Source organism: Pseudomonas sp. SMSB3 (assembly GCF_052041965.1).
Taxonomy (GTDB): domain Bacteria; phylum Pseudomonadota; class Gammaproteobacteria; order Pseudomonadales; family Pseudomonadaceae; genus Aquipseudomonas.
The window spans coordinates 55,302-109,807 of record NZ_JBKGGV010000015.1 but is presented as its reverse complement, the minus strand read 5'-3'; the positions used below and the strand labels follow the sequence as shown (position 1 = coordinate 109,807).

Here is a 54,506-nt window from a genome sequence, read left to right as displayed (position 1 = left end):
TGGTGTTCCGTTTCTTCAATATCTTCGGTCCGCGCCAGGACCCGTCATCGCCGTATTCCGGGGTGATCAGCATCTTTGCCGAGCGCGCGACCCAGGGCTTGCCGATCACCGTGTTCGGCGATGGCGAACAGACCCGTGACTTCCTCTACGTCGGCGATCTGGTGCAGGTCATGGTGCAGGCGCTGGAGCAGCCGCAGGTCGAAGAAGGGGCGGTGAACATCGGGCTGAATCAGGCGACCTCACTGAACCAGTTGCTGATGGCGCTGGAGCAGGTAGTCGGCAGTTTGCCGGCAATCAGCTATGGCCAGGCACGTTCGGGCGATATTCGCCATTCGCGGGCAGACAACCAACGCCTGCTGGCACGCTTCGCCTTTCCCCAGCCAACGCCCATGGTCGAAGGCCTGGCCAAGTTGCTCGGCAAGGCCTGATCGGCAGGCTCGGCCTGGCCCTGCGGCAGGGCTGAAATACAGAAGGGCGGCTCAGGCCGCCCTTTGCACACGCTTCAGAACTTGTAGCCAAGGCCGACCATGTAGACCCACGGGTCGACATCGACATCCACCTTGGTCTTGCTGTAGCCCAAGGCAGTCGGGCCGTTGACGCTGGCCTTGGTGTCAATGTCGACGTACCAGACCGAGGCATTGACCAGCAGGTTGTCGGTGATCATGTAGTCCATGCCCAGTTGCCCGGCGATGCCCACCGAGTCTTGCAGCTTCAGATTGCTGAAACCCTGTTGCTTGCGTGTGCTGCTGAGGTCTTCATCGAAGAACAGCGTGTAGTTGATACCGACGCCCGCATAGGGCTGGAACTTCGAGCCGGGGTCCATCGGGTAGTACTGCACCGACAAGGTAGGTGGCAGTTGCTTGATGTTGGCCAGTTTGCCGTCCAAGCCCGCGCCCAGGCCCTTGACCCCAACGGTGTGCTGGAACGGCGTGGCTGCCAGCAGCTCAAGGCCGATGTGGTCGGTGAGCATGTAGCCGAAGGTCAGGCCCAGCTGGGTGTCGCTGTCCAGGGTAGCCTTGGTTCCGGAAACCTTGGCGCCATCGAATTTGAGGTCGCTGCTGCTTTCGTTCGGGGCAGTGGTGATGGCGCCGGCGCGAACGATGATGTCGCCGGCCTGGTGGGCGTGGGCAACGGGGGCGGTGAGCGCAAGGGCCGCGAGCACGGCGCCGAGCATGGACTTGTTCATGGAAGCTCCCAAAGGACGTGAGTAATCAAGTGGTCCAATGGTACGGAGCCGTCTAAACAGAATGTTTGACCCAGCTCAAAGAAGCGTCTTCACAAATTCGAAACAGTTCTCACTTGAGCTCATAAGCGTAGATTTTCTCCGCTTCCAGTTGATAACCAGCATCGGCCAGTTCGCTGCTGGACGCTTTGACCTGCATCTTGCCCTCGATCCAGTAGGGCTGATACAGGTCCTCCACGCGCACGCCCATCTCGCTGAAAATGTGCACGATCTGGTTCGATGGCGGTGGCGGCACATGGATGCACGCGCCGTAGTACGGCACCAGCAGAAACTCCGTGGTTCGCCCTTCCTCGCTCACTTCCAGCGGCACGATGTAGCCCGGAATCTTCACTTGCTGACCGTCGAGGCTTCGCACCACCGGAGCATTGGGCGCCTGTTGATGGGCCGGTGGTGCCGATTCGGCCGACAGCGCGTCACTGAGCTGGGACATGTCGTGCAAGGGAGCCAGCTGTGGCGCAATGACCGGCGCGCCCTCGGGGATCAGTGCCGGCCAGTCCAGCTCGCGCGGCTCTGCGGCCCAGGCCGGCACGGCCAGCGACAGCAACAGCGCCAGCGCCAGCGCAAAGTGCACTGGCTTGCCCACGAGCAGGCCATGGAAGTATCGGATCATTGCACAGGTTCTCAGAGGTGGATCGACAGGCCATCGGCCAGCGACTGCCGATAGGCACGCCAGGCCGGCACACTGCCCATCAGCAGCGCTGCGCCGAGGATGATAGCCAGCAATGTCCACTCATGGGGACTCGGTGCGGCCAGCGGCAGGTCCAACCCGTAGTTGGCTTGCACATAGCCCTGGGCCAGGGCGATCCCCGCGTACAGCAAGCCCAGCCCGGCGCCGATGCCGATCAGCGCCAGGGCCAGCGCTTCGAGCACCAGCAGGCCGCCGATGTGCCACGGCCGTGCGCCCACCGAGCGCAAGATGGCCATTTCCCGGCGACGCTCGTTGAGGCTGGTGAGAATCGCCGTGAGCATGCCGATCAAGCCCGTCAGCACGACGAACAACGACACCACGAACAACGCCTGCTCGGCAGTCCCCATCAGGCTCCACAGCTCTTGCAGGGCGACCCCGGGAAGGATTGCCAGCAGCGGCTCGCTGCGATAGTCGTTGATCTCGCGCTGCAGGCTGAAGGTCGCGATCTTGCTGTTCAGGCCGAGCATGAACGCGGTGATGGCCGCGGGCTGCAGGTCCATGGTACGGGCCTGCTCGGCGCTGATCCGCCCGGCGCCACGGGCGGGCACGCCGTTGTGCCAATCGATGTGGATCGCTTCCATCCCTGCCAGGCTGATGTGCAAGGTGCGGTCCACGGGCGTGCCGGTGCGCTTGAGCACGCCGACCACGGTGAACGGCTTGTCGTCGTGCTTGACCAGGCTGATGGCAGCGACGCCATGGGCCAGCACCACTTTATCGCCAAGCGTGTAGTGCAGGGCGTCGGCCACTTCGGCGCCGAGCACCACTTCGAATGGGTCACTGGCAAATGCACGACCCTGGCTCAGTTCAAGATGCTGCCGACGCCCGTACTGATAATGGCTGAAATAATCGCCGGTGGTGCCCAGCACTCGATAGCCCCGGTGCGAGTCACCCAGTGAAATCGGGATCGCCCACTTCACCCGCCGATCCTGGGCGTAATGCTGGAAGCTGTCCCAGCGAATGTTATTGGTCGCATTACCGATGCGGAACACCGAGTAGAGCAACAGATTGACCGAACCCGAGCGAGCCCCGACGATCAGGTCGGTGCCGCTGATGGTGCTGGCGAAGCTGGCGCGCGCTTCGGTACGCACGCGTTCGACCGCCAGCAGCAGGCATACCGACAGGGCGATGGCGAAAGCGGTGAGAAACGCGGTGAAGCGGCGGTTGGCCAGGCTGGCCAGGGCAAGGCGGAGCAGGTACATCAGGCCTCCCGAGACGTGGCGGCGCGGTTGAGTTCGGCCAAGGACAGGTGCCGGTCGAACAGCGGCGCCAGGCTTTGGTCGTGGCTGACGAACAACAGGCTGGAGCCTGCCCCGCGGCATTCGTCGAACAGCAGGCGGATGAACGACTCGCGGGTGTCGGCGTCCAGCGCCGAAGTCGGCTCGTCAGCGATCACCAGTTCCGGTTGGCCGATCAGCGCGCGTGCCGCAGCGACGCGTTGCTGCTGGCCAATCGACAGGCTGTCGGCACGCCGTGCGAGCAGGGCCGGGTCACCCAGGCCCAGGTGTGCAAGCAGCTCGCGGGCAGCCTGGTCGACGCTGCCGTGGCGTTGCGCGGCGCGCTCGGCGCGGCTACGCGAGAAGCGGCAGGGCAGCTCGACATTTTCCCGCACCGACAGAAACGGCAGCAGGTTGAACTGCTGAAAGATGTAGCCAGTGTGGTCGACCCGAAAGCGGTCCCGGTCGCCTTGGCCGAGTAGCGCAAGGTCCTGGCCGAGCAACTGGATACGTCCCTGATCTGGCCTGTTCACGCCGCCCAGCAGCCCGAGCAGGGTGGTCTTGCCACTGCCGCTGGGGCCTTTGAGAAACAGCGCCTCGCCGGCTTCCAGGCGAAATGCCGGGATATCCAGCAGCGCAGCCTGGCCAGGCCAGGCGAACAGCAGGTCTTGCAGTTCAATCAGTGCCTGGCTCATCTCAGAATGTGACCACAGCCTTGGCTGGCGAGGTCTCGGTGCCTTTCTGGCCATTCGCGCCGATCGATTGCACGATGATCTTCTGCGTGGCCGGGAACGCCTTGTACAGCGGCGACAGGTCGATCTGGGCAAGTTTCTCGGGGTTGGCGCAGGTCAATTGGTAATGCGCGTTGATGTCGCTGTGCACGTGGCCCTTTTCATGCTCGCCGCCGTCAGCGTCCGCTTTGCCGGCGTCGCCGAACAGCGGGCTTTCCAGCGCTTGCTGGTCTTCCTTGCATCCGGCAGCCGGGGCCAGGCCGAACAGCTTCAGCGGCTGCTCCAACTGCTGGCGCACCGCCGCGACCTTGGCTTTGTCGGCATCGCTGCTGGCGGCGTGTTCAAAACCCACCAGGTTCATCGCCGGGCTGTCGAGTTCCAGCTCCAGGGTATTTCCGTCGACCACGGCGTTGAGCTTGGCCACGCCGTGTTCATGGGCACCGAGCGTGCCGTGGGCATGATCGTGATCGTGCTCGTCATGGGCGTGGGCCATGGCCAGCGGCAACAGGGTGAGAGGCAGGGCAAGCAGCAGACGACGCATGACGACTCCGAAGACAGGCGGTTGGGGATGGTTATGTTATAACGAATGTCAAGCGAGCCGCCAGCCCGGGTGGCGCAGGTTTCATGTTGCGGTAGCATGGCCCGATCAATTGAGCACAAGGGCATCAGCATGAGAATTCGCGGGCAGATTGGTGAGTGGCCAGTGGACCTGACCATCGAGCTTGAGCCGCACGAGTGGGCGCAGCTGGGGCGGCAAGTCCAGACCCAGGGCCTACCGGTCGAGCCTGTGGTAGTCGCCCCAGCGCCGCGCGCCGATGACAGTCAATGGCAGGCGGCACAAGAGCTGCTGCGTCTGGCCGGGCAAATGAGCGGCCCATTGCTGCTCGATCGCCTCGAAGGCCTGGCAGGCAGCACAACGGCCGGCAAACGCCTGCTGGTGCGCCTGCGCCACAGCAGTGAGGTGAAGGTGGAAAGTGGCGCCGATGCGCCGGTGTACCGCTGGGTAGGGTGAGCATCACCTGCCCAGGCTGCCCGCGAGCGCGGGCAAACCCTGTTCAGTATTGCGCCATCAGAACATCGCCGAAGACAAACGCCGCCGATACACACTCACCAGCGGATGGTCACTGCCCATTAGCTCGAACACCTGCAGCATCGCCTTCTGCGGCAAACCGTTCTCATACCCGCGATTGCGCTGGAACAGTTTCAGCAAACCCTCCAACGCCGCCTCGTACTGCTGGCGTGCCAACTGCTGAATGCTCAGCTGATAGGCCGCTTCGTCGTCTTGCGGGTTCTGCGCCAGGCGCGTCTTCAGGTCAGCCACTTCCGGCAGGCTGGCGGCCTGGCGCAGGAAGGTCAGTTGCGCCTTGGCACCGGCCAGTGCGGCTTTGTGGTCGTCGGACTTGACCGCCTGCAGCACGCTCTCGGCCTCGTCCAGCTCGCCACGCTCGGCCAGGCAACGGGCGTACAGGATCAACGCTTCGGCATTGCTGTTGTCCTCACCCAGCAGGGCCTTGAGCGCCGCTTCGGCTTCGGCGAAACGGCTTTCGGCGAACAGTTGCCTGGCACCTTCGAGCGGCGAGGCCGCGGCAGGGGCCGGCAGCTGCACGTGCGGCTCGAGCATGGCGCGGATGGCCGATTCGGGCTGGGCGCCGGCAAAGCCATCGACCGGCTGACCATCCTTGAACAGCACCACGGTCGGCAGGCTGCGGATACCGAACTGCGCTACCACCTGCTGCTCGACGTCGCAGTTGATCTTGGCCAGCAGCAGCTCGCCCTGGTAGCCTTCGGCGATTTTCGCCAGCAGTGGCATCAACGCCTTGCAGGGCGCACACCATTCGGCCCAGAAGTCGACCAGTACCGGCTTGTGGAAGGAATTCTCGATCACCAGCTGTTGGAACGTGGCATCGGTGGCATCGAAGATGTAGGGGGTGTCCTGGCTCATCGCGACTCTCGCAAATCCGTGAATGGCACCACTATAAAGGCTCGCGGCTGGCGTGGTACAGGCTGACCCGGCGGAATTCGTGCGGTTCGGCCAGGTCTGGCAAGGTCAGCGCTTGCAGTACCTCCAATTGGCGGTACAGCGGATGGCTGAAATCACGTACGCGCGAGTCGGCCACCAGCGCTTGCCGGCCACGCTTGAGAAAGGCATCGAGCAGAGGCAGGTTGGCGCGGTCGTAGAGCACGTCGGCCACCAGAATCAAATCGAAGCGGTCTGCCTCGGCGAAGAAATCGCTGCTGTAGCCCAGTTTCACATCATTGAGCCGGGCATTCGCGCGGCAGGCGTGCAGGGCCAAGGGGTCAAGGTCGCACGCCACCACCTCCAGGGCCCCGGCACGGGCGGCGGCGATACCGGCGATGCCCGAGCCTGCACCGAAATCCAGCACACGCTTGCCAGCTACCCAGTGCGGATGGGCAGCCAGGTAGCGCGCCATGGCCAGGCCGCTGGCCCAGCAGAAGCTCCAGTAGGGCGGGTCTTCAAGAATGCGCTGTGTCTCTTCACTGCTGAAGGCACGGTCCATGTTGTGCTCATCGATCAGCCACAGCTTCAGCGCACAGCCAGGCAAGGCCCTGACCGCCAGCTGCGCTTCGCCGATCAGGGCGCTGAGCGCCTGTTGCAGGGCAAGCGGCACCACTTACGGCGCTTTCTCGAAACGCAGCGGGCCGGTCGCCTGGGTCTGGGCCTGGGTGATACGCAGCGGCGGCAGGTGCATGATCAACTGCCCGGAGCGGCTGGCGCGGCCGCGCAATTCGACGCGAGCACCGGCCGGGAAGGCCTCGGGGTTGAAACGCAGCCGATAGGGCAGCGCCTGGCCGTTGCCGCTCAAGGTGCTGCTGGCCAGCAACTGCTGCGGACGATCACGCTCGTCGATGACCAGCAGCGCCAGCTCCACGTCGGCACCGGCCGGGATCTCCAGCAAGGTACCGCTCAACTCGCGCTGGTAGGCAGGCAAGGGGCCGAGCGCTTCGGTAGCGTTTTTCGCCACCTTGGCCGGCGCGGGGGCAGGAGCGGTGTCGGTCTTGGGGCGATCGCTGCCGCAGGCGACGAGCAGGGAGGCGCAGCACAGCACGAGGAGCGCACGAACGGGCATGGGTGGGTCCTTCACGGGCAGAATTGTATGGATGTTAACCCCTTTGGCTTGTCTTGCCAGTGCAATGCGCTACCATGGCCCTCCCTTTTTTTGTTGCCTGCCACCATGCACTGTCCGTTTTGCGGTGCCAATGACACCAAGGTCATCGACTCGCGTCTGGTCGCCGAGGGCGAACAGGTGCGTCGCCGTCGTGAATGCGTCGCCTGTGGCGAGCGTTTCACCACCTTCGAAACTGCCGAACTGGTCTTGCCGCGCCTGATCAAGCAGGACGGCACCCGCCAGCCTTTCGATGAAGACAAGCTGCGCGCCGGCATGCAGCGCGCCCTGGAAAAACGCCCGGTGAGCGTCGAGCGCCTGGAAGCGGCCCTTGCCCATATCAAAAGCCGCCTGCGCGCCACCGGCGAGCGCGAGGTCAAGTCGCTGGTGGTGGGCGAGCTGGTCATGGCTGAGCTGCGCAAGCTCGACGAAGTCGCCTACATCCGCTTCGCCTCGGTCTATCGACGCTTCCAGGACCTGGACGAGTTCCGCGAAGAAATCGACCGCCTGGCCCGCGAGCCGGCCAAAGAGTGAGCATGCCCAGCCAGACCGCGATCCTCGACGCCCACTACATGGCCCGTGCGCTGGAACTGGCGCGCAAGGGCTTGTACAGCACCCATCCCAACCCCCGCGTCGGCTGCGTGATCGTGCGCGACGGCGTGGTGGTCGGTGAGGGCTGGCACGTACGCGCCGGTGAGCCGCACGCCGAGGTGCATGCCCTGCGCCAGGCCGGCGAACTGGCGCGCGGCGCCTGTGCCTACGTCACCCTCGAGCCTTGCAGCCATCATGGCCGTACCCCGCCGTGCGCCGAGGCCTTGGTCAAGGCCGGCGTCGCGCGGGTGGTCACGGCCATGCAAGACCCCAATCCGCAGGTTGCCGGCCGTGGCCTGCGGCGCCTGGCGGAGGTGGGGATCGAGGTCGCCAGCGGCGTGCTCGAAGCCGAAGCCCGTGCGCTCAATCCAGGTTTCCTCAAGCGCATGGAACATGGCCTGCCGTTCGTGCGCGCCAAACTGGCAATGAGCCTGGACGGGCGCACCGCCATGGCCAGTGGTGAGAGCCAGTGGATCACCGGCCCTGCCGCGCGCTCGGCGGTGCAGCGCCTGCGCGCGCGTTCAAGCGTGGTATTGACCAGTGCCGCCAGCGTGCTGGCCGACGACGCACGCATGACCGTACGCGGTGCCGAACTTGGCCTGGACGGCGAGACCACGGCCTTGGCCCTGAGCCGTACGCCGCTGCGCGTGCTGGTCGATGGCCGTTTGCGCCTGCCGTTGCAGGCGCCGTTCTTTCAGGCCGGGCCTGCCTTGGTGATCAGCGCTGTCGCGGATGACCCGCGCTATGCCGCTGCCGGCCATGAACTGCTGAGCCTGCCGGGCGACAATGGCCGGGTCGACCTGCTGGTGCTGCTGCGCGTACTGGCGCAGCGCGGCGTCAATGAGATCCTGCTCGAGGCCGGTGCCGGCCTGGTGGGCGCCTTCGCCAGCCTGGGCCTGATCGATGAGTACCAGCTGTTCGTCGCCGGTACCTTCCTGGGCTCCGAGGCGCGGCCGCTGCTCGACTGGCCGCTGCAGCGCATGAGCCAGGCGCCGCGCTTGAAAATCACTGAAATGCGCGCGGTGGGCGATGACTGGCGGGTCACTGCCATCCCTCTGCCGGCACCCGGCGTATAATGCCCGGCTTGCCCCGCGCAATCCGTTTTTGAGGAAGTCCCATGTTCACCGGCATCATCGAATCCATCGGCACCATCCGCAGCCTGACGCCCAAGGGCGGTGACGTGCGCGTGTACGTCGAAACCGGCAAGCTCGACCTGAGCGACGTCAAGCTCGGCGACAGCATCGCCGTCAACGGCGTGTGCCTGACCGCCGTGGAGTTGCCAGGCAACGGGTTCTGGGCCGATGTCAGTGTCGAGACGCTCAAGCGCAGCGCATTCGTCGACCTCAAGAGCGGCAGCAAGGTCAACCTGGAAAAAGCCCTGACCCCGACCACGCGCCTGGGCGGCCATCTGGTCAGCGGCCATGTCGACGGCGTCGGCGAAATCATCTCGCGCAGCGATAACGCCCGCGCCATCCAGTTCCGCGTGCGTGCCCCGCGCGAGCTGGCCAAGTACATCGCCCACAAGGGCTCGATCACCGTCGACGGCACCAGCCTGACGGTCAACGAGGTCAATGGCGCCGAGTTCGAGCTGACCATTGTCCCGCACACCCTGTCCGAAACCATCATGGCCGACTACCGCGCAGGGCGTCGGGTTAACCTTGAGGTCGACCTGCTGGCCCGTTACCTGGAGCGCTTGCTGCTGGGCGACAAGGCCGCTGAACCGAGCAAGGGCAGTGGCATCACCGAAAGCTTCCTGGCCGCCAACGGCTTCTTGAAATCCTGATTGAGAAGGGGGTGCCACGTGGCGCTCAACAGCATCGAAGAACTGGTCGAAGACATCCGCCAGGGCAAAATGGTCATCCTGATGGATGACGAAGACCGCGAGAACGAAGGCGACATCATCATGGCCGCCGAGTGCTGCCTGCCGGAGCACATCAACTTCATGGCCAAGCACGCCCGCGGGCTGATCTGCATGCCCATGACCCGCGAGCGCTGCGAGACCCTCAAGCTGCCGCTGATGGCGCCGCGCAATGGCTCGGGCTTCGGCACCAAGTTCACCGTGTCGATCGAAGCTGCCGAAGGCGTCACCACCGGCATCTCCGCCGCTGACCGCGCGCGCACCGTGCAGGCCGCCGCGGCCAAGGACGCCAAGGCCGAAGACATCGTCAGCCCCGGCCATATCTTCCCGCTGATGGCCCAGCCCGGCGGCACCCTGGCCCGCGCCGGCCACACCGAAGCGGCCTGCGACCTGGCGCGCATGGCGGGCTTCGAGCCGAGCGGGGTGATCTGCGAGGTGATGAACGACGACGGCACCATGTCGCGCCGCGCCGAACTGGAAGTATTCGCTGCCGAGCATGGCCTGAAGATCGGTACCATCGCCGACCTCATCCACTACCGCATGATCCACGAGCGCACCGTGCAGCGCGTCTCCGAGCAGCCGGTCGAGAGCGAGCTGGGCGAATTCAACCTGGTCACCTACCGCGACGCGGTGGAAGGCGACGTGCACATGGCCCTGACCCTGGGCGATATCCGCGCCGAAGAGCCGACCCTGGTGCGCGTGCACAATATGGACCCTTTGCGCGACTTGCTGCTGGTCAAGCAGCCAGGGCGCTGGAGCCTGCGCGCGGCAATGGCTGCCGTGGCCGAAGCCGGTAGCGGCGTGGTGCTGCTGCTGGGCCATCCGCTGGATGGCGACGTGCTGCTGGCGCATATCCGCGAAAGCGCAGGCGATGCCCCGACCAAGACCCCGACCACCTACAGCACCGTCGGTGCCGGTTCGCAGATCCTGCGCGACCTCGGTGTGCGCAAGATGCGCCTGATGAGTTCGCCGATGAAGTTCAATGCGATATCCGGATTCGATCTGGAAGTTGTAGAATACGTGCCCTCCGAGTGACTTGAGGCGGCACTGACGCCCTCCAGCTCGAGTCCAGACCCCTGTCGAGGCCGCTTGCATGCGGCCTCGCTCTTGAAGATGAGAATATCGGAATGACCCTGAAGACCATCGAAGGTACCTTCATCGCCCCCAAAGGTCGCTATGCTTTGGTGGTTGGCCGCTTCAACAGCTTCGTCGTCGAAAGCCTGGTAAGCGGTGCCGTTGATACCCTGGTGCGCCACGGTGTCAGCGAAAGCGACATCACCATCATCCGCGCCCCGGGCGCCTTCGAAATCCCGCTGGTGGCACAGAAGGTCGCCCAGCAAGGCGAATACGACGCGATCATCGCCCTGGGCGCAGTGATCCGTGGCGGTACCCCGCACTTCGAATACGTGGCGGGCGAATGCACCAAGGGCCTGGCCCAGGTGTCCATGGAGTTCGGCGTACCGGTGGCCTTCGGCGTTCTGACCGTCGACTCCATCGAACAAGCCATCGAGCGCTCCGGCACCAAGGCAGGCAACAAAGGCGGTGAAGCTGCCCTGTCTGCCCTGGAAATGGTCAGCCTGCTGGCGCAGTTGGAGGCCAAGTGATTAGCGACGAAAGCGATCGTTTCAACCCGCGCGATCAAAAACCTGCGGATGCCGGCAAGCCATCGAAGAGCGCCAAGCGCCGCGAAGCCCGCAAGCTCGCGACCCAGGCCCTGTACCAATGGCACATGGCTCAGCATTCGCTGAACGAGATCGAAGCGCAGTTCCGGGTCGATAACGATTTCACCGATGTCGACGGTGCCTACTTCCGCGAGATCCTTCACGGGGTTCCAGCGATCAAGGGCGAAATCGACCAGGCGCTGGTGCCGTGCATGACCATCGCGCTCGATGAGCTCGATCCGGTCGAGCTGGCGGTGCTGCGTCTGTCCACCTGGGAGCTGATCAAGCGCGTCGACGTACCGTACCGCGTGGTGATCAACGAAGGCGTGGAGCTGGCCAAGGTATTCGGCGCCACCGACGGGCACAAGTTCGTCAACGGCGTACTGGACAAGCTGGCGCCATCCCTGCGTGAAGCTGAAGTCAAGGCGAACAAGCGCTGATCCTGGCGCGGCCGGCCCATGGGTGAGTTCGAGCTGATCAACCATTACTTCGCTGCCGCGCCCTGCGCGCAGGGCGGCGAAGGCGTGGCGTTGGGCATCGGTGACGACTGCGCGCTGCTCGAGCTGCCAGCCGGCGAACAGCTGGCGGTGTCGACCGATACCCTGGTGGCCGGCGTGCATTTCCCGCGTATCTGCGATCCTTCCCTGCTAGGCCAGCGCGCGCTGGCGGTGGCGGCCAGTGACCTGGCGGCCATGGGCGCCACGGCGATTGGCTTCACCCTGGCGCTGACCCTGCCGGATGTCGGCGCCCAGTGGCTCGGCGAATTCGCCCAAGGCCTCTGCCGCATGGCCCACCGTTGCCGCATGAGCCTGATCGGCGGCGATACCACCCGTGGTCCACTGAGCATCACCGTCACCGTGTTCGGCCGCGTGCCCGTCGGCCGGGCTCTGCGTCGCAGCGGCGCCAGGCCCGGCGACCTGCTGTGTGTCGGTGGGGCACTGGGCGACGCGGCGGGGGCGCTGCCGCTGGTGCTGGGTGAGCGCGATGCGCCTGCCGAACTGGCCGAGCCGTTGCTGGCACGGTACTGGGCGCCGATGCCGCAGCTGACGTTGGGTCAGGTATTGCGCGGCAAGGCCACGGCAGCGCTGGACATTTCCGACGGCCTGCTCGCCGACTGCGGGCATATCGCCAAGGCGTCGGCCGTGGCGCTCGAGGTGAACCTGGCCCAGGTGCCAGTGTCTCCTGCACTGCAGGCCCTGCTTGGCGAGGATGCCGCGCGCCAGCTGGCGCTGAGCGGTGGCGACGACTATGTACTGGCCTTCACCTTGCCGCCTGCCGAGCTGGCATCGCTGGCCAGGGTGGCGGATTTCGGCTTCGGCAAGGTGCATGTCATTGGCCAGGTCCTCGAGGGCCACGGCGTGACGCTACGCGGCCCCCAGGGTCAGGACATAACCCCCGCGACACGGGGCTATCAACACTTTAGGGAGACACCGTGACCGACCACCCCAACCAGGTGCCAGCGGAGTTCGTGCCGCCCTCGGTGTGGCGCAACCCCTGGCACTTCATCGCCTTCGGCTTTGGCTCTGGCACCCTCCCCAAAGCCCCGGGAACCTGGGGTTCGATGGTGGCGATCCCGTTCATTCCGTTGTGGCAGATGCTGCCCGACTGGGGCTACTGGCTCCTGCTCGGCGTCACCATGCTGTTCGGCTTCTGGTTGTGCGGTAAAGTCGCCAATGACCTGCGTGTGCACGACCATGAGGGCATTGTCTGGGACGAGATGGTCGGCATGTGGATCACCCTCTGGCTGGTGCCTGATGGGTGGCAGTGGATCCTTGCCGGATTCCTGATGTTCCGCTTCTTCGACATCCTCAAGCCGTGGCCGATTCGCTGGGTCGATCGCCATGTGCACGGCGGTGTCGGGATCATGCTCGATGACGTCCTGGCCGGCGTGTTCGCCTGGCTGGGCATGCAGCTGCTGGTGTGGGCGGTAGGCTGATCAGGGAGTGAGTCGATGGCCGTGAGGACTGTGCTGCTGGCAATGTTGCTAAGCTTCGCTTCAGGGGTGATGGCCGCCGAGACCTTGCCCAGGCAGATCCGCTTGGTCAGTGAGGACTGGCTCGACTACACCAACGCCGATGGCACCGGCGTCGCCTGGGACGTGCTGCGCAAGGTCTTCGAACCCGCTGGGGTCAAGGTCGTGACGCAAAGCGCGCCGTATAGCCGCGCAGTCGGCCTGGTCAAGCGGGGCGAGGCGGACGCCTGGGTCGGTTCGTACAAGGACGAGAACGAAGACAACCTGTACCCGCGCTGGCATTTCGATATGGACCATATCTATGCCCTGGGCCTGGCCGGCAAGCCGCCGCCGAGCCTGGCCACCGTTGGCGAGTACCGGCTGGCCTGGGTACGCGGCTACGACTACGCCAGCTACCTGCCCAATGTGCGCAACTACCGTGAAATTCAGCGCCGTGAGGGCATACTGCCCATGCTCGAGCATGAGCGCGTGGACTTCTACATCGATGCTCAAACCGAAGTCGACTACGTGCTGGGGCAAACCTCGCAGCCCCAGCGTTTTCGCAGTACTCATCTCGCCGAACTGCCCCTGTACCTGGCATTCGCCAACAATGAGCAGGCGCGCGCACTGCGTGATCTGTTCGACCGGCGCATGGCGGCCGTTGTGCGCAGCGGCGAGCTGAAAGCGATTTTCGAGCGCTGGAAACAGCCCTATCCGTTCTCGGCCGACAGCAAGCCCCAGTGACGTGCCCATAGGCCGCCGTCGCCGACCGATCTAACCATCGAACTTTTCGATATCACGCCACGGTATTCAACGAGCGCACAGCCGGCAACCTGCTGATACAATCGGTCCACGCAAAATTTCTACTTATCCAGGAGCACAACGTGCCCGTCGTCTTTGTTGCCGCCTCTAAACTCCCGACTCCCTTTGCGACTTTCACCATGCATGGCTTTCTCGATGAAGCCACTGGCCGCGAGCACGTGGTGCTCAGCCTGGGTGATATCGGCGATGGCGAGCCGGTGCTGGGGCGGCTGCACTCCGAGTGCCTGACCGGCGATGCCTTGTTCAGTCAGCGCTGCGACTGCGGCTCGCAACTGGAAGCGGCACTCCAGGCAATCGCCCGCGAAGGTCGCGGGGTGTTGCTGTACCTGCGACAGGAAGGGCGTGGCATCGGCCTGCTGAACAAGATTCGCGCCTACGAACTGCAAGACGGTGGCGCCGATACCGTCGAGGCCAACGAACGCCTGGGCTTTGCTGCAGACCAGCGTGACTACGCCATGTGCCTGCCGATGCTCGAGCACCTGGGGGTGAAATCCCTGCGCTTGATGACCAACAACCCGCGCAAGGTCAAAGCCTTGACCGATATGCACATTCACGTGGCCGAGCGCGTGCCGCTGCACACCGGGCACAACCCGCACAACAGCCACTACCTGGCGACCAAGGCGGGCAAGCTTGGCCACATGCTGGGTAACGAGCACCAGGGCGAGGTGCCCCAGGCGTGATCGGCGCCGAGGCCTGGCGTCGTCTGGCGCAGGCCTCATGGCGTTACCTGACGGCAGCCGTGTCGCTCGTGGCTGCCTGCTGGGCCCAGGCCGATCAACCCCAGCGGGTGGTCAGCCTGGCGCCATCGATGAGCGAGATCCTGCTGGAATTGAACGCCGACGATGTGCTGGTCGGCATGCTCGACGGCGCTGAACGTCCGCCCGCGTTGCGCGCGCTGCCGTCGGTCGGGCGCCAGGGCCAGTTGGACCTGGAAACCCTGCTCAGCCTCAAGCCAGACCTGCTGCTGCTCTGGCCCGGCAGCGTGAACGCTGCGCAACTCGATCAGCTCAAGCGCCTGGGGATTCCCCTCTACAGCGCCGAACCCCATACGCTCGAGCAGTTGCTCGAGCAGATCGAAGCCCTGGCCGTGCGGATTGGCCGCGCCGATCAGGGCCGCCAGCGTGTGCAAGCCTTGCGCGAGCGCCTGCAGCAGCTGCGTGAGCAATACTGGCGCGCGCAGCCGTTGCGGGTGTTCTATCAGGTGTGGGACCGTCCGCTCTACACCCTGGGCGGCCAGCAGGTGGTCACTGATGCCCTCGCCGTGTGCGGTGCGCGCAACATCTTTGCCGAGTTGCAGCAGCCGGCGCCGCAGGTGAACATCGAGTCGGTGCTGATGCGCGACCCGCAGGTGATCCTCGCGGCTGATCCAGCGCAGTTGGCCAGTTGGAAGGCCTGGCCGCACCTCGCCGCAGTGGCCCAGGATGCGTTGCTGGTGGTGCCGGACAACGGCCTGGAGCGCCCCAGCGGGCAGATGATCGAAGCCACCGCCCGCCTGTGCGCGCTGCTGGCCGCTAGAGCGCCGGCGTCCAAGTGACGCGGTCTGGCCACCGAATTGCTGGTTGTCGTTAAGGCGCACGGCTCCAGCGGCTGTCCTCGATCGTAGGAGCGAGCGCAGCTCGCGATGCGCCGCGCGAGCAGCGCTCGATTGCACAAGCGCCAAACCATCGAGCGTTTCGAGGACGTCTATGGCCGCACCTCCAACAGCCTTGAGCGGGGCGTTTCCTTCGCAGGCAACGCGCGTGGTCGATCCGCGCCTTGCCTGCGAACAGGCGTTACAGGCCGAGCCTGGTCATCCGCGCGGTGACGGCCGCTTCGATGCCGGCCGCGTCCAGCCCGCACTCGGCGAGCATCTGCGCAGGCTTGGCGTGCTCGACGTAGAGATCGGGCAAGCCCAGGTGCAGCAGCGGCTTGACCACTGCATGATGGGCCAGGCATTCGCCGACGGCAGCGCCAGCACCGCCCATGATGCTGTTTTCTTCGATGGTCACCAGCAAGTCATGCTCGGCAGCTACCTGCAGCACCAGGGCCTCGTCCAGTGGCTTGACGAAACGCATGTCGACCACCGTCGCATTAAGGCGCTCGGCCACCTGCAGCGCCTCGGCCAGTTGCACGCCGAACACCAGCAAGGCGACCTTTTCGCCCTGGCGGCGCACCACGCCCTTGCCGATTTCAAGCGGATCAAGGTCGCCGCTGATCGGAGCGTTGGGCCCGGTACCGCGCGGATAGCGCACGGCAGCCGGACCGTGGTAGTGGTGGCCGGTGCTGAGCATCTTGCGCAGTTCGTTCTCGTCGCTCGGCGTCATCACCAGCATGCCGGGGATGCAGCGCAGGTACGACAGATCGTAGCTGCCGGCGTGGGTCGGACCGTCTTCGCCGACCAGGCCCGCGCGGTCGATGGCGAACAGCACATCGAGGTTCTGCACGGCGACGTCGTGGATCAGCTGATCGTAGGCACGCTGCAGGAAGGTCGAGTAGATCGCCACCACCGGCTTGCTGCCTTCGCAGGCCATGCCCGCCGCCAGCGTGACCGCATGCTGCTCGGCAATCGCCACATCGAAATAGCGCTCCGGGTAGCGCTCGCTGAACGCAACCAGGTCAGAGCCTTCCTTCATCGCCGGGGTGATGCCGACCAGGCGGTTGTCGGCAGCCGCCATGTCGCACAGCCACTGACCGAACACCGCCGAATACTTCGGCCCGCTGATGGCCTTGGGCACCACCGGTTTATCCACAGGCTCGAGCTTGGTGATGGCGTGGTAGCCGATCGGGTCGATTTCGGCCGGGGCGAAACCCTTGCCCTTTTTGGTCACCACGTGCAGGAACTGCGGCCCCTTGAGGTCCCGCATGTTGCGCAGGGTAGCGATCATGGTCGGCAGGTCGTGGCCGTCGATCGGGCCGATGTAGTTCCAGCCCAGCTCTTCGAACAGCGTGCCTGGCACCAGCATGCCCTTGGCGTATTCCTCGGTGCGACGGGCGATTTCCCAGGCGCCCGGCAAACGCGACAGGACCTTCTTGCTGCCCTCGCGCATGCTCGCGTAGGTACGGCTGGAGAGGATCTTGGCCAGGTAATTGGACAGCCCGCCGACGTTGCGCGAAATCGACATGTCGTTGTCGTTGAGGATCACCAGCATGTCGGCGTTGACTTCCTGGGCGTGGTTCAACGCCTCGAAGGCCATGCCGGCGGTCAGCGCACCGTCACCGATCACCGCGATCGACTTGCGCGCGCTGTTCTGCAAGCGGGCGGCGATGGCCATGCCCAGGGCGGCGCTGATCGAGGTGCTGGAGTGACCGACGCCAAAGGTGTCGTACTCGCTTTCGCTGCGGCGCGGGAAGGCGGCGACACCGTCCTTCTGGCGCAGGCTGAGCATGCGCTCGCGGCGGCCGGTGAGGATCTTGTGCGGATAGGCCTGGTGGCCCACGTCCCACACCAGCCGGTCGTCGGGGGTGTCGAAGACATAGTGCAGGGCGATCGTCAGCTCGATGACGCCCAGGCCTGCACCGAAATGCCCACCGGTTTGTCCGACGGTGTAGAGCAATTCCTGGCGCAACTCGTCGGCCAGGTTCTCCAGGTCGGCTTCGGCCAGCCGGCGCAGGCCGGCAGGCGTGTCAGCGCGGTCGAGCAACGGCGTGACCGGGCGTTCGCGGGGGATCTCTTGAAACGTCGTGGGCATCAGGCGAGTCGTTATAGGTGTGTTGAGACGCGGCAGTTTACCCCATTGTAGGAAAGACTGCCCATTCATGCGGGTGGTGCGTGCGGCCGTCAGCTGGCCGCAGCCCATCAGTGGCGGCGTTCGACGATATAACGCGCCAGCGCGCGCAATGGCTCGGCCTGCTCGCCGAACCCTTGTAATGCGACCAGCGCCTGGTCGCGCAGTTCGATCGCATAGGCCTTGGCTGCTGGCAGGCCAAGCAGCGCCGGGTAGGTCGGTTTGTCGCGGGCGATGTCGGCGCCTTGGCGCTTGCCCAGGGTGGCGGTGTCGCTTTCGACATCGAGGATGTCATCCTGCACCTGGAAGGCAAGGCCCACGGCCTGGGCATAGCATTGCAGGGCATCCAGCTCGGCCTGTTCGGCGCGCGCGCTGGCCAGGGCGCCCAGGCGCACGCTGGCCTCGATCAGGGCACCGGTCTTGTGCCGGTGCATGAACGCCAGTGCTTGCTGGTCCAGCTTCTGGCCCACCGAACCAAGGTCGATGGCCTGCCCGCCGACCATGCCAGCGGGACCCGCTGCCTTGGCCAGGGCCTGGACCATGCTCAGGCGGATACCGTCGGCCTGGGGGCTCAGGCGCGGGTCGAGCAGGGCGCTGAAGGCCAGACTCTGCAAGCCGTCGCCTGCGAGAATGGCGCAGGCTTCGTCGAAGGCCTTGTGCGTGGTGGGCTGGCCGCGCCGCAGATCATCGTCGTCCATCGCCGGCAGGTCGTCATGCACCAGCGAATAGGCATGGATCAGCTCCACAGCGCAGGCCGCGCCGTTGGCCTGCTCGGCAGGCGCGCCAAGGGCTTCGCATGCCGCGTAGGCCAGCAGGGGGCGCACGCGCTTGCCGCCGTTCATCACGCTGTAGCGCATGGCGGCGTACAGCCGTTCGAGTTCCGTGGAAGGGGCGCTGAACAGAGCCTCGAGGGCAGCGTCGACACGTGCCTGGCAGCTGGCCTGGTAGGCTGCGATCATGCTTCAGGCTCCGCATCGAACGGCTGCGCCGCCAGCTCGCCGTCACGCTCGAGCAAGATCTGCACTTTCTGTTCGGCCTGGGCCAGGGCGCCCTGGCAGTCACGGGTCAGGGCGATGCCTTGCTCGAAGGCGGCCAGCGAGTCTTCCAGCGACAACTCGCCGTTCTCCAGGCGCTCGACCAGTGCTTGCAGCTCGGCGAGGGATTGCTCGAAATCGATGGAGGCTTTTTTGCGGGCCATGGCGACGCTCTCGGTAGCGGGTCGGAACCGCGCGACGTTAGCAGAGCAGGGCTAGGGGAGCAAACTTCCGGCAGCGTGAGGCCGCCAAGCGGCCCCCGCGCTATGGCTCAGGCGGGCTCGGCTTGCAGCTCCAGCATGGCTTGCCGGCAACCTGCCAACTCCTCGATGGTCAGCACCGGCAGGTTGTATTGGCGCGCGTAGACCGCCACCTGCTCACCGCGGGCCATGCTGCCATCGGGGTTCATCAGCTCGCACAGCACCGCCGCAGGCCGCAGCCCGGCAAGCCGCGCCAGGTCAACCGAGCCTTCGGTATGGCCGCGACGGGTCAACACGCCGCCATCGCGTGCCCGCAACGGAAACACATGGCCCGGGCTGACGATATGCCGCTGCTCGGCCGTGGAGCGCAGCGCCGCTTCGATGGTGGTGATGCGGTCCTGGGCGCTGACACCGGTGCTCACGCCCTCGGCGGCCTCGATGCTGACGGTGAAGCCGGTGCCGTGACGTGCCTGGTTGTTGGGCACCATCGGCGCCAATTGCAGCGCATCGACGCTAGCTTCATCCAGGCACAGACAGACGATGCCGCTGCAATCGCGGATCATCATGGCCATGGTTTGCAATGACAGGTTCTGCGCGGCGGCGACGATGTCGGCTTCGTCCTCGCGGTCGTCATCGTCGAGCAGCAGCACCGGGCGCCCGGCCTGGAAGGCAGCGATGGCGGCGAAGACATTGGGGAATCGTTGTTGCAGCAAAGGGGACATGAAACGCTCCTCGGGATAGGTCGATGAACGTCTCGGGGCGAACCAAACGCGCGCGCAGGGGCGCCCGAAACGGCCCCTGCCTGACGCCTTCTTTCATCCGGACTATGACCGTCGGCTCTGGAGTCGCACCAGATCTGCTGACCCCCGGCATGGCCGGGGCGCTCGCGGGCTCATCTTTCGATTTACCGCCGGGGGGGACTTTCACCCCGCCCTGAAGACCGCGCCAGCATAACCCACTGCGCAGGGCCGTTGGCAAGCCCGCAGGCTAAGACTTTCGGCGTAACAGCCGCCGTGAGCGCCAGGCTCAGCGTGAAGCCTCGCGCAGCACCTGGGCAAGCGACGCCGGCAGCATCGGCCCGTGGCCCAGCCCTTGAAAGCGCACGAAACGCAGCTTCAGGCCCGACACCTGAGCGAGCTGCGCGAGCAGTTCTTGCGCCGCTTGGCCGGCATCGGCGCGCACCGCGCCATGCGGGCTGGCCGGCTCCTCGCTGCCGCGCATCAGCAGCAGCCGCACGCGGCGAGGGCCAAGGCGCTGTTGCAGCCCGTGCGCCTCGGCCATGATCGCGCCGTCGTTCCACCACAGCGATGGGCTGGCCGCTGCGTAGTCACTGAATGCATCCGGGCGGGTGAACAGCGCATGCAGCACGGCCAGCCCGCCGTACGAGTGGCCCCACAAGGTTTGCCGATGCGGGTCGATCGGCACCCGCTGCGCCAGCAACGGGCGCATTTTTGTGGTCAGCAGATCGAGAAACGCGTCCACGCCACCGCTGGGCTGGCCGCTCAGTGGGTCGCGTTGTTCGGCCCGACCTGGCAATGCCGGGGTGTAGTCCAGGGTCCGACCGGCGCGCTCGATGCGCTGCTCGGTCTGGTAACCGACCGCCACCAGCAGCGGCGCCTGGCCGTCGGCAAGGGCACGCAGTTGCTGGCTGTTCAATGCACTCAGCGCCGCGTTGCCGTCGAGCATCCACAGTACCGGGTAACCGCTGGCAGGCGCTGGACGCTTGGGTTGGCCAATCCACAGGCGGTAGTGGCGCTGGCCATCGGCAGCGTCCAGGTCCAGGTGGCTGAAGGCATAGGCCAGGTCATGGCGCTGCAACAGCGCAGTGTCCATCTTCTGCTGACGATCCGGCTGCGCCAGCGCCAGGGGCGAGATCAGCGCCAGGGTCAGCAGCGCGGCCAGGGTGGTCTTGCTCATCGAAACTCTCTTCAAGCGGGCATCAGGACTGGGCGTCACGGCAGGGCCTGATGATAGCCAGCCCTGGCAGGCGGTAAAGCGCCTTAACTTTCTAAACCTTGCCCGGCGCCAGGCAACACCAGGTGCAGACGCAAGCCGGGATTGCCATTGCTGGCCCATAGCCGGCCACCTTGCAGGGTAATCGCCCGGCGTGCGATGGCCAGGCCCAGGCCGAAGCCGGTGCCGCTGCCTGACAAGCGCTGGTAGGGTTCGAAGATGCGCTCCAGGTCTGCCTCGGGCACGCCAGGGCCCTGGTCGCTCAGACACAGGTGCCAGCAGTCGCCCTCACGCCAGCCGTCGAGGCACACCGTGCCTGCTGGCGGTGAATGACGAATGGCATTGCGCATCAGGTTTTCCAGCGCGTGTGCCAGGCTATCCAGGTGCGCCTGTACCTGGCAGTCGCTGTCCAGCGAGCAGGGTAGGCGCGCGCGATCCCAGCCACTTTCGAAACAGACGTCCTGGCACAACGCTTCCCACACCGAGAGCACCGGCACCGGCTCGGTGGTCAGCTGTGGCTGCTCGGTATCCATCCAGGCCAGGTCGAGGGTGTCTTCGAGCAGCTTCTGCATGTCGTTGACCTCGCGCTCGAGTCGCTCGCGCAGTTGCGCTGGCGGCAGCGCGCTGTCGTGGGCGATGCGCAGGCGGGCCAGCGGGGTACGCAGTTCATGGGACAAGGTGCGCAACAACAGGCGCTGCTGCTCCAGGCTCTGGCGCAAGCGGCAGGCCATGTGCTCGAAGGCCTGGGCCAGTTCGCCCAGCTCATCGCGGCGCTCCTGCAAGGGTAGGGCGGGGCTTTGCAGGTCGTCGGCGCGCAACGCATCGGCCCGGTCACGCAGGCGGTTGAGCGGCACGACCAGCTGCCGGTAGATCGCCAGGCCCAGCAGCAGGGCCAGCAGGCTCGGCGCAACACCGTGGGTGATGACGTGGGTCCAGGGCGTGAGGCCGGTCGGTAGCAGGCGCTCGGGCAATTGCATGACCAGGCGGCCGGCTTCAGGGTGCTGGGGAAACTCGATGCTGACGTAGGGCAGTTCGTCCTGCAGACGGCGACTCAGCGGCCAGTCGAGCTTGCGCATGAAGGTCAGGTGGCTGGCCTCCTCTGCGCTCAGGGGCGTGGTGCCAAGGCTTTGCAGGTGCGCGCCGAGCACCGCTACCCAGGTGCCCTCGGCGTGTTCGAGCCGGCGCCGCAGCGCTTCGACACCGCTTGCGCCGTGTTGCAGCCAGGCCTGTTCGGCCTGCTGCGCATAGCGTGCCAGGTAGTCCTGGTCGGCTGCCGGCAGAAAGTAGCTGCTGCGCTCCACCGACAGGCCCCAGGTCCAGATCAGCCAGGTCAGCAGCAGGCAGAAACTGACCTGCAACGCGGCCAGTTTCCACAGCAACGGGTGCCGGCGCATCAGCTGCGTTGCGGGTCGAGCAGCACATAGCCCTGACCGCGCACCGCCTGGATCTGCACATGCTGGGCGGCAATCTCGGCCAGCTTGCGACGCAGGTTGCAGACGTGCACATCCAGGCCACGGTCAAGCCGGGTATAGGCTCGATGCAGCACGGTCTGGTAGAGAAACGGCTTGCTCAGCGCCTCGCCTGCATGCGCGCTGAGCGTAGCCAGCAAGCGAAACTCGGAGGCGGTCAGGCCAGCAGCTTGGCCTTGGTAGATCACGTCCTGCAGATCCTGCTCGAACAGCAGCGAGCCGCCGCTATTCGGCGCCGGGGTGGCATGGCCAAAGGCAGCCCGGCGCAACAGGGCGTCGACGCGCGCGTCCAGCTCGGCCAGGCTGAACGGCTTGGGCAGGTAATCGTCAGCCCCCCGGGTGAAGCCGCTGATGCGGTCCTGCTCGGCACCCAGTGCCGACATCAACATCACCGGCACAGCCTGTTGGCAGCGCAGCTCCTCGAGCACGCTGAGGCCATCGATGCCCGGCAACATGATGTCCAACAGCACCAGGTCGAAGCGCTCGCGCTGCACCGCGCTTCGCGCCGATGGGCCATCGGCGCAGGCGGTGACCTTGAAGCCACGGCTGTGAAAATGACGCTGCAGATCCTCGAGCAGGCGTGGATCGTCTTCGGCGAGCAGGAGCGAAGTGGCCATGGTTTTCTAATGAGAATTCATATCAGTTGGCAATCATCCCACCGCGCAGCGGGCAGGGCAATGCTGCTGGCGCACGGCCATGTGTTAAGAAGGTTAATCCAGCTGCGCCCCGGACAGCGGTCCGGTATGGTTCGCAAAAAGCAACTTGTTTCGTTTGCGATTCAATATCATTTGCGCGAAGGGTGCGTCATGAGCGGTGTTAAACGTTGGGGAAGCCCGCGACGGGTTCGGGGCTGGCTGGTGCTGGGGCTGCTGGCGCCGTTTTCATTATCGGCGCTGGCGCAGGGCGTGGCAGAGCAGGCGACAGCCGGGGAGGTGACGCTGGATTTGCCGGCACTGACCATCGACGGCAACCGGCTGTACGACATGCTGCCCTCGGAGCAGACCGGCGGTTACAGCGTCGATGCGGCCACGGTGGGCACCAAGACCCCTGCGGCGCTCAAGGACATCCCGCAGTCGATCACGGTGTACACCCAGGATTACCTCAAGGACCGCCAGTTCGTGCACCTCGATGACCTGGCCAAGTACACCGCCGGCCTGCGTACCCTGACCAACGACAGTGGGCGCTCGTCGATCTATGCGCGCGGCTACGAATACAGTGAATTCAACATCGACGGGCTACCGGCACCCATGGCCAGCATCTTCGGCACCGTGCCCTCGCTGGCGGCGTTCGACCGCGTGGAGATCATGCGTGGCCCGGCTGGCCTGTTCAGCAGCACCAGTGAGCTGGGCGGTATCGTCAATATGGTACGCAAACGCCCGACCGCTGAATTCCAGGGCCATGTCGAAGGCAGCTACGGGACCTGGGACACCAACCACCAGGCGCTCGACCTGAGCGGCCCGCTGGACGATGGCGGCCGGGTGCGCGGGCGCTTCGTCGCCTCGCGAGACGACACCAATGGCGAGGTGGACTACAACGCCAACACCAGCGAAAGCTACTACGGCGCGCTGGACATCGACCTGGACGACGCCACCCAGTTGTCACTCGGCCTGATCCACGAGGTCAAGAACATCACCCCGCATAACGGCTATCCGGCGACGCTGTCCGGCGAGGTGCCCGACTTCAGTCATTCGCGCTTCCTCGGCGCCGACTGGAACTACTTCGATGGCAAGACCACCGACCTGGTCGCCGAATTGACCCACCGTTTCGACAACGGTGGCTACGGGCGCGTCGCCGCGCGCGGCTCGCATCGCGAAACCGACTACCTGTATGCCTTCACCGCGACCAACGCCACGACTGGCGCCAATTCCGAGCGCGCCAGCGCCCGTGATTTCACCCAGGACACCTACTCCCTGGATGCCAGCTACAGCCAGCCATTCGAAGCGTTCGGCCAGGTCAGCGAGTTCGTGGTCGGGAGCGACTACAAGAACTACGACACCGAGTACCTCAACGGCACCAGCAACCTTGGGGCGATCGACGTCAACACCTATTCGCCGCAGCGCTTCGCCAAGCCGGCGCCGAACTACAGCACCGAAACCGGCATGCAGGAAGAAGAGTACGGGCTCTACTCGAAAGTCACCCTGCGTCCGGTCGAGCGTCTGGCGCTGATTGCCGGCGGGCGCTTCAGCTGGTACCGCGGCGACTTCTACACCACCACCCTGCGCAGCGGCGCGACCGTGAACGATGACAAGCGCGTCGATGGTCGCTTCACGCCCTACGGCGGCGTGGTCTACGACTTGACCGACAACCATGCGCTGTACGCCAGCTACTCGCAGGTGTTCACGCCGCAGTCCGATACCGATGCCAGTGGCCGTGTGCTCAAGCCGCGTCAGGGCCAGCAGTATGAATTCGGCCTCAAGAGCAGCTATTTCGGTGGCGACCTCAACACCCGGCTGTCGCTGTTCCGCCTGACCGACGAAAACCGCGCCAGCACTGACTACGATGCCGACGGCGTGGACACCGGTTTCTCGGTTGCCTCGGGCAAGACGCGCGTCAAGGGCGCTGAACTGGAAATCAGCGGCAGGCTCACGGAAAACTGGGAAGTGCTGGCGGGCTACACCTGGATGCAAACCGAGACAGTCAAGGGTGATGCGCAAACCACCTTCTTCATCATGCCGCGCCACCAGGCCTCGCTGTGGAGCAAATACACCATCGCCCAGGGTCCGCTGAACGGCCTGGCCATTGGCGGCGGGGTGTCGGCGATGAGCAGCTTCTATTCCGAAAATGGCGGCGTACGCATCGATGCGCCGGGTTACGCCACGGTGGACGCAATGCTGTCCTACCCGCTGACCGAAAAACTGACGGCGACCTTCAACGTCAACAACCTGTTCGATCGCGACTACCTGTCGCGGGTCGGCTCGACCTCGACCTTCAACTTCTACGGGCCTTCGCGCAGCATGCTGGTGGGGGCGCGCTACGACTTCTGACGGCGGGCGTCGCTGGCGTTGAGCGTGCGGTGCCTGTGCGAACGGGCGCCGCCTGGGCCGAATGACGGGCATTAAAAAGCCGGCTTGTGGCCGGCTTCTCGGGGACGTTTCCGACTAATTTATGGTAAGTCGCAACCGCCTTAACGGGGTGGCCTGAAGGCCTGAAAGAGATGGCTGACGGTCGTGTGGAGCGTCGCCGAGCCCTCTGCAACGCGGCTTGCGCCGGGCGGGGCTGAATGTGCCGGGTAGCATACAAGGGCCAGCGCGCGATGCCCAGCAAAAAATGGCATCGGCCGGCTTAGCCTGGGCGACGCTGGCGATAATGCGACCAATGGAACACCCACCCCAGCACCAGCAATTTTTGCGCACGCCGTTGCAGCGGGGTATAGCGCTCGATCGGCTCGCGCCGGCTGTGGCTGTGCAGGCACAGGCTGTCGCGGTGGCCGACGCTCAGGCTGTTCACCCGCAGCCTGCCGTTGTGCAGCAGCGCGTAGATCTCGCCATCGACTACCTGGGTGTAGCTGAGGTCGATCGCCAGTACCGCATCGCGAGGGATCCACGGCTGCATGTTGGCGGCAGGCATCATCATGCAGATGGCCTGGTCCAGCGGCACGGCCAATGTCTGCAGTGCCCGTTGCGGCATCGCCAGGTGATGATCGGCCACTGCGCTCAACTCACCATGGTGCAGCTCATGCAGCGGCACATGCACCAGGGGCTCGGGCGGCTGTTCAGGCGTCCCGAATGCCGGCACGGGGGACGCCTGTGGCGCATACAGGTGCAGAAACGAGCGCGGGTGCTTGGGCCCTTCGCCGGTCTGCAGCCAGCGCCGGTGAACGCCGAACAACTCGGCCAGTTCACCAACCCGTGCCATCGGCACACCACGGCTAAACCAGTTGTTGACGTGCTGCGAGGTGACCCCGCGCTGCACGGCAAAATCAGCGGGCGTCAGGCCACATTCCTTCAGAAGCGCTTTGAGGCGGTCGCCGGATCTATTCATGCAATGCAGTGTAGCGGCCGAGTGCCAGCAAGGAAATGAACGAGGCGTTGATGCAATCGGTAGGAAAAATACCGGCTTGTAGGACGAAGATGTAGGAAGTTGTAGGGTTTTTCGATAAACAGCTAGCCAAAAAAAACCCCGCCGCGGCGGGGTTTTCGACAGCGGTATCAGCCCTTGTAGGCTGCGACCGACTTGGTGATCGCAGCGCGGGCGGCGTCGGCGCCGTCCCAGCCTTCGATCTTGACCCACTTGCCCTTCTCGAGGTCTTTGTAGTTCGCGAAGAAGTGCTCGATCTGCTGGATCAGCAGAGGCGGCAAGTCGGTGTATTCCTTCACGTCCACGTACAGCTGGCTCAGCTTGTCGTGGGGAACAGCGATGACCTTGGCATCACCGCCGCCATCGTCGGTCATGTTCAGCACGCCGACTGGACGGGCACGGATCACCGAGCCTGGAGCGACCGGGTATGGGGTGACGACCAGCACGTCCAGCGGATCACCGTCGTCGGCCAGGGTGTTGGGGATGAAGCCGTAGTTGGCCGGGTAGAACATCGGGGTGGCCATGAAGCGGTCGACGAACAGGGTGTCGCTGTCCTTGTCGATTTCGTACTTGATCGGCGCGTGGTTGGCCGGGATCTCGATGGCGACGTAGATGTCGTTCGGCAGGTCTTTGCCCGCCGGAATCTTGCTGTAGCTCATTGGGCAGTGTCCCCGTGTCTGATCGAAAAAGTGGCGGCGATTATAGGCATATTCCGCCAGCCCATGCCACGCCTGGCCTGATGTGTGGGCGCATCAGGCGTGGCTTGCGCGATAGTCCGGGTGTTCGGCCTGTAATTGCGTCAGACGCGCCAGCGGGTCTTGCCGGTAGAACAGCGCCAGCTGCTGGTACACCTGTGGATAAGCCTGCTGCAGCAGGTCGGGTGCGCTGAAGAAATACTCGCTGGTGACGGCGAAGAACTCTGCCGGGTTTTCCGCAGCATAGGGATCGATGGCAGTCTGCGCATCGGGGTTGGCGTCCAGCTGCCGGTTGAGGTCGTCGTAGGCGTGCTGCATGGCTTCGGCCCAGTGTTCGACGCGCATCTCTGGGTGCAGCGGCGGCAGGCCGTTGGCGTCGCCATTGAGCATGTCGAGTTTGTGCGCCAGCTCGTGGATCACCAGGTTGTAGGCCTCCCAGCCGCCACTGGCCAATACGCCGGCCCAGGCCAGGATGATCGGCCCCTGCTGCCAGGCCTCGCCGCTGTGCTCGCCATCCCAGGCATGTTCCACGCCGCTGGCATCGCGGTGGCGCTGTGGGCTCTTGAAGTCATCGGGGTACAGGATGATTTCGTGAAAGCCCTGGTACCAGTTCAGCTCGCCCAGGTGCAGCAACGGCAGTTGTGCCTGGGCGGCGAGGAACAGGCGCTGGATATCGTCGAGCTCGACGCCCGGCAGGGTGGTCAGGTGCTTGTCGAGCAAGAACAGGATGCACGCCTCGCGCAGCCAGTGGTCTTCTTCGGCGCTGATACCGTCGAGCATCGGCAGGCGCTCGCGCACCGCCCGCCATTGCTGCGGGGTGATCGGGTAGCGCGCCAGGGTGCGTTTGCGCCGCCAGGCGCTGAACGACCACATGGGGCGGTCAGTGCGCCTTGGCGGTGCGGCCGAAGCGGCTGCGCAGCAAGCCCAGGATCATCGGCACCAACGACAGCACGATGATGGCCACCACCATCAGCGACAGGTGCTGCTTGATGAATGGCACGTTGCCGAAGAAGTAGCCCAGCGTCACCAGACCACCGACCCACAGCAGCGAACCGGCCACGCTGAAGCCCAGGAAGCGCGGGTAGTGCATGTGGGCGATACCGGCCACGAACGGCGCGAAGGTGCGCAAGATGGGCAGGAACCGCGCCATGGTCACGGTCTTGCCGCCGTGGCGTTCGTAGAAGTCGTGGGTGCGCTGCAGGTAGTCGCGGCGGAAGATCTTCGAGTTGGGGTTGTTGAACAGTTTCTCGCCCGTGGTACGGCCGATCACATAGTTGGTGCTGTCGCCCAGGATGGCGGCGGCCATCAGCAGGCCGGCCAGCAGTACCGGGTCCATGCCGCCACCGGCTGCGACGGCGCCGGCGATGAACAGCAACGAGTCACCCGGCAGGAACGGCATGATCACCAGGCCCGTTTCGCAGAAGATCACGGCGAACAGAATGGCGTAGATCCAGGGGCCATAGTTGGTGACCAGCAGATCGAGGTAGGCATCGAGATGCAGGATAAGGTCCAGCGGGTTGAATTCCATGTACAGCACCTGTGTTCTTGACCCGCGACTACGGGCCCGCGATGACGGGCATTGCCCTGGGCGTCGGCATGATTACCTGCAGAGGGGTAAATTTTCACACATGACCGGAGCGGGCATTATACGGCGAAGTGTAAAAGCTGCCCGGGGAGATTGTAGCCGCGGATTACTGCGTAAAGCTGGCGGCCTCTTGCCGCCGCAGCGGCGAAGAAGCCGGTGAAATCAATCCGACTGGATCGGCAGGACGTAGTTCTCGAACTCGGTGTCCTTGCGAAAGCCGATCGACTCGTAGGTCTTGCGCGCCGCCTCGTTGTTGGCGTTGGTCGAGACGCGCATGCGCACCGCGTGGGTGTCCCTGGCCATTTTCTTGGCCTCGCGCATGAGGTGGTCGGCTACCAGCATGCGCCGCGAGTCCTCGGCCACGAAAATGTCGTTGAGGATCCACACGCGCTTGAGCGACAGCGATGAAAAGCTTGGATACAACTGGCAGAAGCCCAACAGCTTGTCGTTGTCGTCATCCGCCAGCGCCAGGTAGATCACCGACTCGCCGCGCTTCAGGCGCTTTTGCAGAAACGCCCGCGAACTGTCGGGGTAGGGCAGCGCCCCGTAGAACTCGCGGTAACGCACGAACAACGGGGTGAGCAGGTCGAGGTGTTGCAGGGTTGCCTTGATGATGCGCATATGCGGCCTCAGCGTCCATTTGGGAAACAGCGGTATGCCTGCAGGGTCTACAGGCATGCTGCCCGAACCCAGGCCATCAGTGCAATCGGCCTGCATGACAGGTCACTTAACCTTCGCCGAGCAGGAAGTTGCCCTGTTTGGGTGTGGCCTGTTCGCTGTCAATGCTATTGACCTGCGCTTCGTCCTTGAGATTCACCCCGGACAGCTGGCGCTTGCACGCTTCGCGCATCAAGTACAGCAGGCGATGGGCGGCCATGCCGTAGCTGAGCCCTTCCAGACGGATATTGGAGATGCAGTTGCGGTAGGCGTCGGTCAGTCCGACCTTGGGCGCATAAGTGAAATACAGCCCCAGGCTGTCTGGCGAGCTGAGCCCTGGGCGTTCGCCGATCAACATCACCGTCATGCGCGCCCCCAGCAACTGGCCTACTTCATCAGCCACCGCGACCCGGCCCTGCTCGACCAGCACCACCGGCGCGCAGGCCCAGCCGTCGCCGGCCGCCTGGTCGTCGAAGCGCGCCAGCAGGGGCACCGTGTGGCGGTGTACGGCCAATGCCGACAGGCCGTCGGCGACCACGATGGCCAGGTCGACGCCGCCGGGGTTGTCCTGGGCGTGCTGACGCAGGCGCTCGGCTGATGCGTCGTCGAGCCGGCGGCCCAGGTCAGGGCGTTGCAGGTACTGGTGGCGGTCGGCGGCGGCGCTGTGCAGCACCAGGCTGTCGCGGCCGCGCTCCTTGAGCTGCTGGGTCAAGGTGGCGTGGTCGAAGGGCAGGTGCACGGCGTCGCGGGCCTGGGCGTGGGCGAATTGGAAAGCCAGCTGCGCGCCGGTCGGCAGGCTGGTGCCGCTGCGCCCCAGGGCAATGCGCGCCGGCGTCAGGGTGCGCAAGGCCAGCCAGGGGTTTTCCGGGGTGGGGGTGGAGCGGTCCATGGTCACCTCTCAAGCCAATTGCGCCAGGGCCTGGCGAAATGCCGGCGGCAGGTTGTCGCCGAAGCGTATGCGGCCATCGGCCTGGGTGAAGATGCCGGTGCGCTGCAACCAGGCTTCGAATTCCGGAGCAGGCTTCAGGCCCAGGGTCTGGCGGGCGTACAGCGCGTCGTGGAAGGACGTGGTCTGGTAGTTAAGCATGATGTCGTCGGAGCCAGGGATGCCCATGATGAAGTTGATGCCGGCAACCCCCAGCAGGGTCAGCAGGGTATCCATGTCGTCCTGATCGGCTTCGGCATGGTTGGTGTAGCAGATGTCGCAGCCCATGGGGACGCCCAGCAGCTTGCCGCAGAAGTGATCCTCCAGGCCCGCGCGAATGATCTGCTTGCCGTTGTACAGGTACTCGGGGCCGATGAAGCCGACCACGGTGTTGACCAGAAACGGCTTGAAATGCCGGGCCACGGCGTAGGCGCGAGTTTCGCAGGTCTGCTGGTCGACGCCGTGGTGGGCGTTGGCCGAGAGGGCGCTGCCCTGGCCAGTCTCGAAGTACATGAGGTTCTGCCCGAGGCTGCCACGCTTGAGCGACAGCCCTGCCTCGTAGCCTTCCTGCAGCACGTTGAGGTTGATGCCGAAGCCGGCATTGGCCGCCTCGGTGCCGGCGATCGACTGGAACACCAGGTCCAGCGGCACGCCGCGATTGATCGCTTCGATCGAGGTGGTGACGTGGGTCAGCACACAGGCCTGGGTCGGGATGTCATAACGCTGGATGATCGCGTCGAGCATCTCCAGCAAAGCGCAGATCGAGGCAGTGCTGTCGGTCGCCGGGTTGATGCCGATCATGGCGTCGCCGTTGCCATACAGCAGGCCGTCGAGAATGCTCGCGGCGATACCGGCTGGCTCGTCGGTCGGATGGTTGGGCTGCAAGCGCGTCGACAGGCGCCCGCGCAAGCCCATGGTGCCGCGAAACTGGGTGACCACGCGGATCTTCTGCGCGACCAGCACCAGGTCTTGCACACGCATGATCTTCGAAACGGCGGCGGCCATCTCTGGTGTCAGCCCTGGGGCCAGGGCGCGCAGGCTGTCCTCGGTGGCGTCTTCGCCCAGAAGCCAGTCGCGCAGGCCACCGACGGTCAGGTGGCTGACCGCGGCGAAGGCCTTGGCGTCATGGGTATCGATGATCAGCCGCGTGATCTCGTCTTCTTCGTAGGGGATCAGCGCCTGGTTGAGAAACTCGGTGAGCGGCAGGTTGGCCAGGGCCATCTGCGCCGCCACCCGTTCGCCGTCGTTGCTCGCCGCAAGGCCAGCCAGGTAATCCCCGGAGCGCGCCGGACTGGCCTTGGCCAGCAATTGCTTGAGGCTGTCGAAGCGGTAGAGCATTTGCCCCACGGTGTGCACGTAACTTCCCATACAGTCTCTCCAGAGCGCCGCAGGCGGACCTGCGGCGCGTGTCGACGATCAGTGCAGGGCCTCTTCGGCCTTCTGGATGGCGGCAAATTCCTCTTCCGGCGTACCGGCCACCAGATGATGACGGCTGTAGAAAGCAAAGTAGCCGATCAATACCGCGTAGATCACGGCGGCGCCGATCACCACGCGCGGATCGACCAGGAAGCCGGCGACCACGGCGATGCACGCCAGCACCAAGGCCAGGCCCGAGGTGAAGATACCGCCTGGGGTGCGGTAGGGTCGCTCCATCTTCGGCCGGCGAATGCGCAGGGTGATGTGCGCGGCCATCATCAGTACATACGACAGCGTGGCACCGAAAACCGCCACCAGAATCAACAGGTCGCCCTGGCCGGTCAGCGACAGGGCGAAACCGATGATCCCCGGAATCACCAAAGCCATGACCGGCGCCTTGCTCCTGTTGGTCTGCGACAGCTTGCGCGGCAGGTAACCGGCGCGCGACAGGGCGAAGATCTGCCGGGAGTAGGCGTAGATGATCGAGAAGAAGCTGGCGATCAAGCCCGCCAGGCCCACCAGGTTGACGAAGCTGCCCATCCAGGTGGAGCCGCCGTAGGCTTTGGCCAGCGCTTCCACCAACGGGTTGCCGGAGCTCTTGAGTGCCTCTGAACCGGCTCCGCCAGGGCCGACGATGAGGATCAGCAAGGCGAAGGCGAGCAGCACCAGCATCGCCCCGATCAGGCCGCGTGGCAGATCGCGCTTGGGGTTCTTGGTTTCTTCGGCGGCCAGCGGCACGCCTTCGACCGCCAGGAAGAACCAGATGGCGTAGGGAATCGCCGCCCACACCCCGACATAGCCGAACGGCAGGAAGCTGCTGGCCCCGGCGGCGTCCGTTTTGGCGATGTCGAACAGGTTGGCTGCATCGAAATGGGGCACCATCGCCAGCAAAAACACCGCCAGGGCCACAGCGGCGACCGCGGTGATGATGAACATCAGCTTCAGCGCTTCACCCACGCCGAAGATGTGGATGCCGATGAACACCACGTAGAAGGCCAGGTAGATCATCCAGCCGCCGATGCCGAACAGCGACTGGCAATAGGCACCGATGAAGGTAGCGATGGCGGCCGGGGCAATGGCGTACTCGATGAGGATGGCGGTGCCGGTCAGAAACCCGCCCCAGGGCCCGAAGGCGCTGCGCGCAAAGCCATAGCCGCCGCCTGCGGTGGGAATCATCGATGACAGTTCGGCCAGGGAAAAGCACATGCACAGGTACATGGTGGCCATCAGCAGGGTAGCGAGAAACATGCCGCCCCAACCGCCCTGAGCCAGGCCGAAGTTCCAGCCGGCATAATCACCGGAGATCACATAGGCGACGCCGAGCCCGACCAGCAGTACCCAGCCGGCCGCGCCTTTCTTGAGTTCACGTTGCTCAAAGTAGTCTGAACCGACTTTTTCGAAGTCTACGGAGGACCCTGCCGGCGCCCCGGCAGATTGATCGCTTGGCATAGTTTCACCTGTTGTTTTTCTTCGCGGCCAGAAGGGGTTTCAGGCCAATGGTGAGTGCTGTTGCATGAACCGCGCCAGAGCGGCGCAAGCCGCAAGCTAGAAGCGAGACCGAGCTACGATACGGCCCCGCTTTTACTTGCCGCTTGCCGCTTCAGGCTTGCCGCTTCAGAAGAAGCCCAGGGGGTTGATGTCGTAGCTGACCAGCAGGTTCTTGGTCTGCTGGTAGTGGTCGAGCATCATCTTGTGGGTTTCGCGGCCGACACCGGACTTCTTGTAGCCACCGAACGCGGCATGGGCCGGGTACAGGTGATAGCAGTTGGTCCATACACGGCCGGCCTTGATGCCGCGGCCTACGCGGTAGGCACGGTTGATGTCGCGGGTCCAGACCCCGGCGCCCAGGCCAAATTCGGTATCGTTGGCAATTGCCAAGGCTTCGGCTTCGTCCTTGAACGTGGTGACGCTGACCACCGGGCCGAAAATCTCTTCCTGGAACACCCGCATGCGGTTGTTGCCTTTGAGCAGCGTCGGCTGGATGTAGTAGCCCGTGGCCAACGCGCCTTCGAGTTTTTCCACCTTGCCGCCGGTCAACAGCTCGGCGCCTTCCTGCTGGGCGATCTCGAGGTAGGAGAGAATCTTTTCGAACTGCTGCTGCGAAGCCTGGGCGCCGACCATGGTGTCGGTGTCCAGCGGGTCGCCACGCTTGATCTGCAGCACCTTCTTCATCACCACTTCCATGAACTGCGGGTAGATCGACTCCTGTACCAGCGCCCGCGACGGGCAGGTGCACACCTCGCCTTGGTTGAAGAACGCCAGCACCATGCCTTCGGCCGCTTTATCGATGAAGCTCGGCTCGGCCTGCATGATGTCTTCGAAATACACGTTCGGCGACTTGCCGCCCAGCTCGACGGTGGACGGAATGATGTTCTCGGCCGCGCACTTCATGATGTGCGAACCCACCGGCGTGGAGCCCGTGAAGGCGATCTTGGCGATGCGCTTGCTGGTCGCCAGCGCTTCACCGGCCTCGCGGCCATAGCCTTGCACGACGTTGAGCACGCCCGGCGGCAGCAGGTCGCCGATCAGCTCAACCAGTACGGTGATGCCCAGCGGCGTCTGTTCGGCCGGCTTGAGTACCACGCAGTTGCCTGCCGCCAGGGCCGGGGCGAGCTTCCACGCGGCCATCAGGATCGGGAAGTTCCACGGGATGATCTGCCCGACCACGCCCAGCGGCTCATGGATGTGATAGGCCACGGTGCCTTCGTTGATTTCCGCGGCGCCGCCTTCCTGGGCGCGGATGCACCCGGCGAAATAACGGAAATGGTCGACCGCCAGCGGGATGTCGGCGTTCAGCGTCTCGCGGATCGGCTTGCCGTTGTCCCAGGTTTCGGTAATGGCCAGCAGCTCGAGGTTCTGCTCCATTCGGTCGGCGATCTTCAGCAGCACGTTGGAGCGGTCCTGCACCGAGGTGCGGCCCCAGGCGTCGGCGGCGGCATGCGCGGCGTCCAGGGCCTTGTCGATGTCTTCGGCACTCGAGCGCGGGAATTCGGCGATTGGCTGGCCGTTGACCGGCGAGGTGTTGGTGAAATGCTCGCCTTTGACCGGGGCCACGAACTCACCGCCGATGTAGTTGCCGTAGCGGCTCTTGAAGGAAACCTTCGCGCCTTCGGTACCGGGATGTGCGTAACGCATGGTGTGTCTCCTGGCTGTTATGTTTGTTGAGGAGTTTCAAAGCGTAGAGCAAAGGCCGGGCCAGCGTGGCGACCCCCAGTGCAATCAATGACTTGGCAGGCGAGGGCCAGCGGCGCCCGAGCGCGGTGTACCAGCCTTGGCGCGGCGCGGGTGACACTTTGTGCCGTTTGCGACACGCAGCCGCTGGCCGCGTTGCAAACCCTGGCTGGGTGGAGGATGCTGGCAGGAGCCTCTATCTGCGGAGCACAACGACAAATGCAGAGCAACTCATTCAGCCGCCATGCCCAGCAAGTGCATACCGTGGCGCGCGGTGAAGCGGGCAGCGATCCGTCCATCGCCCGCTCCTGGCTGCGCTGCCTGGACGACTATCACCTCGATCCCTGCGTGGTCGAAGCGCCGGTGGTGCTCGAACATGGCCGGCTGCTGGAAAGCCGTCAGCGCCTGCGTCAGGTACTGGAAATCGCCGGCGGCGAGATGCACAGCCTGCACCAGCAGCTTTCCGGCGCCGGCCACGCGGTGCTGCTGACCGATGCCCGCGGGATCATCCTCAATTGCGTCACCGCCCCTACCGAGCGCCGCAGCTTCGAACAGGCCGGTTTATGGCTGGGCGCCGATTGGAGCGAGGCGCGTGAAGGCACCAATGGCATCGGCACCTGCCTGGTCGAACGCCAGGCCCTGACCATTCACCAGGGCGAGCATTTCCGTGGGCGGCACACCGGGCTGACCTGCTCGGCCAGCCCGGTGTTCGACCCTCACGGCGAACTGCTGGCAGTGCTCGATGTGTCGTCGGCCCGCCCTGATGTATCGCGCCAGAGCCAGTTCCACACCATGGCACTGGTCAATCTGTCGGCGAAGATGATCGAAAGCTGTTATTTCCTGCGCCATTTCGAGCAGCAATGGTTGCTGCGCTTCCATGTGCAGGCCGAGTCGGTCGGGCAATTCAGCGAAGGTCTGCTGGCATTTGCCGAAGATGGGCGTATCCGCGCGGCCAACCAGAGTGCGCTGAACCTGCTGGGCTGCCCGCGCGGCGCGGTGCTCGGCGAGCCGATCGAGCGTTTTTTCGCGTGCACGCAGGACGAGCTGTTCAGCCGTGCGACGCCAGGCGGCAGTACGCTCTGGTCATTGCATGCGCGCAATGGCCGCCAGGTGTTCGCCAGCCTGCGCGGGCAAGCGCGGACACCCGTGTGGACGGTGCCCGTCAACGCCCCGTCAGCGGCGCCGCCTGCCCAGCCAGGCGTTTGCCTGCTCGATCCACAATTGCAGCAGGCCTTCAGCCGCGCCGTACGTGTGTTCGAGCGCGATGTACCCCTGCTGCTGCGCGGGGAAACCGGCTGCGGCAAGGAAGCCTTCGCCCAGGCTGTGCACCAGGCCAGTCAACGCAGCGGCAAACCGTTCGTGGCGATCAACTGCGCGTCCATTCCCGAGAGCCTGATCGAGAGCGAGTTGTTCGGTTACCGTGGCGGCAGCTTCACCGGCGCGCGCAAGGAGGGCATGCGCGGCAAACTGCTGCAGGCCAATGGCGGTACCTTGCTGCTCGATGAAATCGGCGACATGCCGCTGGCGCTGCAGACCCGCTTGCTGCGGGTGCTGGAAGAGCGCCAGGTGGAGCCGATCGGTGGCGAGGCGCAGGCGCTGGATGTGCGCATCGTCAGTGCCACGCACCGCGACCTGCTCGAGCGGGTCGCCCAAGGCAGTTTCCGCGAAGACCTCTACTATCGGCTAAGCGGGTTGGAGGTGGCGTTGCCGGCGCTGCGCGACCGCAGCGACAAGCAGGCATTGCTGGACTACCTGCTGCGCCAGGAGGCGCAGGGGCAGGCCGTCGGTTTGGCCGCTGAGGCGCGCCAGGCCTTGCTGGCCTTCAATTGGCCGGGGAATGTGCGGCAGATGCGCAACGTGCTGCGCACGGCGTTGGCGCTGTGTGAGGGCGGCATCGTCCAGTTTTCGGATCTTCCCGGCATCATCCAAGCTCACACATCGGGCGCGGCAACAGGCAGGCTCGCCGACGAGGGCAGCGGTGACGCTGCGCAGCGCCAAAGTGGCGCACCGATCGATGTGCTGTTAAGCGCGGAACGCCAGGCACTGACGGACATGCTGCAGGCAAAGCACTGGCACCTCACCCGGGTCGCCGAGCACCTGGGCATCAGCCGCAACACCTTGTATCGAAAACTGCGCAAACATGGGATCAGTCGCAGCGGATAGACGAAACAGCGTGTGCGATTTTTCTTTCCCTGCGATACCCTGCCTCGACGTTTTGCGAGGTCGACCATGCATATTCATATTCTCGGTATTTGCGGCACTTTCATGGGTTCGCTGGCAGTCCTGGCCAAGGCACTCGGCCACCGTGTCACCGGCTCTGACGCCAATGTCTATCCGCCGATGAGCACGCAGCTGCAGGCCCAAGGCATCGAACTGACCCAGGGCTACGACCCGGCCCAACTCGAGCCTGCGCCTGACCTGGTGGTGATCGGCAATGCCATGTCGCGCGGCAACCCGGCGGTGGAGTATGTGCTGAACAAAGGCTTGCCCTATGTCTCTGGCCCGCAATGGCTGGCCGATCATGTGTTGCAAGGCCGCTGGGTATTGGCAGTGGCGGGCACCCACGGCAAGACCACCACCAGCAGCATGCTGGCCTGGGTATTGGAGCACGCCGGCATGAGCCCCGGCTTTTTGATCGGCGGTGTGCCGCAGAATTTCTCGGTGTCGGCACGCCTGGGCGATACGCCGTTCTTCGTGGTCGAGGCCGATGAATATGACAGCGCGTTCTTCGATAAACGCTCGAAGTTCGTGCACTACCATCCGCGTACCGCGATTCTCAACAACCTTGAATTCGATCACGCGGATATCTTCCCAGATCTGGCGGCCATCGAACGGCAGTTCCATCACCTGGTGCGCACGATCCCTAGCGAAGGCCTGGTCATTCATCCGACCCGCGAGCACGCCTTGGAGCGGGTCATCGGCATGGGCTGCTGGACGCCCGTGCAGACCACCGGCGAGGGCGGGCAATGGCAGGCGCGCCTGCTCAGCGCCGACGGCTCACGTTTCGAAGTGCTGTTCGATGGCCAGGTGCAGGGCGTGGTGGACTGGGCGCTGACCGGCCAGCACAACGTCGACAATGCCTTGGCGACCTTGGCCGCCGCCCGCCACGTTGGCGTGGTGCCGGCCATGGGCATCGCCGGACTCTGCGCATTCAAGAGCGTCAAGCGGCGCATGGAGCTGGTCGCCGAAGTCAACGGCGTGACCATCTATGACGACTTCGCCCACCACCCTACGGCCATAGCCACCACCCTCGACGGCCTGCGCAAGCGGGTCGGCGAAGCGCCGGTGATTGCCATCATCGAGCCGCGTTCGAACTCGATGAAGCTGGGCGCACACCGCGACGGCCTGCCGGAAAGCGTCAATGACGCTGACCAGGTCATCTGGTACGCCCCGGCCAACCTGGGCTGGGACCTGGCCGCCACCGCCGCGCAATGCACGGTGCCCAGCGTGGTTGCCGATAGCCTCGAGGCCATCATCGAGCGGGTCAAGGGCCAGGCCCGCCCGGGCACCCATGTGGTGATCATGAGCAACGGCGGCTTTGGCGGCCTGCATGGCAAACTGGCCGAGGCCCTGCAGTGAGCGGGCCGCAGCGCATTACCCTGGCCATGACCGGGGCGTCGGGCGCGCAGTACGGCCTGCGCCTGCTCGACTGCCTGGTGCGCGAAGAGCGTGAGGTGCACTTCCTCATTTCCAAGGCTGCTCAATTGGTGATGGCCACCGAAACCGATGTATTGCTGCCGGCCAAGCCGCAGGCGATGCAGGCTTTCCTGACCGAGTACACCGGCGCTGCCGATGGGCAGATTCGCGTGTATGGCAAGGAAGACTGGATGTCGCCGGTAGCCTCGGGCTCGGGCGCGCCGGCGGCGATGGTGGTGGTACCGTGCTCGACCGGCACCTTGTCGGCCATCGCCAGCGGGGCGTGCAACAACCTGATCGAACGTGCCGCCGACGTGACGCTCAAGGAACGCCGCCAGTTGATTCTGGTGCCGCGTGAGGCGCCGTTCTCGACGATCCACCTGGAGAACATGCTCAAGCTTTCGCAGATGGGCGCAGTGATTCTCCCGGCAGCGCCTGGGTTCTACCACCAGCCGCAAACCATCGATGACCTGGTCGACTTCGTCGTGGCCCGCGTATTGAACCTGCTGGACATTCCCCAGGACATGCTGCCGCGCTGGGGCGAATATCACATCGGTTCGGAAGATTGAGGCGTCTGCTGCTCTTGGGGTTGGCGGCCTTCGCGCTCGGTGGCTGCGCCACTGCCCGGACGTTGGATGCCAACCAACCTGGCGCGCCCGTGGTGTATGCCGGCACTCGCCTGGATCTGTACGTGATCAACGGTGGTTGCTGCCCCAGGGATCGCTTCGGCGCCGAAGCGCCGGCCTATCCCAGGCTCGATCTGCCGGGCAGCCTGTTGCTCGATACCTTGCTGCTGCCGTTGTCCCTGCTGACAGCGGCTGGAGTGGGCTTCAACGCAACCGGGGGCCTGTAGAGGCCTCCGGTGTGTCTGCAGCAGGTCGCGCTATCTATTGCTTGCCGAGCCTGCGTAGTTCATCCGACTCGACGATACGCACGCCGTCTTCTTCCTCCAGGGCCAGGCGCCACAGTGCCCGCGCCAGGGTGCACACCTCGATGCCACGGTATTTGCCCGGCATCAGCTTGGAAAACGGCGACGCCAGTTTCTCGCCCAGGCGCGGTTCGATGCGATCACCCAGCAGCAGCGAGGGCCGCACGATGGTCAGTTGGGGCCAGTCCTGGGCCTTGAGCGCTTCTTCCATCTCGCCCTTGACCCGGTTGTAGAAAATCGACGACTTGGGGTCGGCGCCGATGGCACTGACCACCAGCAGGTGGCGGGCGCCCATTTCCCGCGCGCGTTTGCTGAACGCCACGACCATGTCCAGATCGACGGCGCGGAACGCTTGTTCGGAGCCTGCCTGCTTGAGCGTGGTGCCCAGGCAGCAGTAGGCGATATCGACGCGCCCGGCCAGCTGCGGGAGAAACACGGCCGGGTCACCGACCGGGTTTTCCAGGTGCGGATGCTCGGCCAGCGGCCGGCGCGTGGGCGCCAGCACGCGGCTGATGGTCGGTTCGTTGAGCAGGCGGTCGAGCAGGTGTTCACCCGTCAACCCAGTGGCTCCGGCAAGCAGTACATGCTGAGGCGTCAAGTACATGATGTCTCTCCCTTGTTACAGTCAAGCTTAGCGGCTGGCCGGCATTTTCGCTCGCACTTGGCGCTTGGCTTGAGCCGCGTTACGCAGGGCTTCTTCGGCCTGGTGCTGGCGCAGTTGCTGCCAGTGTGCCAGTACTGCAGGCGGGGCCCACATTTGCGGCTCGGAGGCTTCGAAGCCCTCCCTTCGTTCACGTTCGGCAACACTGTCACGCGCCAGTTCAAACGCTTGTTTCAAATCATCCGTCTGGTTCAGCGCCTGGGCGAACAGGGCATCGCCGAAATAAGTGAAGTCGGCTTCTTCCGAACAGCCGAACGAAACCCGATCGGCACGCGCGGCGGTCATGATCAAGGTGTGCTCGTCCTTGAGTGGCGCGATGTAGCCGCCGGAGTAGCACGCGGAGATGACGATGACCTTGTCGCGGTTCTTCAGCGGGGCGAGGGCGCTGGCCAGGGCGTCGGCCGACAGGTCTGCCAGTTGCAGGCGCGGCTGATCGAGCACCAGCTGATGGTCCTGGCTGCCGTGGCTGGTCAGGTAGATGAACACCAGGTCTTCGGGGCCGCTGCGTTCGGCCAGGGTCCGAGCGGCGCGGCTCAGGCTCTCGCGGGTGGCCATGGGACGGGTCGCCATCTGGTCGCGGTGATTGACCAGGGTGACCTGGCCGTGTGCGCCGAAGCGCACCCTGAGCATATTGCTGACGTAATCGGCTTCACGCAGGAACACGCTTTGCTGGCCGTCGCCAGCCAGTACCAGGCTGTACAGCTGGATCGAGGCATCCGAGCGCGGCACCTGGGCGAGCGCCTCGCCCAGCAGCTGGCCCTGGTTGAGCAGCGCCAGGTCCAGCGGGTCTGGCAGCAGCTTGCCCTGGGCATCGCGCACGCGCACGCCATTGACCCAGCTGCCGCTTTCGGCCTTGCCATTGGCCAGGGTCAGCGTGCCGTGGCCCTGGTAGGCATCATTGTCGAAGCCGCCAACGTAGCGGCTGCCGTCGGGCAGCTGCAGGCTGCCCTGGCCAGCCAGGCGCCAGTCGACGAAGCTGCCTTTGTAATGGCTGCCGTCGCTGCCGAGCAGTTCGCCCTGGCCGGTCAAGGCGCCGTCCTTGAACTCGCCGATCCACACATCGCCATCGGTATTCTCGTAACGGCCACGGCCTTCGAGGCGGTTGTCCTTGAACTCACCGATGTACTGTTCGCCCTCGGCGCTGTCGTAGGTGCCGCTGCCTTGCAACTGGCCATCGACGAAACGGCCGCTGAACTGATTGCCGCTGGCATCGCTGCGCACCCCGGCGCCGTTGGGCTTGCCATGGGCGAACAAGCCTTGATAGCGGCTGCCGTCGGCCAGCTCCAGCTGGCCTGCGCCATGGTATTGATCGTCCTTGAACTGCCCGCGATAGCTCTGGTCGGCTTGCTTGAGAGTGCCTTCGCCGTCGCGTCGGCCATGGCTGAAGGTGCCGGCATAGTGGCTGCCCGGTGTCGTCAGATCGCCCAGGCCGTGGAACAGCCCATGGTCGAACTGGCCGCGATAGACCTCGCCATTGCTGCCATGCCATTCGCCCTGGCCATGCCACTGGCCATCCTTGAACGAGCCTGCATACCAGCTGCCGTTGGGGTAATCGATGCGACCCTCGCCCTGCAGCAGGCCGTTGACGACCTCACCGTGGTAGCGCCCGCCATCTGGCAGCCGGGCATCGGGAGGCGACAGCGACTCGCCATCGCCACAGGCAGCGAGCATCAAGGTCAGGGCGAGGGGAAGCAGTGCACGCATGGCAGGATCCGGGCAATAGATCTGCCGAGTATGCCGCAGAATACGGGGCTCAGGTATCTAGAGCGGTGCGCGAATCGATGGCCGCGCGATTGGCGGGGCACGGCGGCACGCCCCGCAGCCAGAATCACTCAGACGAAGCACAGCGACAGCGGCTCGGCGATGTAGGCCGGCTTGTCTTCGCCTTCGATTTCCAGGGTTGCCGTGGCCTTGAGCAGCCATTGGCCCGGTTTCTTTTCCGTCACCTGGCCCAGCTCCACTTTCAACCGCACCTTGCTGTCGACCTTGACTGGTTGGATGAACCGCACACTGTCCAGGCCATAGTTGACGACCATCTTCAGCCCCTGTGGCAACACCAGGATGTCTTCCATCAGCAGCGGGATCAGCGACAGGGTCAGGAAACCGTGGGCGATGGTGCTGCCGAACGGCGTTTTGGCGGCTTTTTCCGGATCGACGTGGATGAATTGGAAGTCGCCGGTCGCCTCGGCAAACAGGTTGATGCGCTGCTGGTCGATCTGCAGCCAGTCGGAGCGTCCCAGCTCCTTGCCAACGTACTGCACAAGCTCATTCACCGGTACTTGGGGCATCGCGACTCTCCGAGTTGTCATCTGGTACGGACGTACAAGATCAGCACGGTCAAACGGTCCAGTCAAGCGACCCGCAATTTGGCGAATACCGGGGAATAGCCGGGGCATGCTTATAATGGCCAGCATGCCTGAAGGAGATCGTTATGCTGTTGCGTGGTTTGACCTGGCTGGTGCTGTTCCAGCTGCTCGGCACGGCGCTCAACCATTTGTGCGCACCCATTCTGCCTGGGCCGATCATCGGCCTGTTGTTGCTGCTGTGTTTCCTGATGGCCCGCGGCGAGGTGGGCAAGCCGCTGAACGAGGCTGCAGGCAGCCTGCTGCGCTATCTGCCATTGTTGCTGGTGCCACCGGCGGTCGGGGTCATGGTGTACGCCAAGGACATTGCCGCCGATTTCTGGGCCATCGCCGGCGCCCTGGTCATTTCTTGCCTGCTGACGCTGGTTTTCGTTGGCGTGTTGATGCAGAAGCTCATCGATCGCCAGCATCGCAAGCATGAGGAACAGCCATGATCTTCGACTGGCAGGGCGCAATCGAAGCGGTCGTGCACCATCCGTTGTTCGGGATCGGCATCACCCTGGGTGCCTATCAGATCGTCCTCGGCGCCTTCGAGAGGACCCGCTGGATTTTCCTGCAGCCGGTACTGGTGTCGATGCTGCTGGTCATCGGCGTGCTGCTCACCTGCGGTATCAGCTATGCCGAGTATCGCCAGAGCACCGAGATCATGAACGTTCTGCTCGGCCCTGCGACGGTCGCCCTGGCGGTGCCGCTGTACCTGAACCTGCGGCGCATCCGTCAGCTGTTCTGGCCGATTTTTACTACGCTGGTAATCGGAGGCCTGTTCGCCACCCTGTGCTGCCTGCTGCTGGGCGGGTGGTTCGGCGCCGAACACATGATCCTGATGACCATGGCGCCGAAATCGGTGACTTCGCCGATCGCCATGCTGGTCGCCGAGCAGATCGGTGGCGTGGCCGCACTGGCGGCGGTGTTCGTGTTGATCACCGGGGTGATCGGCGCGATCTTCGGGCCGGCGCTGCTGAGCCGTCTGGGGGTGCTCAGCCCGGAAGCGCGGGGCATGGCGCTGGGTATCACGGCGCATGCCGTGGGCACCTCGGTGGCCTTGCAGGAAAGTGACGAATGCGGCGCCTTTGCCGCGTTGGCGATGAGCCTGATGGGTGTGGCCACGGCAGTGTTCCTGCCGCTGGCGGTCAGCCTGGTGGCCTGAGGAGTTGTGATGACGCTACCGCTGTTTCCCCTCAATACCGTGTTGTTCCCCGGGTGTTTGCTGGACCTGCAGATCTTCGAGGCGCGCTATCTGGACATGATCGGTCGCTGCATGAAGCAGGGCGCAGGCTTTGGCGTGGTGTGCATCGTCGAGGGTGAACAGGTCGGCAACGCACCGCCGGTGGTCGCCTCGATCGGTTGCGAAGCGCTGATCCGCGACTTCGTCCAGCAGGAGAACGGCTTGCTGGGCATTCGCGTCGAAGGCGTGCGCCGCTTCGAGCTGAATGCGACCGAGGTACAGAAGGATCAGCTGCTGGTCGGTGAGGTGCATTGGCTGGCAGAGCAACCGGACAGCCCGCTGACCGAGCAGGACGATGACCTGCTGGCGTTGTTGGTGGCGCTGGGCGAGCACCCCATGGTCGAAGCGCTGGACATGCCGCGTGACGTCGATGGGCGCCAGGCGCTGGCCAACCAGCTGGCCTATCTGTTGCCCTTCGTGGAAGAGGACAAGCTCGACCTGCTGGCCATCGCATCGCCCGCCGAGCGCCTTGAAGAAATCCAGCGCCTGCTCGAGCGCATTCAGGGCGAGCTGTTCGCCTGAGCGCCTGCGTTCACTGCCAGGCGGCCCGCGCATCGCAGGCCGCCCGGCCGGTGTTCAATACTGGTAGCGCAGCACTGCCTGCGGCAGTGCGTACAGGGCGAAGAACGCCAGCATCGCGATACAGGCCGGCAGGATCAACCACCAGACCCGCTGCGGCATGGCGGTGAGCGGCTGGCGGTATTGCACCAGGGTCAGGCTCAGGGCGCTGATGCAGCAGGCGAGCAGGGCGCCGGCCATGATGTCGGTCGGCCAGTGGGCGCCGAGATATACCCGTGACAAGGCAATCGCCAGCGCTGGAATGCAGCCCAGCATCACCCAGGTCAGGCGCATGCGCGGCGGCTGACCACGGCCGGCCAGGATGGCCAAGGTCAGAAAGAAGGCGAACGACGCCGAGCTATGGCCGCTGGGCATGCTGTAGCTGGTCAGCGGATCGGTCAGCACTTCGGGCCGGGCGCGGGCGAACAGCCATTTAAGCGTGCCATTGGCCAGGGCGGTACCGATCAGTGTGCTGCCGGCATAAAGGGCGTGACGCCATTGCCGCACCAGCAACAGCAGGCCGGTGAGCAGGCCGCCGAGGAAGAATTGCGTCTTGAAATCGCCCAGCCGGGTCACCACCACCACGGCGCCATCGATGGCCTGGCTGCGGTGCTCCTGCACCAGGGTCATCACCCCCTGGTCGAACTCGTGCAGGTACGGCCAGCCCAGAAACACCCCGGCCAAGGCGATGAAACACAGCCCCGCGATCAGCCGCGTACCATGGCGTCGGTCACGAATGCTGCTGCTCAGGCTCAGCCCAATCAGGACCGCCAAGGTGCCGGCGATGATTCCCGCATCCAGCCAGAAACCTTCCGGTAACGGCAGGCGCATGGCCGCGCCAGTGGCCCAGCCCGGCAGCAGATAGGCGACCGACCAGCCGGCAGCGGCCAGCAGGCTGACGGCGATGAAGCGCGGCAGCGGCATGTCGAACATGCCGGCGACCATCGGCAGCATGGGCCGCAAGGGGCCGATGAAGCGGCCGACCAGCAGGCTGGCGATGCCATAGCGCTTGAAGTACATTTCGGCGCGGCCGATCCACTCCGGGTGATCGCGCAGTAGCGGCAGGCGCCGGATGCCTTGGTGGAAGCGCTTGCCGATGGTGTAGGACAGGGCATCGCCCAGCAGCCCGCCAAGAAACCCCAGCAGCAGCGTTTCACCCAGGCTGAAGGTGCCGCTGCCGGCCAGCACCGCGACGGCGAAGAGCAACACCGTACCCGGCACGATGATGCCGGCGATGGCCAGGCACTCGACGCACGCCACCATGAAAATCGCCACCCCAAGCCACTCGGGGTTGGCACTGAGCCAGCCGGTCAGGCTGTCGAGCCATTGGCCCATGTTTCAGATTCCTTGTTCGAGGATGAAAAAGTCCTGCCCTTCGACTTGGCCCCGGCGCAGTGGGTTCCGGGTGCAGAAACGGGCGTATTCGGCATCGACGAAACGGTACGGCAGGTGTTCGTCGCGGCCATGGGGAATACCCAGGCGGGTGGTCTGGATCACTCGCGGCACAGCGATGCCGCAGTCTTCGACGTACAGGCGTTCGGGGTCGAAGCGTTGCGCGTCCCAATGTGGCACCTTCAGGCCCAGCGCCTTGCACAGCAGCGTCTGCCCGGCGCACAGGCGTTCGGCCGGGCGCAGGTTGCCGCTGGCATCCGGGTTGTTCAGCTGCATCTGCGCCAGGCTGTTGGCATCGGAAACGCCATCGACCCAGGGATAGGCCGATTTGATCAGCACCGCATTGCCCGGCCCTTGAGCGCTGAAATTCAGCGAGTCACCGCCACGGGCGTAGTACATGTAGATATGCCCACCGTCGAGGAACAACGCCTTGCGCTTCTCGGTGTAGCCCAGCGATGCATGGCTGCCTTTGTCGGTGAGGTAATAGGCCTCGGTTTCGATGATGCGCGCGGCCAGCCACAGGTCCCCCTGGCGGTGGCGGATGACCTTGCCGAGCAGGCGCCTGGCCAAGGTCTGGGCGTCCTGGTCGAAGAAGCTGTCGGGCAAGGCGCGATGAGGGCACGGGGCAAAGGCTGGCATGCGATACGCTTCGTCACAGTGAAGGCGAGGGATGATAGCAACGAATCGCTTAATCGAGGCTGAAGAGGGACAGTTCGTTAAGTGTCGTTACATCTTTCCTATGGATTAGCCCCAGGCATTTTCTACCATCCGCCAGCCGCCGCTGGGCGTATACCTGCGCGCCAGTTATAATCAGCCGATTTCCCCTTTGCCAAGACACCGTACCGATGACTGAGTCCGTTCTTGACTACATGACCCGCCTGGGTCGCGCCGCCCGCCAGGCCTCCCGCGTCATCGCCCGAGCCAGCACTGCGCAGAAGAACCGCGCCCTGCAGGCTGCCGCCGATGCGCTGGATGCTGCCCGTGGCGAGCTCGCCGCAGCCAATGAACGGGACCTGGCCGCCGGCCGCGCCAACGGCCTCGAAGCTGCGTTGCTCGACCGCCTGGCGCTGACGCCGGCGCGCATCGACGGCATGATCACCGGCCTGCGCCAGGTGGCCAGCCTGCCGGATCCGGTTGGTGCGATCCGCGACATGAGCTATCGGCCCTCGGGTATCCAGGTGGGCAAGATGCGCGTGCCGCTGGGCGTGATCGGGATCATCTACGAATCACGCCCGAACGTGACCATCGATGCCGCGAGCCTGTGCTTGAAGTCGGGCAATGCCACCATTTTGCGGGGCGGCTCCGAGGCCATTCATTCCAACCGCGCCATTGCCACGTGCATTCAGCGTGGCCTGGCGGTAGCCGGTCTGCCGGCAGCGGTGGTCCAGGTAGTGGAAACCACCGACCGTGAAGCGGTGGGCGCGCTGATCAGCATGCCCGAGTTCGTCGACGTCATCGTCCCGCGCGGTGGCCGTGGCCTGATCGAGCGCATCAGCCGCGATGCCCGCGTCCCGGTGATCAAGCACCTGGACGGCATCTGCCACGTCTACGTCAGCCAGCACGCCGACCTCGACAAGGCCTGGAACGTGGCGTTCAACGCCAAGACCTACCGCTACGGCATCTGTGGCGCCATGGAAACCCTGCTGGTCGACCAGCAGGTGGCCGAAGCCTTCCTGCCGGAAATGGCACGCCGCTTCCATGACAAAGGTGTCGAATTGCGTGGCTGCGAGCGTACCCAGGCACTGATCGATGCCAAGCCGGCCAGCGAGGACGACTGGCACACCGAGTACCTCGATGCGATCCTGTCGATTCGCGTCGTCGATGGCCTGGAGCAGGCCATCGAGCACATCAATCATTACGGCTCGCACCATACCGATTCGATCATCAGCGAACACCAGGGCCAGGCTCGGCAGTTCATGGCCGAGGTCGATTCGGCATCGGTCATGCTCAACACCCCGACCTGCTTCGCCGATGGCTTCGAGTATGGCCTGGGGGCGGAAATCGGCATTTCCACCGACAAGCTGCATGCCCGCGGCCCGGTCGGCCTCGAAGGCCTGACCTGCGAAAAATACGTGGTGATCGGCGACGGTCAACTGCGCGGCCAGGAGTCCTGCTGAGTTGAGCAAGGCCCAGGCAGTGCGGCGCGTCGGCATTCTTGGCGGCACCTTCGACCCCGTGCATATCGGTCACCTGCGCAGTGCGCTGGAAGTCGCCGAATTCATGGCGCTCGATGAGCTGCGCCTGTTGCCCAACGCCCGCCCGCCGCACCGCGATACGCCGCAAGTGACCGCGCACAATCGCCTGGCCATGGTCCGTGAAGCGGTGCAGGGCGTCGCTGGCCTCAGCGTCGACGCCCGCGAGCTGGAACGTGACAAACCGTCGTACACCATCGACACCCTGGAGTCGGTTCGCGCCGAGCTGGGCGTCGACGACCAGTTGTTCCTGGTACTGGGCTGGGACGCTTTCTGCGGCCTGCCCACCTGGCACCGCTGGGAAGAACTGCTGCAACACTGTCACATCCTGGTGCTGCAACGCCCGGATGCCGACGTCGAACCACCCGACGAACTGCGCAACCTGCTGGCTGCGCGTTCGCAGAGCGATCCCACCGCCATGTCCGGCCCGGCGGGGAATATTTCGTTCGTCTGGCAGACACCGCTCGCGGTGTCGGCTACTCAGATCCGACAGCTGCTGGCCAGCGGCAAGTCGGTGAGGTTCCTGGTGCCGGACGCCGTACTGGCCTACATCGAGGCGCACGAACTGTATCGTGCCCCCAACTGACGGTGCCCCCAGGGCGCCTCATTCAAAAGAGTCGAAGAGTTTTATATGAGCAAGCAGAAAATCAATGGCGAAGAACTGGTCAAGCTGACCATCAGCGCCCTGGAAGACGTCAAGGCCCAGGACATCCAGGTCATCGACGTGCGCGAGAAGCACAGCCTGACCGACTACATGATCATCGCCACCGGCACCTCCAACCGCCAGATCAACGCGATGCTGGAAAAGGTCCGTGAAGCGGTCAAGAAGCAGGGCGCACAGCCCCTGGGCGAAGAAGGCAAGGGCGACAGTGACTGGGTGCTGCTGGACCTGAACGACGTCATCGTCCACATGATGACCGCCGCAGCCCGTCAGTTCTACGACCTGGAGCGCCTGTGGATGGGTGCCGAGCAGAGCCGCGCTGCCGATGCCAAGCACCACAGCCCGGAAAACGCCAGCGACTACTTCACCGACAAGCTCAAAGATCGGGAATAAGGAAGCGTCGTGCGTCTTCGCCTGATCGCGGTCGGTTCGCGCATGCCCAAATGGGTCGAGGAAGGCTGGCATGAATATGCCAAGCGCCTGCCCCAGGAGCTGTCGCTGGAGCTGGTGGAAATTCCGCTGAACACCCGTGGCAAGAATGCCGACGTCGCCCGCCTGATCCGTCAGGAGGGCGAAGCGATGCTGAGCAAGGTCCAGCCTGGGGAACGCATCGTTACCCTCGAGGTCCATGGCAAGCCGTGGAGTACCGAGCAGCTGGCGACCGAGCTGGACCGCTGGCGGCTTGACTCACGCACGGTGAATTTGATGGTGGGCGGCCCGGAAGGGCTGGCGCCTGAGGTCTGCGCGCGCGCCGAGCAACGCTGGTCGCTGTCGCCGCTGACCTTGCCGCACCCGTTGGTAAGGATACTCATCGGCGAGCAGATCTACCGCGCCTGGACCGTGCTGTCCGGGCACCCTTACCACAAATGAGCCTGTAAGCAGTCCGATGTCGCAGCCGATCCGTCTCAAGGACCACGAGAAAGACGCCCGCCTGGTGCGTAACCGCGTCGTTGTCGGCGCGGTGGCGATCATGCTGCTCATCTGCGTGCTCATCGCGCGCCTGTATTACCTGCAGATCATCCAGTACGACTATCATTCCACGCTTTCGGAAAACAACCGGGTGCACGTGCAGCCGATTCCGCCGACCCGCGGGCTGATCTTCGACCGCAACGGGGTGATCATCGCCGACAACCGGCCCAGCTTCAGCCTGTCGATGACCCGCGAGCGGGCTGGCAACTGGGAGCAGGTGCTCGACACCATCGTCGAGGTGCTGCAACTGACCGAAGATGATCGGGCACTGTTCGAAAAACGCATGAAGCAGGGGCGCCGGCCGTTCGAGCCGGTGCCGATTCTGTTCGAGCTGAACGAGGACCAGATCGCGCGCATAGCGGTCAACCAGTTCCGCCTGCCGGGGGTCGAGGTGGTCGCCCAGCTGGTGCGGCACTACCCGCAAGGGGCGCATTTTGCCCATTCGGTCGGTTATGTCGGGCGGATCAACGAGAAAGAGCTGAAATCCCTCGATCCGGTCAACTACAGCGGCACCCACCATATCGGCAAGACCGGCATCGAGCGCTTCTACGAGCCTGAGCTGCACGGCCAGGTCGGCTATGAAGAGGTCGAAACCAACGCCCGCGGCCGCGTGCTGCGCGTACTCAAGCGGACCGATCCAGTGCCTGGCAAGGACATCGTCCTGAGCCTGGACATCAAGCTGCAGGAAGCTGCCGAGGCCGCGCTAGGCGGCCGCCGTGGCGCCGTGGTGGCGCTCGATCCGCGCACCGGCGAAGTGCTGGCGATGGTCAGCCAGCCCAGCTTCGACCCCAACCTGTTCGTCACCGGCATCAGCTTCAAGGCGTACGCCGAACTGCGCGATTCGATCGACCGACCACTGTTCAACCGGGTGTTACGCGGCCTCTACCCGCCAGGCTCGACGATCAAGCCAGCGGTCGCCATCGCCGGCCTCGACAGCGGCGTGGTCAACGCCAGCAGTCGGGTGTTCGACCCTGGCTATTACCAGCTGCCCAACTACGACCACAAGTACCGCAACTGGAACCGCACCGGCGACGGCTGGGTCGACCTGGACACGGCGATCATGCGTTCCAACGACACCTACTTCTACGACCTTGCGCACAAGATGGGCATCGATCGCCTGTCCACCTACATGAACAAGTTCGGTATCGGCCAGAAGGTCGCCCTGGACATGTTCGAGGAATCTTCAGGCTTGATGCCGTCGCGCGAATGGAAACGCGCCACCCGCCGCCAGGCCTGGTTCCCGGGCGAAACGCTGATTCTTGGTATCGGCCAGGGTTACATGCAGGCGACCCCGCTGCAGCTGGCCCAGGCCACCGCGCTGATCGCCAACAAAGGTGTGTGGAACCGCCCGCACCTGGCCAAGACCATCGAAGGCCAGCCGCCCGTGGACCCTAACCCGATGGACAACATCGTGCTGCGTGACAAGTCCGATTGGGCCAAGGTGACCCATGGCATGGAGCAGGTGATGCACAACGCCCGCGGCACCGCCCGCAAGGCCGCTGCCGGCGCCCAGTACCGCATCGCCGGCAAGAGTGGTACCGCCCAGGTGGTAGCCATCAAGCAGGGCGAGAAATACGACCGCAACAAACTCCAGGAGCGCCACCGCGACCACGCGCTGTTCGTCGCCTTCGCCCCGGCCGACGATCCTCGGATCGTGGTCTCGGTGATGGTCGAGAACGGTGAGTCTGGCTCCGGCGTCGCTGCCCCCGTGGTGCGCCAGATCATGGATGCCTGGCTGCTCGACGAGAACGGCCGGCTCAAGACTGAATACGCGCCTGCCACCGTTGCCCAGGAAACGGCCCCGTGAAGAACAATTTCGATCGCATGCTCTCCAGCGAGGACGTGATGCGGCGCCGCGCCAGCTTTCTGCAGCGCATCCACATCGACGGCCCCTTGCTGATCATCCTCCTGACCCTGGCCGCCGGCAGCCTGTTCGTGCTCTATTCGGCCAGCGGCAAGAACTGGGACCTGCTGCTCAAGCAGGCCACCTCATTCGGCATCGGGTTGGTGTCGATGGTCATCATCGCCCAGTTGGAGCCGCGCTTCATGGCGCGCTGGGTGCCGCTGGCCTATCTGGTCGGGGTGTTCCTGCTGGTGGTGGTGGACGTCATGGGCCACAACGCCATGGGCGCTACGCGCTGGATCAACATCCCCGGGGTGATTCGCTTCCAGCCCTCGGAGTTTCTCAAGATCATCATGCCGGCGACCATCGCCTGGTACCTGTCCAAGCGCACCTTGCCGCCGCACCTCAAGCACGTGGCGATCAGCCTGGTGCTGATCGGCGTGCCGTTCATTCTGATCGTGCGACAGCCTGACCTGGGCACGGCGCTGCTGATCCTGGCCTCCGGGGCGTTCGTGCTGTTCATGGGCGGCCTGCGCTGGCGCTGGATCCTCAGTGTGATCACCGCCACGGTGCCGGTGGCGGTGGCGATGTGGTTCTTCGTCATGCACGACTACCAGAAACAACGCGTGCTGACCTTCCTCGACCCGGAAAGCGACCCCCTGGGCACCGGCTGGAACATCATCCAGTCCAAGGCGGCGATCGGCTCGGGCGGGGTGTTCGGCAAAGGCTGGTTGCTGGGCACCCAGTCGCATCTGGATTTCCTCCCCGAAAGCCACACTGACTTCATCATCGCGGTGCTCGGCGAGGAGTTCGGCCTGGTCGGTATCTGCCTGCTGCTGATCGTCTATCTGCTGCTGATCGGCCGAGGGCTGATGATCACTGCCCAAGCCCAGACCCTGTTCGGCAAGCTGCTGGCAGGCAGCCTGACCATGACCTTCTTTGTATACGTGTTCGTCAATATCGGGATGGTCAGCGGGCTGCTCCCCGTGGTGGGTGTGCCGCTGCCCTTCATCAGCTATGGCGGAACTTCGTTGGTGACGCTGCTGTCAGCGTTTGGCGTTTTGATGTCGATCCACACGCACCGCAAGTGGATCGCTCAGGTTTGAATAAGGTGAAGAATTTCATGCAAGCAGTGCGTAGCTGGGCTTTCCGATGTGCACCGTGGCTCGGTGCGGCAGGCCTGTTCGGCGCTGTACAGCTGGCTCAGGCAGGCGACTACGATGGCTCGCCACAGGTTGCCGAGTTCGTGGGCCAGATGAGCCGCGACTATGGCTTCGCTCCCGAGCAGCTGACAGCCGTGTTCAGCGAAGTACAGCGCAAGCAGTCGATCCTCGACGCCATCTCCCGGCCGGCCGAGCGGGTCAAACCGTGGAAAGACTACCGGCCGATGTTCATCACCGACGCGCGCATCGCCCGTGGCGTGGACTTCTGGCGTCAGCACGAGGCGGTACTGGCGCGGGCCGAGCAGGGATACGGCGTGCCGGCGCAGTACGTCGTGGCGATCATCGGTGTGGAAACGTTCTTCGGTCGCAATACCGGCAACTACCGCGTCATCGATGCCCTGACGACCTTGGGCTTCGACTACCCGCCGCGCGCCGACTTCTTCCGCAAGGAACTGCGCGAGTACCTGCTGCTGGCCCGCGACGAGCAGCTCGACCCATTGACGCTGAAGGGCTCCTACGCCGGCGCCATGGGCCTGCCGCAGTTCATGCCGAGCAGCTTTCGCAACTACGCGGTGGACTTCGACGGCGACGGTCACATCAACATCTGGAACAACCCTGACGATGCCATCGGCAGCGTGGCCAGCTATTTCAAGCGCCATGGCTGGGTGGCAGGCGAAGGCGTGGTCAGTCGCGCCCAGGTCAATGGCGCTCAGGCCGATCAGGGCCTGACCACAGGTATCGAGCCTGCGAAAACCTTCGGCCAGTTGCGGGCGCTGGGCTGGTCGAGCCATGATGCGTTGCCCGATGATCTGCCGGTCACGGCCTTCCGCCTGGAAGGCGACAACGGCCCCGAATACTGGATGGGGCTGAAAAATTTCTATGCGATCACGCGTTACAATCGCAGCGTGATGTATGCCATGGCGGTGCATCAGCTCGCTGAACAGCTGGTCCAAGCACGGGGCGTCAACTAATGCGCGCAATCTTCTCTGGCAACACCCTCAAGCTGCTCGGCTGCATGGCCGTTGGCGCGCTGCTGGTCAGCTGTTCTTCCAGCCGGCCGAGCGCGCCGAGCAAAAGCACCAACGTGGTCCGCGCGCAACCTGGCCTGGACATCAACCGGGCGCACAAGGACGGCGCGCCGTGGTGGGACGTCGATGTCAACAAGATCCCCGATGCCACTCCGACCGTGCACACCGGCAACTACAAGGCCAACCCCTACACCGTGCTGGGCAAGACCTACTACCCGATGCAGGACTCGCGCAACTACCGCGCCGAGGGCACGGCATCCTGGTACGGCACCAAGTTCCATGGGCAGAACACTGCCAACGGCGAGCTCTACGACCTCTACGGCATGAGTGCGGCGCACAAGACCTTGCCGCTGCCGGCCTATGTGAAGGTGACCAACCTGGGTAACGGCCGCAGCGTGATCCTGCGGGTCAACGACCGTGGCCCGTTCTATTCGGACCGGATCATCGACTTGTCCTACGCGGCGGCGAAGAAGCTTGGTTATGCCGAGAGCGGCACTGCCCACGTGCGCGTCGAGGGGATCGACCCGCAGCAGTGGTGGGCGCAGAAGGGCCAGCAGCCACCGCTGGTGCTCAAGGAGCCGCAAGTGGCGCAGACCCAGCCAATCCCGGCCAGCACCGGCCGGGTCGAGCAGTGGACCCCGCCGCCGCAGCAGCATGCGGCGCCGGTGGTGCCGGTGCAGGTCGGCGGCACCAGCGTACCGGCCGGCAATGGTGGCAACGTGCTGCAAGTCGGCGCCTTCGCCAACCCCGATGCTGCCGAGTTGCTGCGCTCGAAACTGAGCACCATGGTCAGCGCGCCGGTGTTCATCAGTTCGATCGTGCGCAACCAGCAAACCCTGCACCGCGTGCGCCTGGGCCCGTTCACCAGCCAGGGCGAAATCCAGCAAGCACAAAACAGCATCCGCATGGCGAACCTTGGCCAGGCCAAGCTGGTCACAGCGGACTAAGGCGATGCAGCAGCAAGCTGCCTAGCGCAAGCTACAAGGCAAAGCCCGGACGCGATCGGCTCTTGTCTTGTAGCTTGAAGCTTTCCGCTGCGCTCGCCTTTGCAACTGAGCCATGTACAATGTCGGCTTTTGCCCGCAGCGGCATCTCGTCGCACATTTTGGGCCAGGCCGATGGCCGTAAAAACTAGACTGACTGGCGCTGGGTACACGACGTGGCCCAGGGAACATCA

The 54,506-nt window shown here is 64.6% G+C and carries 58 protein-coding genes and 1 riboswitch (1 of these 59 only partly in view); of the genes, 29 read left to right on the top strand and 29 right to left on the bottom strand.

All coding sequences use genetic code 11. The features are described 5' to 3' along the window. A protein-coding gene (locus ACLEJW_RS20765; RefSeq protein WP_145190348.1) for an NAD-dependent epimerase/dehydratase family protein crosses the window boundary here: on the top strand, positions 1 to 428 show its 3' portion. 505 nt of this gene lie to the left of the window's left edge; only the last 428 of its 933 coding nucleotides appear in the window; the start codon falls outside the window, past its left edge; the stop codon is at positions 426 to 428. Positions 429 to 502: 74 nt separating this feature from the next. Here the strand turns inward: ACLEJW_RS20765 and ACLEJW_RS20760 are convergent, their stop codons facing one another. From ACLEJW_RS20760 to ACLEJW_RS20740, 5 genes are all read right to left on the bottom strand, one after another. Further along, entirely contained in the window at positions 503 to 1,186 is a 684-nt protein-coding gene (locus ACLEJW_RS20760; protein ID WP_145190351.1) for an OmpW/AlkL family protein, read from the bottom strand. Between the two features lie 109 nt (positions 1,187 to 1,295). Beyond that, positions 1,296 to 1,853, bottom strand: coding sequence for a DUF3299 domain-containing protein (locus ACLEJW_RS20755; RefSeq protein WP_440778167.1), 558 nt, complete (start codon positions 1,851 to 1,853; stop codon positions 1,296 to 1,298). Between the two features lie 11 nt (positions 1,854 to 1,864). Next, positions 1,865 to 3,130 carry an ABC transporter permease gene (locus tag ACLEJW_RS20750; RefSeq protein ID WP_440778166.1) on the bottom strand — a complete coding sequence of 422 codons (1,266 nt, stop codon included), beginning with the start codon at positions 3,128 to 3,130 and terminating at the stop codon, positions 1,865 to 1,867. Further along, positions 3,130 to 3,840 carry an ABC transporter ATP-binding protein gene (locus ACLEJW_RS20745; protein ID WP_440778165.1) on the bottom strand — a complete coding sequence of 237 codons (711 nt, stop codon included), beginning with the start codon at positions 3,838 to 3,840 and terminating at the stop codon, positions 3,130 to 3,132. Before ACLEJW_RS20745 ends, ACLEJW_RS20750 begins: the two co-directional genes overlap by 1 nt. A 1-nt stretch (position 3,841) precedes the next feature. Continuing rightward, positions 3,842 to 4,417: a DUF2796 domain-containing protein gene (locus tag ACLEJW_RS20740; RefSeq protein ID WP_440778164.1), complete on the bottom strand. Its 576-nt coding sequence runs from the start codon at positions 4,415 to 4,417 to the stop codon at positions 3,842 to 3,844. 129 nt (positions 4,418 to 4,546) lie between these two features. Here ACLEJW_RS20740 and ACLEJW_RS20735 point away from each other — a divergent pair, with 129 nt between their 5' ends. Next, complete coding sequence (locus tag ACLEJW_RS20735) at positions 4,547 to 4,888, top strand: hypothetical protein (RefSeq protein WP_440778168.1); 342 nt, start codon at positions 4,547 to 4,549, stop codon at positions 4,886 to 4,888. A 57-nt stretch (positions 4,889 to 4,945) separates the two neighbouring features. Here ACLEJW_RS20735 and trxA read toward each other — a convergent pair whose 3' ends face one another. The 3 genes from trxA to ACLEJW_RS20720 are packed head-to-tail and all read right to left on the bottom strand — an operon-like array spanning position 4,946 to position 6,965. Then, positions 4,946 to 5,818 (bottom strand): thioredoxin, encoded by an 873-nt coding sequence (gene trxA / locus ACLEJW_RS20730; RefSeq protein WP_440778163.1) that lies wholly within the window; start codon positions 5,816 to 5,818, stop codon positions 4,946 to 4,948. 31 nt (positions 5,819 to 5,849) lie between these two features. Beyond that, a complete protein-coding gene (locus ACLEJW_RS20725) occupies positions 5,850 to 6,509 on the bottom strand; it encodes a class I SAM-dependent methyltransferase (RefSeq protein WP_440778162.1) in 660 nt (219 codons plus the stop codon). After that, positions 6,510 to 6,965 (bottom strand): YbaY family lipoprotein, encoded by a 456-nt coding sequence (locus tag ACLEJW_RS20720; RefSeq protein ID WP_313457668.1) that lies wholly within the window; start codon positions 6,963 to 6,965, stop codon positions 6,510 to 6,512. 105 nt (positions 6,966 to 7,070) lie between these two features. Here ACLEJW_RS20720 and nrdR point away from each other — a divergent pair, with 105 nt between their 5' ends. The 11 genes from nrdR (at position 7,071) to ACLEJW_RS20665 (ending at position 15,418) form a co-directional block, all read left to right on the top strand. Further along, positions 7,071 to 7,535 (top strand): transcriptional regulator NrdR, encoded by a 465-nt coding sequence (gene nrdR, locus ACLEJW_RS20715; protein ID WP_016393425.1) that lies wholly within the window; start codon positions 7,071 to 7,073, stop codon positions 7,533 to 7,535. Positions 7,536 to 7,537: 2 nt separating this feature from the next. Beyond that, positions 7,538 to 8,668 (top strand): bifunctional diaminohydroxyphosphoribosylaminopyrimidine deaminase/5-amino-6-(5-phosphoribosylamino)uracil reductase RibD, encoded by a 1,131-nt coding sequence (ribD, locus tag ACLEJW_RS20710; protein WP_440778161.1) that lies wholly within the window; start codon positions 7,538 to 7,540, stop codon positions 8,666 to 8,668. Positions 8,669 to 8,709: 41 nt separating this feature from the next. Then, positions 8,710 to 9,375: a riboflavin synthase gene (locus tag ACLEJW_RS20705; protein ID WP_145190376.1), complete on the top strand. Its 666-nt coding sequence runs from the start codon at positions 8,710 to 8,712 to the stop codon at positions 9,373 to 9,375. Between the two features lie 18 nt (positions 9,376 to 9,393). Beyond that, positions 9,394 to 10,485, top strand: coding sequence for a bifunctional 3,4-dihydroxy-2-butanone-4-phosphate synthase/GTP cyclohydrolase II (gene ribBA / locus ACLEJW_RS20700; protein WP_440778160.1), 1,092 nt, complete (start codon positions 9,394 to 9,396; stop codon positions 10,483 to 10,485). Between the two features lie 92 nt (positions 10,486 to 10,577). After that, positions 10,578 to 11,054 (top strand): 6,7-dimethyl-8-ribityllumazine synthase, encoded by a 477-nt coding sequence (ribH, locus tag ACLEJW_RS20695; RefSeq protein ID WP_027917814.1) that lies wholly within the window; start codon positions 10,578 to 10,580, stop codon positions 11,052 to 11,054. Beyond that, the gene (gene nusB, locus ACLEJW_RS20690; protein WP_145190382.1) at positions 11,051 to 11,551 is read left to right on the top strand and encodes a transcription antitermination factor NusB; all 501 of its coding nucleotides are present in this window, start codon (positions 11,051 to 11,053) and stop codon (positions 11,549 to 11,551) included. The genes ribH and nusB overlap by 4 nt, the downstream gene beginning before the upstream one ends. A gap of 18 nt (positions 11,552 to 11,569) precedes the next feature. Then, a complete protein-coding gene (gene thiL / locus ACLEJW_RS20685; RefSeq protein ID WP_440778159.1) occupies positions 11,570 to 12,547 on the top strand; it encodes a thiamine-phosphate kinase in 978 nt (325 codons plus the stop codon). After that, positions 12,544 to 13,047 carry a phosphatidylglycerophosphatase A family protein gene (locus tag ACLEJW_RS20680; protein ID WP_145190388.1) on the top strand — a complete coding sequence of 168 codons (504 nt, stop codon included), beginning with the start codon at positions 12,544 to 12,546 and terminating at the stop codon, positions 13,045 to 13,047. Before thiL ends, ACLEJW_RS20680 begins: the two co-directional genes overlap by 4 nt. Before the next feature lie 15 nt (positions 13,048 to 13,062). After that, complete coding sequence (locus ACLEJW_RS20675; RefSeq protein ID WP_313298874.1) at positions 13,063 to 13,806, top strand: substrate-binding periplasmic protein; 744 nt, start codon at positions 13,063 to 13,065, stop codon at positions 13,804 to 13,806. A gap of 140 nt (positions 13,807 to 13,946) precedes the next feature. Beyond that, positions 13,947 to 14,564 carry a GTP cyclohydrolase II gene (gene ribA / locus ACLEJW_RS20670; protein WP_145190394.1) on the top strand — a complete coding sequence of 206 codons (618 nt, stop codon included), beginning with the start codon at positions 13,947 to 13,949 and terminating at the stop codon, positions 14,562 to 14,564. Between the two features lie 47 nt (positions 14,565 to 14,611). Beyond that, positions 14,612 to 15,418 (top strand): cobalamin-binding protein, encoded by an 807-nt coding sequence (locus tag ACLEJW_RS20665; protein ID WP_313457974.1) that lies wholly within the window; start codon positions 14,612 to 14,614, stop codon positions 15,416 to 15,418. A 238-nt stretch (positions 15,419 to 15,656) separates the two neighbouring features. Here ACLEJW_RS20665 and dxs read toward each other — a convergent pair whose 3' ends face one another. The 7 genes from dxs to ACLEJW_RS20630 form a co-directional block, all read right to left on the bottom strand. Next, positions 15,657 to 17,552: a 1-deoxy-D-xylulose-5-phosphate synthase gene (gene dxs / locus ACLEJW_RS20660; protein WP_440778158.1), complete on the bottom strand. Its 1,896-nt coding sequence runs from the start codon at positions 17,550 to 17,552 to the stop codon at positions 15,657 to 15,659. Positions 17,553 to 17,659: 107 nt separating this feature from the next. After that, the gene (ispA, locus tag ACLEJW_RS20655) at positions 17,660 to 18,547 is read right to left on the bottom strand and encodes a (2E,6E)-farnesyl diphosphate synthase (protein ID WP_145190400.1); all 888 of its coding nucleotides are present in this window, start codon (positions 18,545 to 18,547) and stop codon (positions 17,660 to 17,662) included. After that, positions 18,544 to 18,786 (bottom strand): exodeoxyribonuclease VII small subunit, encoded by a 243-nt coding sequence (locus ACLEJW_RS20650; protein WP_145190404.1) that lies wholly within the window; start codon positions 18,784 to 18,786, stop codon positions 18,544 to 18,546. The genes ispA and ACLEJW_RS20650 overlap by 4 nt, the downstream gene beginning before the upstream one ends. 107 nt (positions 18,787 to 18,893) lie before the next feature. Then, on the bottom strand, positions 18,894 to 19,544 hold the full coding sequence (ribB, locus tag ACLEJW_RS20645) for a 3,4-dihydroxy-2-butanone-4-phosphate synthase (protein ID WP_440778157.1): 651 nt from the start codon (positions 19,542 to 19,544) through the stop codon (positions 18,894 to 18,896). 81 nt (positions 19,545 to 19,625) lie between these two features. Beyond that, positions 19,626 to 19,767: riboswitch (FMN riboswitch) on the bottom strand. An 81-nt stretch (positions 19,768 to 19,848) separates the two neighbouring features. Further along, positions 19,849 to 20,739, bottom strand: a complete 891-nt coding sequence (locus tag ACLEJW_RS20640) for an alpha/beta hydrolase (protein ID WP_145190410.1) — start codon at positions 20,737 to 20,739, stop codon at positions 19,849 to 19,851. Between the two features lie 83 nt (positions 20,740 to 20,822). Next, positions 20,823 to 22,169, bottom strand: coding sequence for a HAMP domain-containing sensor histidine kinase (locus tag ACLEJW_RS20635; protein ID WP_440778156.1), 1,347 nt, complete (start codon positions 22,167 to 22,169; stop codon positions 20,823 to 20,825). Further along, on the bottom strand, positions 22,169 to 22,861 hold the full coding sequence (locus tag ACLEJW_RS20630) for a response regulator transcription factor (RefSeq protein WP_145190415.1): 693 nt from the start codon (positions 22,859 to 22,861) through the stop codon (positions 22,169 to 22,171). Before ACLEJW_RS20630 ends, ACLEJW_RS20635 begins: the two co-directional genes overlap by 1 nt. A 189-nt stretch (positions 22,862 to 23,050) precedes the next feature. Here ACLEJW_RS20630 and ACLEJW_RS20625 point away from each other — a divergent pair, with 189 nt between their 5' ends. Further along, positions 23,051 to 25,228, top strand: coding sequence for a TonB-dependent siderophore receptor (locus ACLEJW_RS20625; protein WP_440778155.1), 2,178 nt, complete (start codon positions 23,051 to 23,053; stop codon positions 25,226 to 25,228). A 298-nt stretch (positions 25,229 to 25,526) separates the two neighbouring features. Here ACLEJW_RS20625 and ACLEJW_RS20620 read toward each other — a convergent pair whose 3' ends face one another. The 9 genes from ACLEJW_RS20620 to exaC form a co-directional block, all read right to left on the bottom strand. Then, positions 25,527 to 26,225: an XRE family transcriptional regulator gene (locus tag ACLEJW_RS20620; RefSeq protein WP_313298852.1), complete on the bottom strand. Its 699-nt coding sequence runs from the start codon at positions 26,223 to 26,225 to the stop codon at positions 25,527 to 25,529. 167 nt (positions 26,226 to 26,392) lie between these two features. After that, on the bottom strand, positions 26,393 to 26,920 hold the full coding sequence (gene ppa / locus ACLEJW_RS20615; RefSeq protein WP_029611948.1) for an inorganic diphosphatase: 528 nt from the start codon (positions 26,918 to 26,920) through the stop codon (positions 26,393 to 26,395). 93 nt (positions 26,921 to 27,013) lie between these two features. Continuing rightward, positions 27,014 to 27,829: a zinc-dependent peptidase gene (locus ACLEJW_RS20610; protein WP_440778154.1), complete on the bottom strand. Its 816-nt coding sequence runs from the start codon at positions 27,827 to 27,829 to the stop codon at positions 27,014 to 27,016. Between the two features lie 7 nt (positions 27,830 to 27,836). After that, a complete protein-coding gene (locus ACLEJW_RS20605) occupies positions 27,837 to 28,484 on the bottom strand; it encodes a DedA family protein (RefSeq protein ID WP_145190429.1) in 648 nt (215 codons plus the stop codon). Between the two features lie 219 nt (positions 28,485 to 28,703). Then, positions 28,704 to 29,162 carry a GNAT family N-acetyltransferase gene (locus ACLEJW_RS20600; RefSeq protein WP_145190432.1) on the bottom strand — a complete coding sequence of 153 codons (459 nt, stop codon included), beginning with the start codon at positions 29,160 to 29,162 and terminating at the stop codon, positions 28,704 to 28,706. Positions 29,163 to 29,268: 106 nt separating this feature from the next. Further along, positions 29,269 to 30,087 (bottom strand): ethanolamine ammonia-lyase subunit EutC, encoded by an 819-nt coding sequence (eutC, locus tag ACLEJW_RS20595; protein ID WP_313645409.1) that lies wholly within the window; start codon positions 30,085 to 30,087, stop codon positions 29,269 to 29,271. Positions 30,088 to 30,096: 9 nt separating this feature from the next. Continuing rightward, positions 30,097 to 31,491: an ethanolamine ammonia-lyase subunit EutB gene (locus ACLEJW_RS20590; protein ID WP_313298837.1), complete on the bottom strand. Its 1,395-nt coding sequence runs from the start codon at positions 31,489 to 31,491 to the stop codon at positions 30,097 to 30,099. 48 nt (positions 31,492 to 31,539) lie between these two features. Next, positions 31,540 to 32,988, bottom strand: coding sequence for an ethanolamine permease (gene eat / locus ACLEJW_RS20585; RefSeq protein WP_313298834.1), 1,449 nt, complete (start codon positions 32,986 to 32,988; stop codon positions 31,540 to 31,542). A gap of 165 nt (positions 32,989 to 33,153) precedes the next feature. After that, positions 33,154 to 34,674 (bottom strand): acetaldehyde dehydrogenase ExaC, encoded by a 1,521-nt coding sequence (gene exaC, locus ACLEJW_RS20580; protein ID WP_145190442.1) that lies wholly within the window; start codon positions 34,672 to 34,674, stop codon positions 33,154 to 33,156. 255 nt (positions 34,675 to 34,929) lie between these two features. Here exaC and ACLEJW_RS20575 point away from each other — a divergent pair, with 255 nt between their 5' ends. From ACLEJW_RS20575 to ACLEJW_RS20560, 4 genes are all read left to right on the top strand, one after another. Next, positions 34,930 to 36,873, top strand: coding sequence for a sigma-54-dependent Fis family transcriptional regulator (locus ACLEJW_RS20575; protein WP_440778153.1), 1,944 nt, complete (start codon positions 34,930 to 34,932; stop codon positions 36,871 to 36,873). A gap of 66 nt (positions 36,874 to 36,939) precedes the next feature. After that, positions 36,940 to 38,289, top strand: coding sequence for a UDP-N-acetylmuramate:L-alanyl-gamma-D-glutamyl-meso-diaminopimelate ligase (mpl, locus tag ACLEJW_RS20570; RefSeq protein ID WP_313457734.1), 1,350 nt, complete (start codon positions 36,940 to 36,942; stop codon positions 38,287 to 38,289). Beyond that, a complete protein-coding gene (gene ubiX, locus ACLEJW_RS20565; RefSeq protein WP_145190451.1) occupies positions 38,286 to 38,915 on the top strand; it encodes a flavin prenyltransferase UbiX in 630 nt (209 codons plus the stop codon). The genes mpl and ubiX overlap by 4 nt, the downstream gene beginning before the upstream one ends. After that, positions 38,912 to 39,199 (top strand): YceK/YidQ family lipoprotein, encoded by a 288-nt coding sequence (locus tag ACLEJW_RS20560; protein ID WP_145190454.1) that lies wholly within the window; start codon positions 38,912 to 38,914, stop codon positions 39,197 to 39,199. Before ubiX ends, ACLEJW_RS20560 begins: the two co-directional genes overlap by 4 nt. Before the next feature lie 34 nt (positions 39,200 to 39,233). Here the strand turns inward: ACLEJW_RS20560 and ACLEJW_RS20555 are convergent, their stop codons facing one another. From ACLEJW_RS20555 to ACLEJW_RS20545, 3 genes are all read right to left on the bottom strand, one after another. Further along, on the bottom strand, positions 39,234 to 39,878 hold the full coding sequence (locus ACLEJW_RS20555; protein WP_145190456.1) for an oxidoreductase: 645 nt from the start codon (positions 39,876 to 39,878) through the stop codon (positions 39,234 to 39,236). Between the two features lie 27 nt (positions 39,879 to 39,905). Further along, the gene (locus tag ACLEJW_RS20550) at positions 39,906 to 41,639 is read right to left on the bottom strand and encodes a C13 family peptidase (protein ID WP_440778152.1); all 1,734 of its coding nucleotides are present in this window, start codon (positions 41,637 to 41,639) and stop codon (positions 39,906 to 39,908) included. 128 nt (positions 41,640 to 41,767) lie between these two features. Continuing rightward, positions 41,768 to 42,223 (bottom strand): MaoC family dehydratase, encoded by a 456-nt coding sequence (locus ACLEJW_RS20545; RefSeq protein ID WP_313302884.1) that lies wholly within the window; start codon positions 42,221 to 42,223, stop codon positions 41,768 to 41,770. Between the two features lie 143 nt (positions 42,224 to 42,366). Between ACLEJW_RS20545 and ACLEJW_RS20540 the strand changes: the two genes are divergently transcribed. The 3 genes from ACLEJW_RS20540 to ACLEJW_RS20530 are packed head-to-tail and all read left to right on the top strand — an operon-like array spanning position 42,367 to position 44,045. Further along, on the top strand, positions 42,367 to 42,732 hold the full coding sequence (locus ACLEJW_RS20540; protein WP_145190465.1) for a CidA/LrgA family protein: 366 nt from the start codon (positions 42,367 to 42,369) through the stop codon (positions 42,730 to 42,732). After that, the gene (locus tag ACLEJW_RS20535; protein ID WP_313457745.1) at positions 42,729 to 43,445 is read left to right on the top strand and encodes an LrgB family protein; all 717 of its coding nucleotides are present in this window, start codon (positions 42,729 to 42,731) and stop codon (positions 43,443 to 43,445) included. Before ACLEJW_RS20540 ends, ACLEJW_RS20535 begins: the two co-directional genes overlap by 4 nt. Positions 43,446 to 43,454: 9 nt before the next feature. Next, complete coding sequence (locus tag ACLEJW_RS20530; RefSeq protein WP_145190471.1) at positions 43,455 to 44,045, top strand: LON peptidase substrate-binding domain-containing protein; 591 nt, start codon at positions 43,455 to 43,457, stop codon at positions 44,043 to 44,045. Positions 44,046 to 44,099: 54 nt separating this feature from the next. Here the strand turns inward: ACLEJW_RS20530 and ACLEJW_RS20525 are convergent, their stop codons facing one another. Further along, positions 44,100 to 45,416, bottom strand: a complete 1,317-nt coding sequence (locus tag ACLEJW_RS20525) for a bifunctional DedA family/phosphatase PAP2 family protein (RefSeq protein WP_440778151.1) — start codon at positions 45,414 to 45,416, stop codon at positions 44,100 to 44,102. A gap of 3 nt (positions 45,417 to 45,419) precedes the next feature. Beyond that, positions 45,420 to 46,112 carry a DNA-3-methyladenine glycosylase gene (locus ACLEJW_RS20520; RefSeq protein ID WP_145190477.1) on the bottom strand — a complete coding sequence of 231 codons (693 nt, stop codon included), beginning with the start codon at positions 46,110 to 46,112 and terminating at the stop codon, positions 45,420 to 45,422. 206 nt (positions 46,113 to 46,318) lie between these two features. Here ACLEJW_RS20520 and ACLEJW_RS20515 point away from each other — a divergent pair, with 206 nt between their 5' ends. From ACLEJW_RS20515 to ACLEJW_RS20480, 8 genes are read left to right on the top strand one after another with little or no spacing between them, the layout of a single operon-like run. Beyond that, a complete protein-coding gene (locus tag ACLEJW_RS20515) occupies positions 46,319 to 47,590 on the top strand; it encodes a glutamate-5-semialdehyde dehydrogenase (protein ID WP_313302896.1) in 1,272 nt (423 codons plus the stop codon). Between the two features lies 1 nt (position 47,591). Next, positions 47,592 to 48,251 (top strand): nicotinate-nucleotide adenylyltransferase, encoded by a 660-nt coding sequence (gene nadD, locus ACLEJW_RS20510; protein WP_145190483.1) that lies wholly within the window; start codon positions 47,592 to 47,594, stop codon positions 48,249 to 48,251. 45 nt (positions 48,252 to 48,296) lie between these two features. Continuing rightward, entirely contained in the window at positions 48,297 to 48,719 is a 423-nt protein-coding gene (rsfS, locus tag ACLEJW_RS20505; protein WP_145190486.1) for a ribosome silencing factor, read from the top strand. A 9-nt stretch (positions 48,720 to 48,728) separates the two neighbouring features. Next, complete coding sequence (gene rlmH, locus ACLEJW_RS20500) at positions 48,729 to 49,196, top strand: 23S rRNA (pseudouridine(1915)-N(3))-methyltransferase RlmH (RefSeq protein WP_008090421.1); 468 nt, start codon at positions 48,729 to 48,731, stop codon at positions 49,194 to 49,196. Positions 49,197 to 49,212: 16 nt separating this feature from the next. Continuing rightward, the gene (gene mrdA / locus ACLEJW_RS20495) at positions 49,213 to 51,102 is read left to right on the top strand and encodes a penicillin-binding protein 2 (protein WP_145190489.1); all 1,890 of its coding nucleotides are present in this window, start codon (positions 49,213 to 49,215) and stop codon (positions 51,100 to 51,102) included. A 38-nt stretch (positions 51,103 to 51,140) separates the two neighbouring features. Next, positions 51,141 to 52,244 (top strand): rod shape-determining protein RodA, encoded by a 1,104-nt coding sequence (gene rodA, locus ACLEJW_RS20490; protein WP_178108360.1) that lies wholly within the window; start codon positions 51,141 to 51,143, stop codon positions 52,242 to 52,244. Positions 52,245 to 52,261: 17 nt separating this feature from the next. Continuing rightward, positions 52,262 to 53,272: a lytic murein transglycosylase B gene (gene mltB / locus ACLEJW_RS20485; protein WP_440778150.1), complete on the top strand. Its 1,011-nt coding sequence runs from the start codon at positions 52,262 to 52,264 to the stop codon at positions 53,270 to 53,272. Beyond that, on the top strand, positions 53,272 to 54,276 hold the full coding sequence (locus ACLEJW_RS20480) for a septal ring lytic transglycosylase RlpA family protein (RefSeq protein ID WP_440778149.1): 1,005 nt from the start codon (positions 53,272 to 53,274) through the stop codon (positions 54,274 to 54,276). The genes mltB and ACLEJW_RS20480 overlap by 1 nt, the downstream gene beginning before the upstream one ends. Positions 54,277 to 54,506: the final 230 nt, after the last annotated feature.

Excerpts from the sequence above, each read along its gene's own strand:
- ACLEJW_RS20745 (WP_440778165.1), bottom strand. The coding sequence starts at position 3,840 with ATGAGCCAGGCACTGATTGAACTGCAAGACCTGCTGTTCGCCTGGCCT.
- ACLEJW_RS20625 (WP_440778155.1), top strand. The coding sequence starts at position 23,051 with ATGAGCGGTGTTAAACGTTGGGGAAGCCCGCGACGGGTTCGGGGCTGG.
- ACLEJW_RS20755 (WP_440778167.1), bottom strand. The coding sequence starts at position 1,853 with ATGATCCGATACTTCCATGGCCTGCTCGTGGGCAAGCCAGTGCACTTT.
- ACLEJW_RS20630 (WP_145190415.1), bottom strand. The coding sequence starts at position 22,861 with ATGGCCACTTCGCTCCTGCTCGCCGAAGACGATCCACGCCTGCTCGAG.
- ispA (WP_145190400.1), bottom strand. The coding sequence starts at position 18,547 with ATGATCGCAGCCTACCAGGCCAGCTGCCAGGCACGTGTCGACGCTGCC.
- ACLEJW_RS20610 (WP_440778154.1), bottom strand. The coding sequence starts at position 27,829 with ATGTGGTCGTTCAGCGCCTGGCGGCGCAAACGCACCCTGGCGCGCTAC.
- ACLEJW_RS20525 (WP_440778151.1), bottom strand. The coding sequence starts at position 45,416 with ATGGGCCAATGGCTCGACAGCCTGACCGGCTGGCTCAGTGCCAACCCC.
- ACLEJW_RS20760 (WP_145190351.1), bottom strand. The coding sequence starts at position 1,186 with ATGAACAAGTCCATGCTCGGCGCCGTGCTCGCGGCCCTTGCGCTCACC.
- ACLEJW_RS20650 (WP_145190404.1), bottom strand. The coding sequence starts at position 18,786 with ATGGCCCGCAAAAAAGCCTCCATCGATTTCGAGCAATCCCTCGCCGAG.
- ACLEJW_RS20535 (WP_313457745.1), top strand. The coding sequence starts at position 42,729 with ATGATCTTCGACTGGCAGGGCGCAATCGAAGCGGTCGTGCACCATCCG.
- rodA (WP_178108360.1), top strand. The coding sequence starts at position 51,141 with ATGCGGCGCCGCGCCAGCTTTCTGCAGCGCATCCACATCGACGGCCCC.
- mrdA (WP_145190489.1), top strand. The coding sequence starts at position 49,213 with ATGTCGCAGCCGATCCGTCTCAAGGACCACGAGAAAGACGCCCGCCTG.
- ACLEJW_RS20575 (WP_440778153.1), top strand. The coding sequence starts at position 34,930 with ATGCAGAGCAACTCATTCAGCCGCCATGCCCAGCAAGTGCATACCGTG.
- ACLEJW_RS20520 (WP_145190477.1), bottom strand. The coding sequence starts at position 46,112 with ATGCCAGCCTTTGCCCCGTGCCCTCATCGCGCCTTGCCCGACAGCTTC.
- eutC (WP_313645409.1), bottom strand. The coding sequence starts at position 30,087 with ATGGACCGCTCCACCCCCACCCCGGAAAACCCCTGGCTGGCCTTGCGC.
- ACLEJW_RS20620 (WP_313298852.1), bottom strand. The coding sequence starts at position 26,225 with ATGAATAGATCCGGCGACCGCCTCAAAGCGCTTCTGAAGGAATGTGGC.
- ACLEJW_RS20750 (WP_440778166.1), bottom strand. The coding sequence starts at position 3,130 with ATGTACCTGCTCCGCCTTGCCCTGGCCAGCCTGGCCAACCGCCGCTTC.
- ACLEJW_RS20705 (WP_145190376.1), top strand. The coding sequence starts at position 8,710 with ATGTTCACCGGCATCATCGAATCCATCGGCACCATCCGCAGCCTGACG.
- ACLEJW_RS20640 (WP_145190410.1), bottom strand. The coding sequence starts at position 20,739 with ATGAGCAAGACCACCCTGGCCGCGCTGCTGACCCTGGCGCTGATCTCG.
- ribB (WP_440778157.1), bottom strand. The coding sequence starts at position 19,544 with ATGTCCCCTTTGCTGCAACAACGATTCCCCAATGTCTTCGCCGCCATC.
- ppa (WP_029611948.1), bottom strand. The coding sequence starts at position 26,920 with ATGAGCTACAGCAAGATTCCGGCGGGCAAAGACCTGCCGAACGACATC.
- ACLEJW_RS20605 (WP_145190429.1), bottom strand. The coding sequence starts at position 28,484 with ATGGAATTCAACCCGCTGGACCTTATCCTGCATCTCGATGCCTACCTC.
- ACLEJW_RS20480 (WP_440778149.1), top strand. The coding sequence starts at position 53,272 with ATGCGCGCAATCTTCTCTGGCAACACCCTCAAGCTGCTCGGCTGCATG.
- rsfS (WP_145190486.1), top strand. The coding sequence starts at position 48,297 with ATGAGCAAGCAGAAAATCAATGGCGAAGAACTGGTCAAGCTGACCATC.
- nrdR (WP_016393425.1), top strand. The coding sequence starts at position 7,071 with ATGCACTGTCCGTTTTGCGGTGCCAATGACACCAAGGTCATCGACTCG.
- ribD (WP_440778161.1), top strand. The coding sequence starts at position 7,538 with ATGCCCAGCCAGACCGCGATCCTCGACGCCCACTACATGGCCCGTGCG.
- ACLEJW_RS20600 (WP_145190432.1), bottom strand. The coding sequence starts at position 29,162 with ATGCGCATCATCAAGGCAACCCTGCAACACCTCGACCTGCTCACCCCG.
- eat (WP_313298834.1), bottom strand. The coding sequence starts at position 32,988 with ATGCCAAGCGATCAATCTGCCGGGGCGCCGGCAGGGTCCTCCGTAGAC.
- trxA (WP_440778163.1), bottom strand. The coding sequence starts at position 5,818 with ATGAGCCAGGACACCCCCTACATCTTCGATGCCACCGATGCCACGTTC.
- ACLEJW_RS20720 (WP_313457668.1), bottom strand. The coding sequence starts at position 6,965 with ATGCCCGTTCGTGCGCTCCTCGTGCTGTGCTGCGCCTCCCTGCTCGTC.
- ACLEJW_RS20530 (WP_145190471.1), top strand. The coding sequence starts at position 43,455 with ATGACGCTACCGCTGTTTCCCCTCAATACCGTGTTGTTCCCCGGGTGT.
- mltB (WP_440778150.1), top strand. The coding sequence starts at position 52,262 with ATGCAAGCAGTGCGTAGCTGGGCTTTCCGATGTGCACCGTGGCTCGGT.
- ACLEJW_RS20675 (WP_313298874.1), top strand. The coding sequence starts at position 13,063 with ATGGCCGTGAGGACTGTGCTGCTGGCAATGTTGCTAAGCTTCGCTTCA.
- ACLEJW_RS20555 (WP_145190456.1), bottom strand. The coding sequence starts at position 39,878 with ATGTACTTGACGCCTCAGCATGTACTGCTTGCCGGAGCCACTGGGTTG.
- ACLEJW_RS20540 (WP_145190465.1), top strand. The coding sequence starts at position 42,367 with ATGCTGTTGCGTGGTTTGACCTGGCTGGTGCTGTTCCAGCTGCTCGGC.
- ACLEJW_RS20550 (WP_440778152.1), bottom strand. The coding sequence starts at position 41,639 with ATGCGTGCACTGCTTCCCCTCGCCCTGACCTTGATGCTCGCTGCCTGT.
- thiL (WP_440778159.1), top strand. The coding sequence starts at position 11,570 with ATGGGTGAGTTCGAGCTGATCAACCATTACTTCGCTGCCGCGCCCTGC.
- ribH (WP_027917814.1), top strand. The coding sequence starts at position 10,578 with ATGACCCTGAAGACCATCGAAGGTACCTTCATCGCCCCCAAAGGTCGC.
- ACLEJW_RS20515 (WP_313302896.1), top strand. The coding sequence starts at position 46,319 with ATGACTGAGTCCGTTCTTGACTACATGACCCGCCTGGGTCGCGCCGCC.
- ACLEJW_RS20735 (WP_440778168.1), top strand. The coding sequence starts at position 4,547 with ATGAGAATTCGCGGGCAGATTGGTGAGTGGCCAGTGGACCTGACCATC.
- exaC (WP_145190442.1), bottom strand. The coding sequence starts at position 34,674 with ATGCGTTACGCACATCCCGGTACCGAAGGCGCGAAGGTTTCCTTCAAG.
- ACLEJW_RS20545 (WP_313302884.1), bottom strand. The coding sequence starts at position 42,223 with ATGCCCCAAGTACCGGTGAATGAGCTTGTGCAGTACGTTGGCAAGGAG.
- ACLEJW_RS20740 (WP_440778164.1), bottom strand. The coding sequence starts at position 4,417 with ATGCGTCGTCTGCTGCTTGCCCTGCCTCTCACCCTGTTGCCGCTGGCC.
- ACLEJW_RS20590 (WP_313298837.1), bottom strand. The coding sequence starts at position 31,491 with ATGGGAAGTTACGTGCACACCGTGGGGCAAATGCTCTACCGCTTCGAC.
- dxs (WP_440778158.1), bottom strand. The coding sequence starts at position 17,552 with ATGCCCACGACGTTTCAAGAGATCCCCCGCGAACGCCCGGTCACGCCG.
- mpl (WP_313457734.1), top strand. The coding sequence starts at position 36,940 with ATGCATATTCATATTCTCGGTATTTGCGGCACTTTCATGGGTTCGCTG.
- ACLEJW_RS20635 (WP_440778156.1), bottom strand. The coding sequence starts at position 22,169 with ATGCGCCGGCACCCGTTGCTGTGGAAACTGGCCGCGTTGCAGGTCAGT.